Below are 46,849 nucleotides of genomic sequence, written 5' to 3'. Positions count from 1 at the left end.
CAAAGCTATTTGCTCAAAAAACTTCGGGAACATATATAACGGTTTAGACACAAATCCTAATCCGTTTAAAATCATTGCTTTGACAACATGTCCTGCACTGACTTTTTCTCCTGGTTTTGACCCTAATAAATCATTAATTATTTCTACTAATCCAATGGAATCTACGATTCCTGCTACTATCCCTAAATGGTCTATATTTTGTATTTCAACATCTTTTATATCAAACATAAAAACAGAATTTTACAACACAATTCTGTTTAAATTCTCACATTATTATTTCGAGCAAAAATATTTTCTTACTTTTTTAAGAATCTTTTTAGCCTCATCAAAGACTTCAACTCAAAATACTTTTTGATAGATCCCAAATTTAATGAGATAACTTCCCATTAGTCTCATGAATATCTAAGTCTTGTTTAATAAATATGTACTAAAAAATCTCATCCCCTTGGTGTGTGACAGTTAGGGTGCGGAAGATGGGATTTAACTATCTATAATATTCCATCGACTGCATTGGGTTGACTGAAAACAAAACACTCACAAATAAGTTAAGTTACCAGGCTAGAGCCCAGTAACTAATTAATATTTCTTGATAATAAAAGTCAAATTTTACAACTTCCAAACTTTAAAGCTTCCAAATTTTATAACTTCGTTCCACAATCTGGACAGAAATTATTATTGGGAGCATTCTTAGCACCACAGTTACCACAGAAAATTGGTTCTGTTGAAGCTTTGGGCGCTTGTTTGGGTAAACCAATCATTTGGGCATTGTTTTTACCGGGAGCAATCATTGGATAGCAGTTTTCATCTTTAGTAACTCGAACATCTACCACAACAGGACCGTTATGTGCCAACATTTCGGCGATCCCATCTTGAAGTTGTTCCCGAGTTTCAATCACCATACCTCTGATACCATAGGCTTTGGTTAGAAACTCCACATCTGGCATCCCTACTTCCATGTTGGAGTTAGAGTAACGTTCGCCATAGAAAGCTTGCTGCCACTGGCGTACCATACCTTGCCAGCCGTTATTAATGATTACCGTTTTTACGTTAATTCCATACTGAGCCAGGGTTCCAAGTTCTTGTAAATTCATTTGGAAGCTAGCATCACCACTAATACAAATGACTTCTTGCTCGGGGAATGCAACTTTAGCACCCATCGCAGCTGGAACACCAAAGCCCATTGTTCCCAAACCAGCACTAGAAATCCAACGACGGGGACCATTATTCAAAAATTGTGCAGCCCACATTTGATGTTGACCAACATCTGTTGTATAAATCGCCTCCGGTGCTTGACGACCGATTTCGGAAATAACTTCTTGAGGTGAAATGCTATCGGGATATTGGGGTGCTACCAGGGGATATTCTGTTTTCCAGCGATTAATCAAGTTTAACCACTCTTGGTTTTTACTTGTTGTACGTTCAATTCCCATATCCCGACAGCGAGCCAATAATTCTTTCAAAACTGTCTTGACATCGCCAACAATAGGAACTTCGGGGGTACGATTTTTACCAACTTCAGCCGGATCGATATCAACATGAATAACTTTGGCGTGGGAAGCAAATTCATCCAGTTTACCGGTGACCCGATCGTCAAATCTTGCTCCTAAGCAAATTAACAAATCGCAATCAGTAACTGCAAAGTTAGCATATGCGGTACCATGCATGCCCAACATACCTACAGATAGGGGATGATTTTCATCAAATGCACCAATACCCATCAATGTTGTGGTGGTAGGTATATTGAATAATTCCGCTAATTCTTTAATCTCATTGTGAGCGCTCGATACAATTGCACCGCCTCCTACATATAATAGGGGACGACGACTATTGCGAATTAAGTCAACCGCAGCGTTAATCTGTCTTGGATTTCCCCGAATTGTTGGGCGATAACCAGGTAATCTAACCGAACCTGGTGCAACAGGAATATAATCAAACTCTTCTAAAGCTACGTCCTTAGGAACATCAATCAAAACTGGTCCCGGACGTCCAGTGCTAGCGATATAAAAAGCTTCTGCGACAATCCGCGCCATATCTCTGGGATCGCGAACTACATAGGAGTGCTTGACAACAGGTAAGGTAATACCATATATGTCTGTTTCCTGGAAAGCATCTGTACCAATTGCAGCCCTAGTAACCTGACCTGTAACTACAACCATTGGTATTGAGTCCATATAAGCAGTAGCAATACCGGTAACTAAATTAGTTGCACCTGGACCAGAAGTACCAAAACAAACTCCTACTTTACCTGTAGCGCGAGCATAACCATCAGCAGCATGGGATGCTCCCTGTTCGTGTCTGACCAGGATATGCTCGATCTTAGTATCAGTGGATTGAACTTTATAAAGGTCATCATAAATAGGTAAAATGGCACCACCGGGATAACCAAAAATAAATTCAACGCCATGATTTTTCAGACTGTCTAAAAGTGCAAAACCACCAGACACCCGCCTGGAACTTTTACTTTTAGACTTATTACCGTTGTTTGTTTGTTCAGTTGCAGGACTGCGGGAATAGGAAACCTTGGTAGAAACACCTTTTGAAAGCACTGGCAAACCTCAGAACTTAGCTTACTTTATTATTGATTTTTATCTCGAAATTTTTATCTCGAAATTTTATACTAGTGTAAAACTTAAATCACAACTTGCATGATATTAACTTCGCAAAACTTACTCAAACTTATTTCAGCCTTGTTTTAGTTAACTCTGCAATACATATAAAAAATATTAAATTAATTCTGATATTTTTGGTTAACTAAATAACGTCCTTTAACACTCGACGAGTATTTCTCCAAGCCCAAATACCAATGATCGCAACTACTGCACTTATGCTTATTAAGGTATAACGCAAGCCGATTGCATTGGTCAAACGCTCTGTAACTAGCAATGGTACGGTTAAAGCAATATTAACTACATGATTCTGAAATCCAAATACTTTACCGTGCATCGCAGGTGGTGTCTGCTGCTGAATCAAAGTTTGCATCGGTACTCCAATAGTTGCAGCTCCAAGTCCTAGGATGGCACAAAGTCCAAGAGCAATTAATAAGCTATGGGTAAAGGTAAAAACTGCTAAAACAAATGCCATACACAAAAAGCCAAATAATGGCAAAGGTTTATGATGGAACCTATCACCCCAATGTCCTAATATTGCCGCACCCAAGACAATTCCCACGCCAGCTGCAGCAAGGAAAAAGCCAAATTGTTTCTCTTCTAAACCAAACTCTTGGGTCAATCTGATTGATAAAGCTATTAAAGCTGCAAAAACACAGTATAAAGCTGTTAGTTGCAACATTGCATTGAGGACTAAACGATTTTTCTTTAAGTGACGCAAACTATCCTTAAATTCCATCCAAGGGTTAAATGATGTCTTAGGTTTATTTTTTATTTGGCGTCCGGCAAGATTTACAGGTATTTTTATTAACGAAGATATTAAATATAAAGCACCAACAATAAACTCTTGTCCGTACTTTTGTCCAATTAAATTTTTGCCCAAAGATAGTAGACTTTCCCCAACACCAAAACCAACTATTATTGCTCCCATCATAGTGCTGGTAAACAGAGCATTTGCTGCCATCAAATTTTCTCTTTTCACTAAAATTGGGATAGCTGCTTGCTCTGCTGGAGCGAAGAACTGCACGATCAAGGAGTTACCAAAGGTAATAAATAGTAATATTAAAAACTCACGCGGTAAAAATGGAATTGCAATTGTCAAAAGCCCACGGAGTAAATCAGAGCCAATCATAATTGGCTTTTTGGGAAATCGATCAACGATTACACCACCAACTGAACCAAGCAATACTGCCGGTAGAGTAAATGCCAAATATATCAATAAACGCCTATTATCTTCTAGGGTTCCCGGTTCTGGAGGATATTTTTCCAACAAGGCGATCGCTAATACAAAAAAGATTTTATCGGCTAGCTGGCAGATTGCTTGACCAATCCACACCAGCATAAAACTACGATTCTTTAGTACAGCACCAAATCCTCGACTCACAGCAGCAGGTTCAGTTGGAAACATCAGAAAATTTAGAGTGGTAAGTTTTAGATTTAATCAGCAAAATTGAATCCATGGCGACGGAAGATAAAATATTATTCTTTAAAATTATTCTTTAAAGTTATCGATGGTCACTTCTTCCATTTTTGGTAGATTACTGTTGTATATTCTTCACTCCCCTTTGCCAAGTTGGTTTTCCGGACTAATCTTTTCGTAATGTTTCAAAAGCATATGCAAGAATTCAGAGACTGTTAAGTATATTTTGGTACTTTTTGTTGTTAAGTTAGGATTTACCCACCATCCTCTAACAGATTGGGGCGATCGCCAAATTTCTAGATGTTCTACAGCAGGTTGGGCGTAAAAGTTATTATTCCCGCCAGGCATACGAAGTAAACTTTGATGGGTAAAATAATCGTGACTAATAGTGTGAATGGGAAAGTTACCAAAAAGTGGCACGCCCCAGCCATCAATAGCGATAAAAGCTTTTACCCGCCCCCCTAAAAATTGCCATAAATAAGCTGCTTGTAGCCCTCCTACTACACCAGCACTGAAGGCAATGAATATAATCGGAGATTTCATATCTTCTATTTTCTCAAATAAAAAATTTAAAATATGAAATGCAGATAAAGTTTTTAAGTTATTACCCAAATAAATTAGTATTTTTACTGATGACAAACAACTGAAAATATCAGAGTTAAAGTCTGATAACCCTGAGATAAAACTTTTAGTAAGGTCTATTTCATGCATTCCAGGGCAAATAATTACATTCATTACTTTTAAGTTGTAATCTCCTCATAATGAAGTCATCTCCAAGAAATTTGATAGTTGTCAATATAACACCTGTCCGCTCAAAAACTGAGATAAATAAGGGCTAGTAGTTAATTAAAATGCATCAAGAAACAAATATTAATCATAGGTTATTCATCATCAATTTCTATGGAATAAGAGTTTAGGAAATAAGAGTTTAGTAATTGGGAGATACAACCATAGGTAATAGTTGCTTATGAGTGGCGTAGTGCCCGTGCTCCATGCCATTAAAAGCCCTACGAATACAACTAATTGACTCATAAATCTATTATTAGCCCAATATTGTCAATGGGTCTATCAAACGCGACACAAAGTAGATGACATAAGATGGGGCTTAAATTGAGGAAAATATTTAGTAAACTTTCTTATCTTTCTAAGACAAATAGTTTGTGATTGTAACTGATGTCAAAATTTTTATTAATATGCTGTCCAGGGGGATAGGATAGGTGATAATTACTGCCAAAGGAAATATACGTCGGTTACCTGACGCCCTTTCTATTTTGCTTATATTGAGGAATTTATTGTGGTTGCTACACCCGAAAAGTCACAAGGTATTCATGTACATTCTCATGGGGAGGATCGAGTAGCCGTATTGCTAATGGGTTACGGTGAAGTGGAAAATTATGAAGATTTTGCTAATTATAATGAACAGGCTTTAAATTTGCTCACAGCTAAATTTGCTCCAGTACCTACCTGGGTATATCCACCCCTAGCAAAACTATTAGCTTTATTTGATCGCCACGAGTGGGGTCATACACATCATGATTTTATTTCTCCCCATAATGCGATTTTTGAAAAACAAAGAGCTGGGATAGAAGAACAGCTACAAATTAAATGGGGAAATAAAGTCAAAGTTTTTAAAGCCTTTAACTTTTGTGCTCCACACCTTCCCCATCAAGTGCTAGCCGAAATCAAAAATCAAGGTTTTGGTAAATTACTAATTTATCCACTGTTAGTTGTAGACTCGATTTTTACTAGCGGTATTGCTTTAGAGCAGGTTAATAATGCCCTATCACAAATGGATGATAGTGGAGAGCATTGGGTAAAAGGAATGCGCTATATTCCTTCGTTTTATAACGAACCAGCTTACATTGATTTGATGGCGAGCTTGGTAGAAGAAAAAATTAATGCTGAGTTGGCTAATTCCTACTTAGCATCTGAAATTGGTATCGTGCTCATGAACCATGGCTGTCCCCATAAAGCCAAGGGTTTCACTTCCGGAATTGTTGAAAGTCAAATACTTTACGATTTGGTGCGGGAAAAATTAATTCACCGCTATCCATTAATTTCTGTGGGTTGGCTCAATCATGATACCCCATTAATCGAATGGACCCAACCTAATGCGGAACAAGCTGCAAATAATTTGATTCAATTGGGTGCCAAAGTAATCATATTTATGCCCATTGGTTTTGCCACAGAAAACCACGAAACTTTACTCGACGTACACCATATTATTCACGATCTGGAGAAAAAAAATTCAGGGATAAGTTATATCCAAATGCCATGTGTTAACGATCATGGTAAGTTCTCGTCAATGGCTGCTCAATGGGCTGACGAGCATATTGAAGCGTTGCTGTCGGAGGATGGATCTGCAGTTAATCATCAATTACAAGCTACTCATTCCCACCACCATCATTGATTGTGAGTAATGAGTAAGAAGTAATGAGTAATAAGTAATAAGTAATAAGTTAAATAAGAAAGAGTAAACAATTACCCATTACCCATTACCCACTACCCATTACCCATTACCTATTACCCATTACTTCTTACTCAGTTCTGGAATTTTTTTTCCTCGCAATTTCGAGGTATTCTCAACCAAACTTTGAGCAAATTTGTCAAAGCGCTCGGACAGTTTGTCGTCTAATAATTTACCTTCTGAGTCAAAAGCTTTCCATGCTTGCCCGATCGCTATTTGTTCGGGAATTACCCAAGCATGCACCCATCTAGCAATTAGCCTTAAATCATTTAAGGCATTACTGTTTGATTGACCACCTAAAACGCTAATTAATCCTGTAACCTTATCTGACAATTGCTCAAAACTCATCAGATCTAGGGCATTTTTCAAGACACCACTAACTCCACCATGGTATTCTGGAGTAGCCAAGATTAAACCATCTGCATTTTTGACGTGACTCCGTAATTTTTCCACGTCTGGATAGTTTAAATAATCATCTTTACCGTTACAAAACGGCAAATCCATCTGCCGTAAATCTAATATTTCTACCTCTGCACCTAAAGCTTCAACTCTTTCAATTGCTAACTTTAGTGCTTGTTGACTGTAAGACTGAGGTCTCAGACTGCCAGCAATACCGACTATTTTCACCATGATAAACCACCTGTAAACAATATATTAATTGCGATACTTTCAACTCGATAAACAATCAAAAAAAGTGATTAACAAATTAGTTAACAAATTGAAAAATATTTTTTGCGACAAACCTAGACAAAAAGTATTTTCTTGAGTGTTTAGTTCAAATTTAAACTTGAATATAAATTTGAGGTTTAATTAACAGCTAGTCTGTTTTTTGCTTCTAACTCTTAAATTTGCTTTGCATTTTCCCTGATTATTTTTATTTGTCGTCTCCTGTTCGTATCTTCCTACTTGAGAATATTGACTTTATTCCCAGCCACTTCAGAACTCTCAACCACTTAACAAACTTCTAAACAGCTTGTCAAAGTAAACTCATAACGACTATGATTTAATTTTAGTGATAGATCGATTGAAATGTCAAATTTTGTTTAACGATAAACTTCTATATCCTTTTCTATATGGATTATATGCATCGAAGAAAAGTGACATAATTGTAATTAAGTGGTATGTATAAATGCCTCGAACGATTCCTAGCTAAACGTAGAGTACCAACATACTATATATCTAAAGTTAGACTAGACTGAGAACGTAGTTATTTCAATCCTGCTAAAAGAAAAGCTAAAAAAAGCCCAGTTCCCAATTCATGGTGGCTAGTGGCAAAAAACTGTTAATTAATATGGAAAGTCTTGTAGGAAAAGTATCAATGAAAAAGCGATTGTTCTTATCAGCCCAAGAAGATGATTCTCAAGTCGTCCCCGTAAATCCAGAATATATGACTTTAGGGAATAATACTGGGGGTTTGAAATCTGCTAGCAATAAAATTGGTAAAAAATCGGGGCTGCTAAAACAATCGTTTACTAAAAGCTTGGCTTTCAGTACCCTACTAGCTGCTAGTTTAGTAATTTTACCTGGATTTTTTTCTAGTGCACCTGCTTTTGCACAGAAAGAGGGACAAGACGAAAAAACAGAAAAATTGGACTATGGTCAACTGATAGAAAAAATTAAAAAAGGCGAAGTTGAGAGAGTAGAAATAGATCAAACAGAGCGACTTGCAAAAGTTTATTTACCAGAAGATCCAAAAAAAGCAATAAGAGTACCGCTTTTGGATCGAAATCCCGAACTTATTAATATTCTGAATCGGAATAAAGATAAAGTTGATTATGAAGCTATTTCCAGTGCAAATAGTAAAGCTGCTTTTAATTTATTAATCAATTTAATGTGGATTTTGCCCATAGTGGCAATTATGCTGTTGATATTGCGGCGTTCTGCAAATGCTTCTTCCCAAGCAATGAATTTTGGTAAAACCCGAGCTCGTTTTCAAATGGAAGCCAAAACTGGGGTAAAATTTACTGATGTAGCTGGAATTGAAGAAGCAAAAGAAGAATTACAAGAAGTTGTTACATTTCTTAAGGAGCCCGAGAAATTTACTGCGGTAGGTGCTCGTATTCCCAAAGGAGTTTTATTAATTGGACCGCCCGGTACCGGTAAGACTTTATTAGCAAAAGCTATTGCAGGTGAAGCTGCTGTTCCATTTTTTAGTATTTCTGGTTCTGAATTTGTGGAAATGTTCGTGGGTGTAGGTGCTTCCCGGGTACGAGATTTATTTAAAAAAGCCAAGGAAAACGCACCTTGTTTGGTATTTATTGATGAAATAGATGCTGTGGGTAGACAAAGGGGTGCTGGTATCGGTGGTGGTAATGATGAACGGGAGCAAACCCTGAATCAGTTATTAACAGAAATGGATGGTTTTGAAGGTAATAACGGTATTATCATCATTGCAGCTACTAACCGTCCCGATGTATTAGATGCAGCACTACTCCGTCCAGGAAGATTCGACCGACAGGTAATTGTTGATGCACCAGATCTTAAAGGACGTTTGGAAATATTAAAGGTGCATGCGCAGAATAAAAAAATCGACCCCAGTGTTTCCTTAGATGCAATTGCTCGTCGTACTCCTGGTTTTACGGGAGCAGACTTAGCTAACTTACTCAACGAAGCTGCAATTCTTACAGCTAGAAGACGCAAAGAGGCGTTGACGATGTTAGAAATTGATGATGCGATCGACCGAGTTGTTGCGGGGATGGAAGGTACACCATTAGTAGACAGTAAGGTAAAGCGATTAATTGCTTATCATGAAATCGGTCATGCTTTAGTTGCTTCTTTAATTTCAGATGCTGACCCAGTACAAAAAGTTACTTTAATTCCCAGAGGTCAATCGCGCGGTTCGACTTGGTATATTCCTGGGGAAGAACAGGGTTTACTTACTAAAGCACAAATGCGATCGCTAATTGTCAGAACTTTGGGTGGACGAGCAGCAGAAGAAGTAATTTTTGGTAAAGCAGAAGTTACGACCGGTGCATTCGACGACCTAGAAAAACTAACAGCACAAGCGCGACAAATGGTAACCAGGTTTGGGATGTCTTCTTTGGGACCTTTGGCGTTAGAAACTTCCAATCGGGAAGTATTTTTAGGAGGTGACTGGATGAATCGGTCAGAATACTCTGAAGAAATTGCTGCGAGAATTGATTCCCAAGTAAGGGAGATTATTAATCAAGCTTACGAGCAAGCAAAGGATTTATTAGCGCAGAATCGCCCATTGGTAGATTATTTAGTAGATTTATTGATCGAACGGGAAACAATTGAGGGTGAAGAGTTTCGTAAGATTATTTCTGAGTATACAAATTCACCAGAGACTGAGTTAGCAATATCTGGTTAGAGGTAATGGGTAATGGGTAATGGGTAATGGGTAATGGGTAATGGGTAATGGGTAATGGGTAATAAGTAAAGAGTAAGAAGTGAGAAGTTGCGACTACCTAATCCCCAATCCCCAATCCCTAATCCCCAATCCCCAATCAAGAATATCGCTGAGAATACATTTTACGCAAAATCATCCCGGGGTCGACATATCGGTTTTGGAATTTAAGTGACCAATGTAAGTGGGGACCAGTTGTACGTCCAGTCATTCCTACACGACCGATTCTGGCTCCTGCAGGAATTACTTGACCTTTTGCAATTTGGATCCCACCTTCACGATCAAGCATATAGGAACGACCTTGATGTTTAACAACACGTCCCTGCATGTGACAATAAGTATGCTTCCATTGTCCAGATCGTATTGTGACATGGGTCCCACAACGACCCTGATCGCTAACTTTGATTACTTTTCCACCCCACCAATTACGAATGTAACTACCCATGGGAGCAGCCATATCTAAACCGTTGTGAAATTCCACACCTGAACCACCATTGGGAGAACGACGATAGCCAAATGGAGATGTATATCCTTGGAAATTTTCCACAGGGAAAGAAGCAAATCTCCAGCTATTACTAGCATTTAATATTTGGGCTTGAGCTTGGGTTTGTAGCTTTTTGTCTTGTGATGCTTTGGCTGTGAGGTTTCTCGATTGGCAAAAGATAAAAAGCGAAGTAAGACTTAAAATTCCAAATAAAACAAATTTTTTTCTTGAATTATTTTTTCCTGAAATAACTGATCCGTATAATTTATTATTCATTTTAATTGTTTAGAATAATAGTTTTTCGCTTTTGATCGAACCCCAATAAATCTTGCTTTGGATGATGTAAATACGAGCGACTTACACTTCAATACTGAAAATAAGCGATTTCAATGTCATTTGTCACTTATTAGCCGTTACTCATTTTCAATTGGTTGCATAGATTTTCGTTGTAAATATTACATGTCAATATCCGAAAATAGATCTGCTCGCGCTAAGCAGCACAATTAATGTAAAATTTAATATTAAGATTTATTCACAACATTTATTTAAACTTTAAGCAATAAATTTTTAGTAAATATTTTTAGTAAATATTTCTAGCAAATATTTGCGATCGCAAAGTCATAATTTTTGCAACCACTGAAAAAACATGCTGACTGATATTTTCCCCTTCAGTTTCAATTTAGACCCTGTCACCATCTCCGGTATTAGTTTGTGGTCTTTAGCACTATATTTGGGATTTTCACCAGTCAGCGAATGGTTTATCTTACAATTGAGCCGGTGGTTTAATTTTGCCGAGCGTTCTCTTTACATGAGCCAGTCGGAATATGAAAAAACCCGAAAAGCAAGAGAATCACAAAATGCCTTTTATGCTGCAATTTTTAGTATTGTGCCATTTCTCTTGATTGGTGGTTTGTGTAATTGGCTGGTTGAATTTGCTTTTGATCGCAGTTGGTCAATTAGTGTGGGAATAATTGCTTGTATTGGTTGCGGAGTTTACGAACTTGGACGTAGAGATGGGCAGAATGGGGAATAGGGAACAGGGAACAGGAGTAGATAGCATAAGGCTTGGAGTCCCCTGTTGTATTTTGTTGTTATCAAGTAGTAACTGTCGCACTAGAACCTGATTTAGCTACTAATTTGACATCAAATTCTTCTTCAAATACAACCTTGCTGTAGTCCAAACTCCATAATTCCAACGCACAATCGTCATTAATATCGGATGGGAATAATTGGACATGAAATTCCCGTTTTTCTGAGTCATATTTACATTCAACTCTTGCAATCGCACCATTTTGGCGTTTATCTAAAGCTGTGGCGATTCTTAATAAAGAACTAAGTTGACTAACTAGCTCCCGGTGTTCTTTATGAACTAAATTTCGATAATTTTCATGCTTCTTCTTGGGAGCTGATTTGCGATGGTAACGAGCCAAATTAGCAATTATTTCAATTTCGGTTTCGTTATAGCCCAGTAACTCACTATTACGAATTAGGTAGTAAGAATGTTTGTGATGGGCGCTATGACTGACGTAATAGCCGCAATTATGTAGTATCGCTGCAGACCAGAGTAATTCCCGGGCTTTGCTATCCCAGTCATGTAACGTGTATTGTGTTTGGTCGAATAAACTCAGAGCAAACTCGGCTACGCGATCGCTATGTTCGGTGTTAACTTGAAATTTTTGTGCGGCTTTAACAATATTTCGTTCGCGCACACTACTTTGATATCGTAGGCGATTTTCGATGAAGCCATTCTTGAGCATCCAGTCAACAATCACACCTTCCCTTAAAGCCCGTTCGCATATTTTAATTGACCCCACATTTAAAAGTGCCATTGCTTCCTGTAAAACAATGGCACCTCCAAGAATAACTTCTGACCTTCGATCTGGCATACTAGGAATTTCTGCCCGCTCTTTATTATCCATTTTCCGAAAGCGGTGTATCCATGTTTGTAAATCTGAGAGGGTAAATTCGTAACCATTAAGTGTAGATGGTTCCGCGCCTAATTTATTCCTTGCATCTATTGCTGCGATAGTTTCAATAGTTCCGGAGGTTCCAACCAAACAGGGGTATTTCCCAGTTTCTAATCCCACCTTAATCTCATCTGCAGCGCGTTCGAGCTTTCCCCTTGTATAAGCTTGGAGATAATCAAACTCAGAGTTACTAATAGGATCGGTGTTAATAAATTCTTTTGTTAATCGCACTGCACCAACTTTAGTGCTGGTGAGAACTTTTTCTTCTTGGGAATCACACAAAATTAGTTCTGTAGAACCCCCACCAATATCAATAATAATATGTGGCTGTTCGGTAAACTCCATGCCCGAAAGTACGCCTAAATAAATACGTCGGGCTTCTTCTTGTCCGGAAATTAAATCAACATCTAAACCCAATTCTTTTTTTACACGTTCGAGGAAACTTCTTCCATTAGGTGCTTCTCGGATAGCACTGGTTGCTACGGCGATTATTGTTTCAGCATTGAGGGTTTTGGCTATTTCTTGAAAACGGGCTAAAGCATGGATCGCTCTTTCCATCACCTCTAATTTTAGATTGCCCGTTTCTGGTTCTCGGTTACCTAATCTGACCGTTTCCTTTTCTTTACCAATGATGCTAAAAGATGGCAGTTTTGGTTCAATTTCCACTACTACCATGTGTAAGGAATTAGTTCCTAAATCAATAGCAGCAATGATTCGATGTCCATCGGCTGTTGGAGTAGTCATTTTTTCCCAACTAGCCAAAACAGAATCAAGCATTTATGTGTCTCCCGGATCGGTGAATAGTTATTAAAAGTTTGATTATTTGATTGGTGTGTCGGCACTATTATCTAAAATAATTCGAATAGAACAAATAAGAATGCACTATTTGAAAGTTTAAGGTTTGAAAATCAAGGTTTGAAGGTTTAAGGTTTGAAATCTAAGGTTTGAAAATCTAAAGTTTGAAAATCTAAGGCTTGAAACTTTAAAACCTAAGAGTCTAATTTTATTTGGGTATAAACCTTATACTAGTAACCCGTCAAGAGAAAAGCTTTGGGGGACAAGATCGTCCAAATATTAAAGCATCACACTCTACATTTCAAATTTTCCATTTTTTTGAATTTAAAGCTTTTACTTCTATTTAATTTTATTGTTTTAATCGTATGCTTTTAACTTTATGGTTGTATTTTTATGACTTTAATTTTGTCATCCCTAATTTTGCGATCGCTAGTTTTGATTTTATAGATAGTAAATAAATACATCTTCTAGTTGTAAAGAAGTGTGACAAAATTTATTTGTATGTAGTCTTAAATTTATCAACTTGCTACCTATGCTTAATACGCCCCTAAATAATCCCGAGCCATTATGGTTAACGATTGTCAAGCTTTTGCGATGGCACAAACCAGAAGGAAGATTAATTTTGATGATTCCGGCGTTGTGGGCAATATTTTTAGCAGCGAATGGTAAACCACCCTTACCTTTAATTGGAGTAGTTATTTTAGGAACTCTTGCTACTAGTGCCGCAGGATGTGTAGTAAATGATTTATGGGATCGAAATATCGATCCGGAAGTAGAAAGAACTAAAACCCGTCCGTTAGCTTCTCGGGCTCTTTCGATTAAAGTTGGTATTGTTGTAGCGATTGTTGCTCTTACATGTGCTTGGGGTTTATCTCTTTACCTTAACCCTTTAAGTTTTTGGCTATGTGTTGCGGCTGTACCTGTTATTATTTTATACCCTGGGGCTAAACGTATATTTCCAATACCTCAATTAGTACTTTCTATTGCTTGGGGTTTTGCAGTGTTAATTAGTTGGAGTGCGGTAACCCAAAATATTTCTCTTTCTACTTGGTTGTTATGGGGCGCAACATTAGCTTGGACCCTAGGATTTGATACAGTTTATGCTATGAGCGATCGCGAAGATGATCGGCGTGTTGGTGTTAATTCCAGTGCTTTATTTTTCGGTAAATATGTATCAGAAGCAGTAGGAATTTTCTTTATTATTACTGTGGGTTTATTGGCTGATTTAGGTTTTGTCACCCATCTAAATCCAGTTTTCTGGGTAAGTTTGACATTAGCTACCATAGGTTGGGTATGGCAGTATTTTCGCCTCAAACAACCAGATTTACCCAACCCTGTCTACGGTCAAATGTTCCGACAAAATGTCTGGATTGGATTTATTTTACTTGCTGGAATGATTGCTGGAAGCTTTTGACGGTTGACAGTTACCAGTTTATGGCTTGCGCCACGCCCTTACGGGCTACAGTTAACAGTTTATGGCTAACGCCGCGCCCTTGCTAACACCACGCCCTTACGGGCTAAAGTTATCAATTACTCGATTCATTACTCATTACTGTGCACTGTGTACACTTACGTRTCCCGCTAGACCGCGCCGCGAGTGGCGAATGCTAACGTGCCCCACAATACCTAAGTACGCTATCGCTAGCTGCTAACATTACCCATTACCAATTACCCATTACCCATTACCCATTACCCATTACCAATTACCCATTACCAATTCTTCAAAACCGAATTTTTACTGAGATAAATTGAAGATTATGTAAATATATTGAAAATTAAACCCTTAGACATCATGAATTTTGATATTAATTAAGTGTATCCCGCAAAATTTGGATGCATTTAACTAATTTTTAATGAATAAGACGCATTTTTTTAAAATAGCCCTCCTTCTTGTAATGTCTTTGGGTAGCATTGCAATTGTTGGAGGGAGTTTTAATTTAAATCCAAGTTTGTTCAAACAAGCTTTCAATAATGACGGTAGATCGGAAAGAATTACTGATGTATCTCGTTATGAAGAAATTCGTAGTTCAATTTGGTCTCAACAGGAGTTAGTGAAGCATTTTCCTGCTGTAATTTCCTCAAATGCTAGCAATACAAAGTTTATATACTATCCGGGAAACTTACAAGGGGGAAGCTTCTTGCAACTGAAAATGAAGTTACCTCAAACAAGAATTAAACAGTTACTTGCACAGTATCGCCAGATATCGCAACGCAAATATCAAGGTGGTAACACCAACGACCATCTAAACCAAAAAGACGGATTACCAACAACTTTTTTTTATACAGGTGATGATGACGTAGAATCTTTTCCACCAACCTATGAGATACTAGTCTTAGGAGCACGCGACAAAGGAAACGCTAGTTTTAAGTGGAATCACGGTAATAGCTATGGCATAGCGATTGATAGATTTGCATCTGAAATAGTTTATTGGGCAGAAGTTTGGTAGCTTTTAGCTTAGTTTTTAAATGGACATAGTATTACAAAAATATTACATTTGAAACTCCCTAATTCCGTTAATAAGGGGGGAAATTAATTCAAAGTCCCCCAATTTATTAGATCGCCGCGCGAACGGGAGATTTAGGGGGATATAAGAGACTTATCCTAGAATCTCAAAAGTTTTGCCTATGGCTAGCAACTTGGCTTAAGAAGTAAATCTCATCCTGAATGTGATAATAAGTTGCCCGTCATCATAAAAATTTAATTGTTAACTGTTAACTTTAGCTCGTAAGGGCGTGAGATTAGCCATAAGTTGTTAATTGATGACTGTTAACTGAGTAGTCGTTAAATTATGAAAATGGGAATCATGGCGAATATTATCAAAGTTGGGATCGTTATATGCTAAAAATCGGTAATTAACTGTCTCTGCTAAATTTTGTTCTTCGACTATTTGAATTGCTTTTTCTAAGTTTTCCAGAGCTAATTCGATATTTCCCTGGATAGCGTAAATACTAGCTTTTTCATAAACAGCAGGATCGTATTCTGGTTCTATTTCTAAAGCTCGATCGCAACTATTGATTGCTTCGTCTCCCCAACCTAAATTTTGCAGAACCCGACCGCGATTAGTCCAAGTTTGGGGATTTTTACTATGAATTTCTAGATCTTTGTTATAACTTGAAAGCGCTTCTTCATAAAGATTTAACTGTTCTAGAACTAGTCCCCGGTTAAACCAAGCATGTTCCGATCTCGGATTAAATTCCAAAGCTTGATCGTAAGCAGCTAAACTTTCATCATATATACCCAACTGCAACAGAATGTAAGCTTTGAGATTCCAAGCTTCTTCCATTTCCGGAGTCATTTCCAGAGCTTTATCTAGTAAAATATTAGCTTCTTGATAATTTTCGGTGCCATTGTGTATTAATTCCTCAGCCCAAACATACCAACTTTGGGCATACTGAAGAGAATCAATACAATCTTGTTCGTCCTCAGGGCTTACAGTATCTAAAGAATTAGAATGTAAATGACAAACTAATGCCTCTTCAAATCTCTGTAATTGAATGAATGCCATGCTGCGCTTAAATAAAGCTCGATAAGCATTGGGCTGAATTGCCAAAACTTGAGCGTAACTTTGCTCTGCTTCTTCAAAATCACCTAATTTCCAGGCAATATTACCTTTAGTTTCCCAAACTTCAGAAGCTTGAGGAATATATTTAAGTGCTTTATCACAATTAATCAGCGCTTCTTGATATTGCTCCAAGTTAGATAAAGTAATAGCCCGGTAATACCAAGCCATTGGTGATTCTTGGTAATATTCCAAAGCTCGATCATAATTAGCGATCGCTTCTCTATCGTCACCCAGATTTAGAAAAGCACAACCTCGTTGAAACCAAATATTATGAAAGTCAGATTTGATACTTAAAACTTGATCGAAACTTTCAATTGCTTCTGAATATTGTTTCAAAGCCGAGAGTTCTTCACCTCGTAACAACCAGGTTTCCCAATCATTGGGATTATTTGCAATTAAAGTATCGTAATGAGTTAATCGATTTAACCTCAGCGTTTCCAATCTTTCCCATAAGGTGTCAGGGCTAATCCAGGTATAACCAGATTCCGAGTCACGAATTTGCAATGCAGTCTCATAGCATTTTAAGGCTTCTTCGTCAAGTTCCAAACCTTCATAAGCAATACCCCGTTCTTCCCAGGTCGCCCACCAATCAGGTTCAGCAGCTAATACTCGGTCGAAACTATCAATTGCTTCTTTATAACGTTCCAAATTAACCAAACAGCGACCTTTTTCCACCAAAGCAGAATAATCATCGCTCTGAAGTGCTAGTACTTTGTTATAACTATTCACAGCCTCCTCAAAACGTCCTTGGTGGGCTAGGATATTTCCTTTTTCTCTCCAAGTGTCGGGATTTTGGGGTTGAAATTCTAAGGCTTTATCCAGACTAGCAATGGCGTCTGGATACATGTCCAGTTCCATTAAACTGTGACTTCTTTTAACCCAAGTTTCGCTGTCGTCAAATTTAATTGCTAATGCCCGATCATAACTAATTAGTGCTTCTTCGTAACGTTTTTTATTATGTAAAGCATTACCTCTGGCTTCCCAAAGTCCGCGATCATAAGGTTGAAACTCTAAACCTCGATCGAAGCTGGCAATTTCTTCTTCATCAGCTTTGATATAAGAATCATCACCTTCATCGTAACGTTCCAAAGCATACAGAACATCACCACGTGCTCGCCAAAGTTGGTGGTCGTGGGGATGTATTTGTAAAGCTTCGTCAAAGCACTCGAGAGCAGCTTTATAGTTTCCTGCATCTAAGCAGCTTAAACCTTTCTCGAAAATACTTTCTACAGCATTTATGGTACTTTGCTCCATAATCCTCCACCTAAAGTAAATACGCTTAGATTCTAGATGCTCAAAGGAATATTTATCCAGAAATTGGGGACTGGGGATTGGGGACTGGGGACTGGGGATTGGGGACTGGGGACTGGGGACTGGGGATTAGATTTCCAAATATAAAACCCTATATGATAAAGGGGTGACCTTAGTGATAAACGATTGATCGCCTTTCACCGTCAACCAATAACTGTTAACTGGTAATTGGTAACTGGTAATTGGTAATTGGTAATTGGTAATTGGTAACTGTTAACTACTAACTGCTAACCTAACAAATTTTTCCAATCGATCCATTCCTTTTTCGATAGTTGTCATATCAGTGGCGTAGGAAAAACGAATATTGTTATCTGCACCAAAGGCTGTACCGGGTATACTTGCAACTTGATATTCTTCAAGCAATTTACTGCAAAATTCTAGAGATTTGAGTCCGGTTTCACTGATACTGGGAAACAGATAAAAAGCACCATCTGGTTTTTCACAACTTAGTCCAGGAATCGAGTTTATTCTCGCGAACATAACTTCCCGACGCTTGGCGAATGCTTGACGCATTTCTTCCACACAGTCTTGAGAACCTTCTAAAGCTGCGATCGCACCATACTGAGCAAAAGTACAAACGTTTGATGTACTATGACTTTGAATATTGCTCGTAGCTTTAATTAAATCCACTGGTCCAGCTAAATAACCAAGACGCCAACCCGTCATTGAATAACCCTTTGCAAAACCATTACTAATGATGGTTCTGGAAAATATTTCCGTTCCTAAGGAACCAATACTAATATGTTTTGCCCCATCGTAAAGAAGTTTTTCGTAAATTTCATCTGAGACTACTAAAATATCTGCTTCCACGATAACTTTCGCCAAAGCTTCAATTTCCCCAGGCGAGTATACCATCCCTGTTGGGTTAGATGGTGAATTCAAAACAAATAGTTTGGTCTTGGGGGTAATTGACTGCCGTAACTGTTCGGCAGTAATTTTGTAACCTGTGGAAGCATCTGTTGTGACAATGACGGGCGTTCCTCCAGCTATTGTGACCATTTCTGGATAACTTACCCAATAAGGTGCGGGAATAATGACTTCATCTCCCGGTTCAATGAGCGCCATCATCAAGTTAAATAAGGAATGCTTACCACCATTGGTAACAATCACATTTTCTGATTTGTAATCAAGATTGAGATCGCGTTTGAGTTTGTGAGCGATCACTTCTCTTAATTTTGGTTCACCTGCTGCTGGACCATATTTAGTTTTTCCTTCGTCCAATGCTTTTTGAGCAGCAGCTTTAATATGGGCTGGCGTATCAAAATCAGGTTCTCCAGCACTAAAACTACAAACATCAATTCCTTCTGCTTTCATCGCCTTAGCTTTTGCAGAGATGGCTAAAGTAACAGAAGGTTTTACTTGATCGACTCGATTTGCCAGCTTCATTATTTATTTCCAACGGCAATTTTCTCAGTTCTTCCAGAATACCCCAGAATTCAGGTGGGAATTGATCATAGGCGTAATTTTTTTTGGGGGGGATGGCGATTGGTGATTGGGGACTGGGGATTGGCGATTGGGGACTGGGGATTGGCGATTAGGGACTGGGGATTGGCGATTGGCGATTGGGTAATGAATGAGTAACTCCCCACTTATTACTCATTACTTATTACTCATTACTTATTACTCATTACTTATTACTTATTACTTATTACCCACCCTAAACATTAAACCTAAATAACATCACATCACCTTCTTTAACGACATAGTCTTTCCCTTCACTACGAACTAAACCTTTTTCTTTGGCTGCGGACATCGAACCTGTGGAAACTAAGTCATTATAAGCAACGGTTTCTGCACGAATGAAACCCCGTTCAAAATCGCTGTGAATTACTCCTGCTGCTTGTGGTGCTGACATTCCCGCTTTAATTGTCCAAGCACGAGTTTCTTTTTCCCCAGAGGTGAAGTAAGTCCGCAAACCTAAAAGTTCGTAGGTCGCTCGAATTAAGGATTTTAAACCACCTTCTTCTACTCCCAAAGATTCGAGAAAATCACCTCTTTCTTCTTCTGGTATTTCAACTAATTCTGATTCTACCTGTGCCGATACTATTACGACTTGAGCATTATCTTTAGCGGCTATTTGCCTGACTTGTTCGACAAATTCATTGCCGGTTGCGAGGTCATCTTCTGAAACATTTGCTGCATAAATAATTGGTTTAGCACTGAGCATTCCCAATGGTTTAATGACTTCGGCTTCTTCTTCTGTTAATTCAACTTGACGAACTGATTTACCTTCATTCAGTGCTGCAGCTAATTTTTCTAGGATTGCTAGTTCAGCTTGAGCATCTTTATTAGCCCGTGCTTGTTTGCGTACTCGTTCAATGCGCCGTTCTACTTGTCCGAGGTCGGCTAAAACTAGTTCCAAATTGATAACTTCCACATCCCGTTCTGGACCGATTCCACCAGCTACGTGAACGATATCATCATTTTCAAAACAACGTACCACGTGAACGATCGCGTCTACTTCTCGAATATGGGATAAAAATTGGTTACCCAGCCCTTCTCCTTGACTAGCACCTTTGACTAATCCAGCAATATCTACAAATTCTACCCGCGCCGGGATAGTTTGCTTAGAACTAGAAATATCTGATAAGGTATTGAGCCGTTCGTCTGGTACAGAAACAACACCGACATTAGGTTCAATGGTACAAAATGGGAAGTTTGCAGCTTCAGCTTTAGCATTTGCAACTAAAGCATTAAATAAAGTAGATTTTCCGACGTTAGGGAGTCCGACAATACCAGCTCTTAGCATTTTGGGTTCGAGAATTTAAGATGATGAAAATTTAGAATTTACAATTCAGATTTAATCTTAAATCTTATTATCATTTTGAAGTAATTTTTGTGGAAGGAGTCAGAAGTCAGGAGTCAGAAGTCAGAAGTCAGGAGTCAGGAGTCAGAAGTCAGGAGTCAGAAGTCAGGAGTCAGGAGTCAGGAGTCAGGAGTCAGGAGTCAGAAGTCAGAAGTCAGAAGTCAGGAGTCAGGAGTCAGGAGTCAGGAGTCAGAAGGAGTTACCAATTACTTATTACTCATTACTTATTACTCATTACTTATTACTCATTACTCGTATAGAAGTGTTATCACAAACGAAAACTCCGCTACTAGATACTTTATGGGAGTATGCAAATAAACCCCATGCTCCTTTTTACACTCCCGGTCACAAGTTAGGGAAAGGGATTTCATCAAAATTAGAAGAATATTTTGGTCAAGCTGTATTTAAAGCAGATTTACCAGAATTAACAGACTTAGATAATCTTTTTGCTCCGGGTGGAGTTATCCAAGAAGCACAGCAACTTGCTGCAGAAGCTTTTGGTGCATCTCATACTTGGTTTTTAGTTAATGGTTCTACCTGCGGGATTGAAGCTGCAATTTTGGCGACCTGCGAGCGCGATGATAAAATTATTTTGCCGCGTAATGTTCACTCTTCAGTAATTTCGGGTTTAATTCTCTCTGGTGCAATTCCAATTTTTATCGAGCCAGAATACGATCCGGTTTCAGATATTGCTCATGGTGTCACACCTCATTCTGTGGAAGTTGCACTAAAACGACATCCTGACGCTAAAGTCGTAATGGTGGTTTACCCGACTTATTACGGTACTTGTGGGGATATAATTGCGATCGCAAATCTTACTCACAAATACAATATTCCTTTATTAGTAGACGAAGCTCACGGAGCGCACTTTACTTTTCATCCCGAGTTACCAATTCCTGCTTTAGCTGCAGGCGCAGATTTAAGCGTACAATCCATTCATAAAACCCTTGGGGCGATGACACAAGCATCAATGCTCCATGTCCGGGGTAACCAAATAGATATTGAACGGATAAGTAGAAGTTTACAACTTGTACAGTCTACTAGTCCTAATTATTTACTAATGGCTTCCTTAGATGCAGCGCGTCAGCAAATGGCTGTGGATGGGAAAGAATTGATGTCCCGCACTTTGCAACTTGCTCAAGAAGCGCGATCGCGGATTAGTAAAATTCCTGGTTTATCTGTTTTAGGAAAACCTTATTCATCTGCAAAAACTTTTGAATCGGGAAGAAATAAACTAGGAAAGAAATCCTCAGTATTTGTTGCATTAGACGAAACCCGATTAACTGTTAACGTTTCTGGTTTGGGATTGACGGGGTTTGCTGCTGATGAAATTTTGGAAGAAAAATTAAGGGTATATTCTGAATTAGCATCTTGGCGAAATGTTACTTTTATTATCAGTTTGGGTAATACTCAAGAAGATATCGATCACTTGGTGGAAGGTTTCACTACTCTTGCGAAGATGATTCCATCATCTCTAATACCAATTAGTAGTAAAGATGCAACATTTGATATCCCCCCAACCTTCCTTAATAAGGGGGACAAACGGATAGCAACAAAACCTCATTCCTTTTCTATCAAGAAAGACAACAAAGAAAGCGGAGTTATAAAAATCTCACCTCGGGAAGCTTTTTTCGCACCCACACAGATGCTACCTTTTGAAGAAGTTGTAGGACATATCAGTGCAGAAACTATTTGTCCTTATCCTCCGGGAATTCCAGTATTAATTGCAGGTGAGGTAGTTACTGATGCAGCATTAAATTACTTGTTAAAAATTCAGGATATGGGGGGATTTATTAGTGGTTGTACGGATAGCAGTTTGAAAACTTTTAAGGTTGTGAAGCTGTGAGGTAAATAACTTAGCAACAAGACATTTTTTTAACGAACGGGAAATTGCTTTGATTTTCTTCTCAAATTCCTGCTGATGGGATTTCCAATTAAAATATACACCAATCATCAGGGCGCACGTCGGTGCGCCCCTACAGGTAAGAAATAACGGTATAAATTCTTTTTTGAAAGTTTCTAAATCAAGATTAAGATTTTCCTCGACTTTGCTTTTCAACAGCTTGTTTAACTACTTCAACTTTTAATTCAAGTGCTTCAGCAATTTGCTCTGCACTCAACCCGATCTTTAATAAACGGGGGATTGTCTCTAGTTTTGTTTCTTGCTCAACTTCCTGATAAAATTTAGTTTTTCGCCATTCTGTTAATCCAAACATCGCTTCCAATTCCTGCCTACTTTGGTTTGAAAATTTGTAAATCAACATCCTCTCTACTAATTCTAAAAGCTGCCGACGTTTGGTGACATCTGCTTTTTGTACCTGGTTGATTAAGTTTTTTGCGACTTCGACTGCTTCGTTTTCTGGAGCAACCACCAAACCAATAATTCCCAAGCCTATAGAGGAAGAAGTATCAGTTAATTCATCCAAATATATTACTTGGATTTGCCCAGCAGATAGTAGTGTTTGATACGCCTTAGGAATGCCTGGATCGAGACTGCGTTTAGCCCATAAAACTACTGTTCGCCACGATCGCTCGGGTCTATATTGATTTAAATACAAAAATGCTTCGGTAATTAATCGCCAATATAAATCATCATCCCGTTGAAATTGTACCTCCACAAAATAAATTGGATCTTGGGGATACTCGGGTAATGGTAAAAATAAACCATCGATGCGTCGCGAAAGTTCCTTGATTTCTACAGAGGAAAATTCATAATGTGATGCTTGGGTTGGTGGTTGTTCCAATAGTTCAAACAACACGCTGGGAAGATTTTGGAGAAGAGTATAGAAGATGGTATCTGTTTTCATCCATTACTGAGTCTTTATTAAAAGTAGTTCTGATGTATTATATAGTAATGTCATTCGAGGCTGAGCTACAGCAGATTCCAATGCTCCTAAATCTCGTATACCTGATGTTCCTCCTGATTGATTAATAATCTGGCGATGCAGATCGAGAATTTCCAGCAATGATAAGTATCGAATCATGCTAAACGCCGATATAAGTCTGCATTTTTTTGCAGTACGTAGTTTGCAGCTTGAGAAAAATTGTTTTGTGGATGACTCAGCCATTCCTCCAGACTAATACGCAATAACTCCTCTGGTGAGATACTCAGTTCCTGTGCTAACTCTTGTATTAGACATCTCCAAAATATAAATATTTTGTGGTAAAAGAATGACATATAGCTTTTTTACACACAAAAATGATTGACATACTGAATTATATTGAAGAACATCAAAAAGAAACACAACGATTAATTGGTGCCCGAATATTCTCAACTACAGCAATTGCTTCAAAATGCAGAAAGAGTACACCATCAAAAACAAGCTCTATTAGAATCTAAGAAAGTTAGAATTATTGAAAAAGGTGGTGGTCGTAAACAAAAATTATCAATACAAGAACAAATAATTTTGACACTGATTTATTTGAGACATATGACTACTTTCCAACTTCTTGGAATTCAGTTTGGAATTAGTGAGTCAACAGCAAATGCAACTTTTAATTATTGGTTGCCATTACTCAGAGATTTATTACCCGCCAGCTTACTAGAGGAAGTAAAAAAAAACGAATCTGACTATGAGATCGTAAAGGAAGTTCTAACGGAATATGAATTAATTGTAGATAGCTATGTTCGCGCTAGCGCATGCCGTAAGGCTTAGCAAGTTAGGGAGAGACCTGTAGATAATAAGGAGCAAGAAAAATATTTTTCTGGTAAGGCACAAAAACATACATTTAAAAGTCAGATAATTACCTTACCAAATGCAGTAGATATTGTTGATGTTGTCGTTGGATTACCTGGGCCAACAAGTGATATAAGCTTGTTTCGAGAATACCGTGAACGTTTTCATCCCAATCAAAGATTTAAAGCTGATTTAGCCTATATTGGAGAAGAGTTAATTACTACTCCTATTAAGAAACCAAAAAATAAAGAATTAACAATTGAGCAAAAGGAATTAAATCAGCAATTTTCATCAAAACGAGTATATATTGAACATCGAATTCGCTCACTTAAGATTTTTCGAATTATACAAGAACGATTTAGATTAAACTATAAAAAATATTCAAAAGTAATGTTAACGATTTGTGGATTAATAAGATTCCGTATGGGTACGTTAATACTACCACAAGAAATATGCCTGAAGTCATCAGGATAAAACAAATTCAAGCAACTACATTTTTAAATTTTTATTGATAGTAAGTATATAAAATCCTGATTTTACCGTATAAATTAGCTTGTCTGAATTACTGCTTTGACGGTTTAAAAGCTAGTTATAGAGAGGTTTTACTAATTTTCGGAGATGGCTATTTTTTGAAATTGTCGATCTGGAATGTTAATGGTGATGGAAGCCACGGATTTATTTTGGGGTATATTTCTAGCAGTCTAACACTGCTTAAATAGGAGTAATGATATCGCTTTACTCTCAAGAAAAAAGCTCATGCTTTTGGCCTTGAACTTGTTCCATCTGATCGAGAACAATAAAATAATCCCTCTGCTCAAGTTCTTGCTACATGAGGTTTACAGAATGTGTTTCTTGAGAGTTTACCAACTAATTGAGAGTTAAAGCCCGATATAGTATCCAATAACCCAAATATTTAGGAACACTATCAACAAAGATTACTGTCATTCATTTACAAGCAGCAAATGTGCTGGAAACAATTATTTAACTAAAATATTTAACTACTACTAAAATGAGCTTTACTTTTGGAAAACAATCTCAGAAAGCGAATTTTCAAGAAATTAAGCAAGTTAAGGAGTGGATTTATCAAGCATTTCAACTTGATGAGGAAGTTTCCATTTCTTTAAGTCAGTTACACTGTACCGAACCTGGTTGTTCGCCAATTGAAACAGTAATTAATTTGATGACAAACCCCGTACAGCAATACAAAATTCATAAATCTATTGCTGAAATTGATTATTCAAATATATCTAAACTCGTTGAGGATAAATAATACTTCACAGTAATTTTCAATGTTCCACTGTATTTTTTAATTAGTAGCAAGACATTGCTCTAACTGATTTTTAATTTTATTAGCATCTAAATTTCGTCCAATGAAAACTAATTGATTGGACGGAGAATCTTTCCATTTATCTCTCTGAAAATTACAACGTTTACCACTCAGTTGAAAAATGTGACGTAGTTTGCTTCCTTGATACCAAATAATTCCTTTAGCTCTAAATACTGTTTCTGGCAATTGTTCGTCTAAAAACTTAGTAAATTTTTCAATAACTAAAGGTTGATCGCTCTGAAAGGAAACCGACATAAAATCATTTTCCTTCAAACGATTAACATGAGATGAATTAACAAGACTATGTTGTAAGGAAGTAAAGTTTAAATTTTTTGAAGTTGGATTTGTTGAAGTTATATTTTTCGTATGATTATTTCCTACATCTAAAATTAAAGGTAAAGCCACTTGACCGTGTTGAGTACGTAAAATTCTGGCACCGACTTTAACTGAATGGATATAATTTTCTATATTTTGAAGTTTGGCTTCGGAAACTAAATCAGTTTTATTGAGCAGAATAATATCACCATAAATTATTTGATTTAAAGCAATTTCACTCTCAAAATAATTATTAGTAAAACCCTCTGCGTCTATGACAGTTAAAATAGAATCTAAACGAGTGACATTACTCAACTCGCTGCTAAGAAAAGTCATCATTAAGGGAATGGGTTCGGCTAAACCTGTAGTTTCAATGACGATATAATCGATATCTTGAGACTCTAAAACTTTATTAACAGCATCAATTAAACTAGCGTTAATAGTGCAACAGATACAACCATTACTTAGTTGCACCATATCTCGATCTATAGAAACTAAAAGCTGACTATCAATATTAATGTCTCCAAACTCATTGACCAAAACAGCAACTTTTAGATTCCGGCGATTGGTCAAAATGTGATTCATAGTAGTAGTTTTACCACTTCCTAGAAAACCTGTAATAATAGTCACAGGCGTTTTGTGTTTGTGATACTTAGTTATTCCCATTATCATCAGATACAAGTACTTGATTTACATTGATAAAAGTACACAATAACATTTGCTATACATCCATCTTGTTTTACCAGACATCAAATAGACTTATTTGTACCTCAATATTTATTCCATTTCGTTTATTATCTCTATAAATTTTGGATCAACTATAGATATTTTTATATGTTATCTATCATTTTTAGATAGTCATTCAGTTGTTCTGTAAGAGTATAAAATAAATATAATTAAAACAAAATTATCCAAAATAATTTGAATTTCCATGAAGCAAATTTTGCTGCCAATGTTTATTTTTGTAACTTTGAGCTTACCTACAAAAATACTTGCTCATGGGACAAAAATTAGCTACGAAAATACTGAAGCAATTGTAATTAATGCTGTTTACGACACTGGTAAACCGATGGGGAAAGCCCAAATTTTGGTTTATACTCCAGATAATCCGTCTCAACCCTGGTTAACTGGAACAACCGATCAAAAGGGACGTTTTTTATTTCAACCAGACTCGACAAAAATAGGAAACTGGAAAGTTAAAGTTCGTCATTTGGGACACGGAGGAGTTATTCAAGTTCCTGTAACTTCAAAAGCACAAACACAACAAATAGAAGAAATACAACAAACACAAGCAACAACAAGTTCAAATTCTTCCACCCCAGAACAAGTAGTCAGCATTTCTAAAGAATCTGACAACCTTGAGTACACACCCATGCAAAGAGGTTTGATGATAGCTTCAGTTATTTGGGGATGTGTCGGAACCGCTTTGTTTTTCTCAAGTCGCAAGAAAAATGCACATATCTGATGGACTTCTTCCAGCACCAGTGGTAATTGGTGGTTATGCTATTACTAGTTTAACTACATGGTATTCGCTGCACCAAATCAATCGTCAATCTGAACCTACTCAAGGTATTCCTAAAGCCTCTTTACTCACAGCAGCATTTTTTGTTGCATCTTCAATTCATATTCCTTTTCCACCCACTAGTCTACATTTAATTCTCAATGGTTTGCTAGGTGTAGTACTAGGCTATTATGCATTTCCAGCGATTTTAATTGGCTTGTTTTTTCAAGCAGTGATGTTAGGACATGGGGGACTTTCGACTTTAGGACTCAATGCAGCAATTGTCGGTATTCCTGCTTTATTGATTTATCATCTATTTAGTTGGCGAAGTTTTATAGAAAGATATTTTAACAAGCGAGTGACAACAGGAATTTTCGCTTTTTTTGCGGGAGCACTGGGTGTTGCTCTCACGGTTATATTATTTTTTGGTTTGGTGGTTAGTACCCTTGGGACTGGAGAGCATGCAGATAGCGAGCGTGTCGCAACTTTGGGATTAGTTATTACTCATATTCCCTTGATGATATTGGAGGGAATTTTTACAACTTTTGTTGTGCTATTTTTACAACAGGCTAAACCTCAGTTATTGGAAGGTAATGGCTGATAAATTTGCTATAGACAAATATGCCGATCTAGATTCGTTAATACACTCTTGGCATCCGAAATATAAGATTATTGCCATCAGTCTACTAATTCTTAGCTTTGCTTTTGTCAAAGATATTTCGCTAATTCCTGTTATTTTAGGGATAACAATCATCTTTTATTATATCAGCAAATTACCATTAATATTTTTATTTTCACGCTTACATTATCCGGGTTTGTTCTTGCTAGGGATTATTTTTTTATTGCCGTTTATGCGTGGTGAAGATGTAATTTGGCAATGGAGTTTTATCAAACTGCGACAGGAAGGTTCTTTATTAGTTTTAATAATTATCTGTAGGTTTTTCAGTATTTTTACATTGGGATTAGTTATGTTAGGAACTACTCCATTTCTGACAACAATTCGAGCCATGCGACAATTAGGTTTGTCTGGAGTAATTGCGGATATGCTGATACTTTCCTATCGTTATATATATCAAATATTTGTTGATTTTTCTCAGATGCAGCAAGCCATGCGACTAAGGGGATACACAACAAAAAAACAATCCCATCGTAAATATAATATATCTATATTTCGACATATATCTGTTTTAGCAGCGGTGACTGCTTCTTTATTTTTGCGAAGTTACGAACAGTCGGAAAGGGTGTATGCTGCTATGCAGTTAAGGGGTTATGGCGATCTAACAACAAGTATTGTCAAACCTAATATGATGAATAATAAGTCAGCAAAACATGATTTATTAAGTATTTTGGCTTTATTGGGTACAGTTATAGTTGCTACCAGTTTACTTCTCTGGGAAATTATTTAAGTTATAGTTTCTTAAGTTATATTTTTTTGAGTTATATTTTTTTGAGTTATAGTTTTTTGAGTTATAGTTTTTTGAGTTATAGTTTTTCAATTATCAATTTTTAAATTATAAATTCATTTATGGATAATCATAAAAACGAATCAGGATTACCAATTGATTTTGATACTTTTCTAAAAGTAGATATGAGAGTTGGGAAAGTTATTGAAGTCAAAGAAAATATTAAAGCCAGAAAACCTGCATATATTTTGACAATAGATTTTGGAGAACTGGGAATAAAAACGAGTTCTGCTCAAATCGTTGAAAATTATTCAAAAGAAAAATTACTTAACCAACAGGTAGTTGCTGTTGTTAACTTTCCTCCTAAATTAGTTGCTGGAGTTAAATCAGAAGTTTTAGTTTTAGCTGCTGTTTGCAATACAAATGGTACTGTTTTACTGCAACCTAATTTATCGGTAGATAACGGTACGCGTATACTATAAAGATAAAAAAGAAAGAATTTTCCTACAAAATTTTGTGTCACAAAGCTTAATAAATATTTATTATTGCTACTTAATATTGATCGCATGAAACTTCGGTGATTAAAGTTACTCCTACTCGCCATTTCCTACTCTTTTTTTGTATCCAAATCTTAGATATTCTCTAAATGTACTTAAGGCTGGATATGCTAATCTAATCTTAATCTCTAATTTCTAATCTCTAATTTACTAATTGGTTCTGATGTGGATCAGCCATCAGATGTAAAGGGGAAAGTCCGGTGAAAATCCGGCGCTGTCCCGCAGCTGTGAGGAGACAATACTTGTTTCTAAGTCTTTGTCTCTTAGTCAGAATGCCCGCCAATTATGACATAAACATATAATTGTCTGCGAGGTACAGATGAAAAATATTACCCTTAATTCCCAATTGGGAATGCAGTTTTTTGCGATCGCGATAACTGTAAACTTAGGATTTTTGTTGGGAAATGATAACGCTACAGCACAAAAGATTCTACAATTATCAGAATTTTCCCAATATCAAGGTGATGCAAAGGATTTAAAAATAATTCCCAAAATAGTATCACCAGAAGTAATATCTGAAAATACTTCATCTAATACTGATTTATCTAATACTGATTTATCTAATACTGAAAAAGTAGAAGATATTGCTCAAAAAAAACCTCCAACACAAGAAGCGGAGAAAGAAGATCGAGAAGAAGCAGATATTGAGCTTACCGTTGTAGGAGAAATATTAGATCAACCGGTATTCACACCATTTCGTAGTGAAGGAAAGGTACGTGATGCGACTCGTCCAGTTTACGTCATCAACCGCGAGGAAATTGAAGCTCAAGGTGCGCGTACTGTCAAAGAAGCGCTGAGATTTGTCCCTGGTATTTTACCTGATGGTACTGTAGGGACAGAAATTGGTGGTTTGAGCGGTCAGTTTATTCGCGGTTCTAATACGGGACAAGTATTAATATTACTCAATGGAAGACCAGTTAATAATCTTGGTAGTGGTGGTTTCGACCTTTCAGAAATTACAACTGATATTGTTGAAAGAGTTGAAGTTCTTCCTGGTGGAGGTTCTACCCTCTACGGTTCCGATGCGATTGGAGGGACTATCAATATTATTACCCGTCGTCCGACAAAAGATATTACTACTACAACTCAACTAAGATTAGGTAGCTACAATTTAAACGAACAAAGCATTCAAACTAGTGGTAAACAGGGTAATGTCTCTTGGTTACTAGGTTATAACCGCACTCGTGCTAACAATAATTTTGATTATTCTATTCCCGAAGTTGACTTTGATGGAACAAGGGAAAATGCCGATGTACTCTACAATAATCTTAATTTACAGGTCGATGCACAATTGAGTGATCGCCAAAGTTTGAGTTTCAACACCATTTATCTTGCTAAAGACCAAGGAGTTCCCGGTGGTGTAGCAATTCCGCAAATTTCTCAAGCTGCTTTTAATTCCCTTACCGATAATAATCGTAAGTACACCGACCAAGTTCTTACAGATTTAAGTTGGAATGCAAAATTAGGAAAAGCAGATGATTCTTTATTAACAGCGAGAGTCTATTTAGATTTCCTCAATACCCGCTTTGACAATCGCACGGGAGACATCAGCACCCATCAACAGTTTGATAATAACCAACGTTCCTTGGGTTTTCAGATACAGCATAACTGGCAAATTACTCAAAATCAAAATATTACTTATGGTTTTGACTACCGCAACGTCAGCGCTAAAAATATTACTCGTAACCTTGCAGATGGAACGGAAACAGAAAATTATGATGATAGTATCGGACAGGGAGCGGTATTTGCTAAATACCTTGTGGATGTTATTCCCGATGTGAGATTAAACTTTGGATTGCGCCAAGATTTTAATAGTTTGATAAATGGTTCTGTGACTTCTCCGGCGATCGGTGCGCGTTGGAATTTGGGAGAAACTACTACCCTCCGAGGTAACTATATTCGTAATTTCCGAGTTCCGACTCTATTTAACTTATTTAGTAATTCTCCCTTTGCGCAAGGTAATCCAGACTTAAAACCAGAAAGGGGTGATAGTTTTGATATCGGTATCGACCAACAGTTAGGAGATATCGGTTTAATACGTTTCACTTTTTTCAGCAACACTATATCCGATAATATTGCTTTCGATTTTGTCAATTCGACCTATGAAAATATTGGTAAAGTTCGGACTACTGGGATAGAACTTGCCTTAAATTTGCAGTTAGCAAGAAATTTATACTTCTTTGGGAATTATACTGCGAATGATCCACGAATCCTTGAAAGTAGTAACCCTGCAGAAGTTGACAAGGAACTAAGATTTGCAGGTGCTGATAGTATTAATTTAGGACTTTCCTACGAAAATGCTCAAGGTTGGTATGCAGGGGTTTTAATGCGTTCTTTGGGTCGTTATCCCACAAATAATACTAATACAGAATCTTTACCCGGTTACACAACTTTTGATTTTAAATTGCGAGTTCCTGTAAGTAAAAATTTAGCATTCAATGGTAGTATAGAAAACATTTTAGATCGGAGATTTCAGTTATTTCCTGGTTTTCCTGATGCAGGTAGAATAGTTCAAGCAGGTGTTAATTATAAGTTTTAAGACATTAGGAATAAGATATTAGGAATAAGACATTAGCAATAGGGCATTGGAAATAGGTTATTGAGAATAGAATATTAGGAGTAAATAGGAAATCCATATATCTATCGTCAGAATCTTCTATCATAAGAACCTTAAATCTAAAATCGCCATGAGTAATTATCATCCTTGGGTAACGCCATTAAACCGCCAAGTTACAGAAGATTTACCGATGGGGGGTAAAGTTGAATATGAGGATATTGATTGTAGTTGTGATGTTTTATCATCGCTACTTTACACCTTATTTCAACAAAATTGGCAGCAGGTAGAATTAGGACATGTTGTTCAAGGTGGCGTTTTAGAACTAGGATTTACTACTCCCCCTAAAATTTGTATTCTTTATGATGGTTATTTAACAGTAGTAACTGAAGCTTGGCATTTACACTTATGTATTGATGAAAATTTAGGTGGTCCTAATAATCAAACACCCTTAGAATTAAGACAACAAAGAAGAGTAAGTCGTGCGGCTTTTTATCGCCGTTTTAATAAATATGGAAAAATCAGAAGTTGGGGGATTGAATTTTGGAATGGTAATAATGAAAATGTGATGACAATTTTCTTACCTAATCCTTTAGTAGATGGTGAGAACTTATTACCAGAAGGTAAACCAGACTTATCTAAGTTAGCTCTTTATGAAGAATTACGGGATATTTATGTATTAGGTACAAAACCAATGCCATTTACTCAAAATCCCTTAAAACGTTCTTATATCTCAGTTTGTACTTCTGGAAGATGTTTACCTTCACGTAATTGGAAACCTACTTATGAAGCCTTTAAAAATGCTGTTGAAAAAGCAGATTTGGATATAGAAGTAAGAACTTCTGGGTGTTTAGAAGTTTGTAAATTAGGACCTGTAGTATTTAATTCTGAAGATAGAACTTGGTACACTCGCGTTAAGCCAGAGATTGCAGAAGAAATTGTTGAAAAACATTTAATTCAAGGAAATAAAGTTACCGAATATATTTATCCCCCGGAATCTGTTTAAAGAGTAATTGCAAATCATTCACCTATAATTGTAAGTCGAGATAATTAAAAATCAAAAGAATAAAAAACAGAACTGACGCACGAATCGTGAATTTACGTCATTACGACGCTAGGTTAGCAGATATAGCGTTTCCGCAAGGAAATAGTAATCCTAAATCCTTATTTTTAGGTTGTGAGTGCGTAAGTCATAAAAAATTAAAAATCAAAAATTATGCTTTCTGAATTTCCCATATTGACAACTCCTCGTTTACAACTGAGAGCTATTCAACACTCAGATGCACAATTAGTACATCGCAATTTCTCCGATCCTCAAACAGTTTTATACTCCAATGCTCCAGCACCAAGTCTAAAAAAAGTTCAGCAAGTAATTGATATATGGTCAGAGAATTTTCAAAAACAACAAGGAATCCGTTGGGGAATCACAATAAAGGAGCAAAATGAAGTTATTGGTTCCTGTGGATATAAAAACATTATCAAAAAGCATCGACGAGCAGAGATTGGTTACGAAATATTTGCTGAATATAGACGACAAGGATTTATGAGTGAAGCACTCAATGCAGTTATTCAATTTGGTTTTGAGGTGATAGAGCTTAATCGGATAGAAGTAACGGTAGATTATGACAATTTACCTTCAATATTGCTTTTGCATAAGTTAGGATTTACAGAAGAAGGTACACTCAGAGATTACGAGTTTAACCAAGAGAAATTTGTTGACTTAAAGTTATTCTCATTGCTCCACAGAGATTTATTAAATTTATTTCAAAAATAATCTTGGAAATTCAAAATTTTCCTATCAATATCCTCAAAAATAATTCATGAATATAACAAAATATAAAAAATTAAATTTATTTTTTTTTGGTATTCAAACAATATTTATTACAGCTTTAATTATTGCTTGTAATAATACTCTAAACAATCCAAAAATCTCATTACCTGTAAACAAAGTATGTATTCAAAATTTTAATCCCAATACAGACTATTTTCCCACAAAAGCAAGTATTAACCATGCTACAGGTTTTGCTGTTGAATATCACAATAATTATAAAGTTGTAACAGTCAAAAATCCTTGGCGCGATGCAAAGAGAGGCTTCAAATATGTTTTAGTTGAATGTGGTACGCCAGTACCACTGGGCTTTAAAAGAAATCAAGTAATTACAGTTCCAGTAAATACTGTTGTATCTCTTTCTACTACCCATCTACCCCATCTGGCAAAGTTAGGAATAGTAGATAAACTTTTAGGTATCAGTAATTATAAAACAGTCAATACCCCAGAAGTAGTTGAGAAAATCAAAGCAGGTCAAATCGCAGAATTAGGCAATAATAATGTGAATTTGGAACGATTATTAGAACTCAATCCCGAGCTAGTTACAACTTATGGAACAGGAAATCCACAAGTCGATAATCATTCAAAATTTTTAGAAGCAGGATTAAAGGTAGCAATCAATGCTGAATATATGGAAACATCGCCGTTAGGTCGTGCAGAATGGCTAAAGTTTACAGCTTTGTTTTTTAATAAAGAAGATATTGCAGAAAAGGAATTTAGTGAAATAGCGAAGAAATATCAAGATATTGCTGAAACAGTAAAATCTATCAAAAAGCGTCCCAAAGTATTTACTGGATTTAACTTTAAAGGAACTTGGTATACTCCAGGATGTAAAAGTTATGCAGCAAAATATTTAGCTGATGCTGGTGCTGATTATTTTTGTGCTGAAAATTCTTCTGGTAGCACACCTTTATCTTTTGAAAATGTTTTTGAACGTGCTGCTACAGCAGATTATTGGTTAAATGTAAGTCAATCTTGGCAAACTTTAAAAGATGTAATTACAGAAGATAGTCGCTATGGTGATTTTCAAGCAGTGAAAAAAGGTAATGTTTATAATAATAATGCTCGTTTAAATGAAAATGGTGGTAATGACTATTGGGAAGGTGGAATTAGTAATCCTAATCTAGTTTTAGCTGACTTAATTAAAATTTTTCATCCTGAATTATTACCAAATCATAAGCTGGTATTTTACCAAAATTTGAATTAACTATTTTTTTGTTTTATCTTTATTTTTGATATATATAATTCCTGTTGCGAAATTGATAAAAATAGTTTTATTAGGATTTTTGAAATAGTTTTGAAAGGAGCCCATTAAATTGAAGAAACCATTAATAGCGTTACGCTGTCGCTAACACACCCTACGAATAGACTTTTATTTTTTTCCCATAAATTACATGTTTATACGTAAAGGTCGAAATTATAAGAAAATATCACAAAAAAAGAAAACTCAGAAAACTATTATTTCTGCAATTTTACTAATTAGCTTAATTCTTGTATTTTTATTGGATTTAGCTTTTGGCTCTGTTCATATTCCAATTCAGGAAGTTATTAATATTCTTCTGGGAGGAGAAGCAATAAAAGCCAGTTGGAATACTATTATTCTCAAATTTCGCTTACCCAAAGCCTTAACTGCAACTTTAGCAGGTGCTGCTTTAGGTGTAAGTGGTTTGCAAATGCAGACCCTATTCAAAAATCCTTTAGCTGGACCATTTGTCTTAGGAATTAGTTCTGGTGCTTCTTTGGGGGTTGCACTTGTGATACTTGCAGTCAACACTACTATGATGGGTGCGTTGCTCGCAAGTTTTGGAATGATTAACGACTTAGTTTTAGTTATAGCTGCTACTTTAGGTGCAGGATTGGTACTGGGAATGGTCCTATTAATATCTCATCATGTAGCCGATTCCATGGCACTGTTAATTTTGGGATTACTGCTTGGTTATGCAACTAGTGCGATTGTCAGTATTTTGCTTCAATTTAGCGAGAATAATCAAATTCAATCATATTTGCAATGGACTTTTGGAAGTTTTGGTGGTGTAACTTGGCGACAGATGATAATCTTAGCCCCTGTGGTATTGCTCGGACTAATTGTATCTTTACTGTTGTCAAAATCTTTGAATGTCATGCTTTTAGGTGAAACTCAGGCTCGAACTTTGGGTTTATCAATACAAACAATAAGATTCTGGATTATTAGTAATGCTTCAATTTTGGCTGGTGCGATTACTGCATTTTGTGGTCCTATTGGATTTTTAGGCGTTGTGGTTCCCCATCTATGTCGTAGTTTATTTAAAACTGTAGACCATAAAATATTGATTCCTGTTGTTGCGGTGATGGGTGCGATAATAGCATTACTTGCAGATTTATTATCCCAACTACCCGGTAGTCAGAGCGTTTTACCTTTGAACTCTGTCACTGCTTTGATTGGTACTCCGATTGTGATGTGGGTGATTTTGCATCGTCATCGCTCAATATGAATGTTCATTACATTGAAGAGTTATAAAATAATTTACTTCATTGGGAATAGTATGTCTTTGACCGCTAAATTCTCTACCAAAAATCGTAATTTACTTTGAAATGTTCTCGTTTAAAGTTTTCAATTACTACAGTTTCAGCTTTAACTGATTGAGTGCCGAAAATGATTACAATAGATGCTAGGTTTAATGCACTAAAATTAGAGTAACTAAGCAAGATGTCGCCCAAAGAGTAGCAGAAATTAAACAAGAATAACTTAAACACTTCCAATGTTGTTCTATTAAAGTATTACTTCACCTCAAAAAACCCCACTATCCATCTCTCAGTTTTCTCAGATAACTTTTAGTCAATTCTCAGTTATCCATCACTAGCTCCTCAGTTTCATCACCGATATTAGTAATCAAGGAAAGGGAAACCACATAAAACAAAGTTTAAGGAAGCAACTGAGATGAAATTCAACAAAATCGCTGGTTTAGGAATCGCATCAATCGTATTATTCGGTAGCTTTGGACAATTAGCAGTTAATGCACAGCCAGCCCAAGCGCTTAAAGCAACACAAACTACTACAGTTGCAAAGAAATCTCAATCACTAATTGCGTCCGGTAGCTTTGTTACTGTAGAACAAGACCACCCCACCAACGGTATAGCTAAAATTGTTAATGTTAATGGTAAGCGTTATCTAGAGTTTGACAAAGCTTTCACTACAGCACGGGGACCAAAAGTAAGAGTCGTTCTCCACCGCAACAACACTGTACCTGTAAATCTTAAAGCAGAAAATTACGTCACGATTGCACAACTCAAAAAGTTTGATGGCGCTCAACGTTACGAAATTCCAGCTAACTTGGATCTAAATGATTTTGAATCTGTAGCAATCTGGTGCGAAGAGTTTAATGTTACCTTTGGTTACGCTAGTCTGCAAAAAGCTTAAGTTTTTGGTTACTAAGCTTGCAAGATACCGATATTTTAAAAATCGATTTTATATGTAAGATTTATCTTTATTTTCTTGTTCCTTGGAAGACTCGCGGCTGCGCCACGAACACACATAACACACCGCTTATCAGTAGCTCTGGAATTACCCGGAGCTGCTGATTTTCATAACAAGTCAGAAATGTCTTGATTTATTTATTACTTATTCTGGTTGAGAACTTTGTTCTTGGTAATAGCCCGAAACTTTTTTCACGTAGTCTGCGGTAAAACCACTGTTGCAGCCTGTGTATTTACCAGTCATCCACCAACAAGCAGTACGACTCACAGCTTCAGTTTCATTATTATTAGTAGCGTCTAATTGTCCTTTTAACTCTCGTTCCATGATGCAACTAATAACTTGGCGTGCTAGTTCGGGGTTGGAAGCAAACTGTGTTGGTTGAACTTCTTTTTCTAGACAAGATTTTGACCAACTTCTGAAAGTTTCTCCTTTAACTTTCCATTCACTATATAAACTGTCATCGGTGGTCTTTGGTGCAGCCAATCGTAATGCTTCTACCATTGCTGCAACTTGGGTATTAGATGACTGCTGTTGTGCTTGTGCTGCTAAAGGTAACAGCCCCAAACTAATAATCACACCACTAAGTAGAAATCGCATAGAATTCATCGTAGATAAACAGTTCGGAGGATACAACATTATTTTTCAGATAACAAGTACGCCACCGTTACATACTCTTTTCTACTAAATTCACTCATCAATCAATGCTTCAATTTGAGCTAGCAGTTTTTCTAAAGCCTTTTGCTTTTTGGGATTCTCCCATACTTTAGACTTTTGTAATTGTGGTAATGCTTTTTTGTAACGTTCTTTGAGTGGATGTTTTGGTGCTGTTACTTCTTTACTTGCTTTAACACGCTCATTAATTTGGCTAGGGATAATTTTTCTGCGTTCGCCCCGCGCGTTGCGATCGCTTTTTGGGGTTACGTTTAGGCGATCGCAACTTCTTGGCGGGAGAGCGATCGCCTTCACTTTTATATGAATTATACCAATAAAGGGGGAATGTGGTCATATAGGAATATTGATTCAATTCCCCCTTTGTCGTGCCACAATGATGGGATGGCAAAAAGCGAAGATACCGTCAAATTAGTAATTGGTAAAGAATTAAAAATCCGTTTCAAGTCACTGTGCGTGCAATCAGAAACGGATATGAGTAGTGTTGCCAAAGAATTGTTCGCCCAATGGTGCGATGAGCAAGAAAAAAAACTTGCTAAACAGAGAAAACAATAATGCCCAGAAATTAATTCCGGCACTTTCCGAAATCAACCAGCTTGGAATGGTAGTCATTACCAGAACAAACGCTTATAAATGACTTCTATAATTAGCCGTGGGGAGTATACCCAATAAAACCTGGTCATAGTTACCAGGTTTTTGGCATATAAAATTAATTTTACGATTCGTGTTTTGAGGGCTAATCTCAGTAAAACTTAACATTAGCCAAAGGTATATCTTATAACTTACATAAAAACTAAATTTCTGGGATTGTATCTATAGCTAATGAATATATAGTTGTTGTTTCTAGCGAAATAAAGCTTGAAATGAAAAATCGTAACAATCTTTTAGTTCTTATTCTTAGTATTTCTTTAGCTGCTGTTGGAATCACGGGTTTAACAATGTTGGCGGCTAAAAATCAAGGTTATGGGCATTTTAGGATTGTAATACGAGAGGGCGACCCACTTTACCCCCAATCCAATAATTACAGGACTTACGCAACGAAGATTTGTCATTGCGACCGGAACGCAGTGCAGGGTTAGCGGAGCGTCTCTGTTTAGGAGATAGCAATCTCACGGATTTTGGCGTTAGCGCCTAGCGACAGCCTACCGTAGGTATTGCGTGTCCGCAGGACATATACGTCGCTGTCGCTTGTTCTAACGAACACGCTGCGCTAACGTAATGACGTAATTACGTTTATTTTGCGTAAGTCCTGAATTATCTAAACTGGGACTTAGGAATTGTTAAACCAATATAAGCACCGACTCCTACTTTAGCTAAATCTACAAATGTAGAGCGGTAATTCTCATCAATAATTGCTAAGACTAAAAAACCTGCTACCAAAGTATATGCAATAGCAGCTAAAACAACATCTTTGAATTTGTTATATTTCATAATTTCCAAGCTGCTTAAACTTAATTTGTATACTTATTTAGTAGATTTTTTATAGTTGTTGTGACAAAAAATAGTTAATAAAAATATAATACTAAATCTTAATAATTAGATATCTGTAACAATATAGGTAATTTAAAATGTAAAAACCCCCAATAAAAAATATTGGAGGAATGAGTATGTATAAATAATTAAAATTACCAATTATCATTTAGCTTCATTTTTTAGTTAACAAACTTGTTTAAGATATATCTGTCGTAATTTATTTATTGCTCGTTCACCACGCTTACGTGCTGTTGCTGCACAAATTCGTTTGCCTTCTCGGTGTGATAAAATTTCAGCAACTTTATGCCAAGATAATCCTTGAAAAAAGCGCATCACTATAATTTCTCTGCTAGCAAACTTGAGTTGCTGGATATATTTAGTAATTTCTTCATAATCATCATATAAATTGTTTTTTTGATAATAAAGGTTTGCTAAATACTCAACTTTATCTGACTCGGTGGTTTGACTCATCTTATGTCTTTTGTACAGTGCATTTATGTGTCGTTCACTAACTAACTTTGCCCAAGCTACAGGATGATGAATTTTTACACCAGATCGAAGCTTTTCAATCAAACACATACCAACGTGCTGAATCACATCTTCTTCTGATAAAAAGCTGTTAAGTTTCAACACATGTATACGATTCATAATGTGAATTTTCAACCATTTAGCCTGCAATACTTCATCAACTTCGGGGAAATTATTATTCTTCGTCATCTTGGCAACTTTTTATCTGAGAAGAGTTATTTATGAGAATCTCCGTTGTACGGATAGCTATATAACAGACAGCTAATTGATTAGTATCTGTAGCTGACAAAATGTGACTTAAATATCAAATTTGGTTGTAATATCAAACCAAAGAAAGAGGCTGTATATTTGTTTTTTCTTGGTTATTATTACCTATAATTAGTGCCTTATTTCTACTGGAAACACCTATTAAATATTAGTGTTATCAATAAACAAAATGTGACTATTAGCATCACAAGAATTGACCAGTTTACATACTGTCACATGGTCATTTTTACAGCAAAACTTTTCTTTGAAGAGATAATAATTTTATTAATTGCGGGAATTAAAAAAATATTTTTTTTATTTAGCAGAGATATGTCACGTTTAGTGTAAAGCTGACACTACTAGTATGGTCATGACAATTGACATACTATGTCGTAACAATTGTCAATACAATTGTAGTGACAGGGATAGCTATGCAGATAACAGCTTAAATTAACTCGTAGTTTTATGGTATTTAAGCTGAAATTCATGCTTAAGAATCTAGTAGTTACTTTAAAGCAATGAAACTAAAGATTTCAAGTCATTATCAACCCAAAGAAAATGTTGTCAAAATCGCCGAAGAATACTGTACCTTAATAAGGTTATCATCCCCATCTGATATTGAACTTGAACGTATTGAAGAAATTATGGAGTTAGCTGTTGATAATGCAGTACTAAATAATTTACTTAATCAAGTAGATCAAAAATACGCCTTTGAGAATAATTTACTTAGAGATGATGATTTAGATGATTCACATCAAGTAAGTCTAGAATTAAATCGGGATAAAGATAGATTTAACATAAAAAATAGCACCAAAAAATCAGATATTGGTAGTAATGTAGTTTTATTTCCTCGCTTATTCACTTCGCATCTAAAAAAGAAAAGGAAGTTTTTAAAATGTGATATTAGGCTTGTTATTTCTTCTTTTGCAGCAGTAGGAATAGTAACGCTTATTGGAACAACAAAGTTGTATCATTTTGTCAGTCATGAGAAAACAATCAATAACGTTCAACAACAGACGATACCTCCTGCGCTATCAGTTAGCCACGTGAGTAACACAGAAAAAGAATGTAACTCAAATGGTATACCCAATCAGAAAATTAAGAATTATTATGCAGCATTCAATCAATTAGAGAATCGAATTGAGACGAAACAATTACCACCATTAAAAGCAAAAAGTGAAGCGCGCGAGTTGCAACGCCTAGCAGAAAAACAGCAAAGAAAAGCAGAACAAAATCAACGTCATGCAGAAGCTCAAAAGAAGCAAGCTGAAAAGCAACATCATTATGACGAAGCGCAAAATTGGAAAGATGAAGCACAAACTTCGTTATTAGAATCGAAGCAGTGGCTTTGCTTATCTCAGCAAGCGTTAAATTTGAGTGCGTATTAATAGTGCATTCTTTTGCTCCGGATTGACAAAATGCATTTACTTTTAACTTGTTAAAAATGATATTTGACCAATTATAGGACTCACATTTGATTTTTGAAAAAATCTCAGTACACTTTCTGTTCCCTGTTCCCTGTTCCCCGTTCCCTATCTTCACGAATAATTTCATAAATCAAACCGGATTCCTATATCAGGGTACGGCGAAATGGTAAATATTACCCTTCATGTGGAGATAAGACAGATTTTTAGGACTTTAACGCTTTAAGGGATGCATCCGTTACTTTCTTGCATAATCCTTATCAACTTTCTGTACTGGTTGAAGAGAAATGACCGTCACTACGGTAAGCAAACACAGGGTCATCTTTAAAAATACATATCTTAAACAATGCAAAATCGTGTGAAAATTAGTCTCTAGAACCCCAATTCTAAAGAAATAATGTCTCTATCGCTGAGCCTGCGCGAAGTTGAAAATTTAAGATTAACGTTCCCCGTACCCTTAAATCAGCATCCTGCTGCCGTGTATTTGGCTTCTTTGAGTGAGGGTTCCCTACCAACGATGAAGCAAGCTTTAAATGAAATGGCTTCCATGCTTACCAATGGTAGATGTGATGCTTCTACGTTAAATTGGGCAGCTTTGAGGTATAAACATACTTCTGCTCTACGTACAGCTTTAAAACAAAAATATGCTCCGGCTACAGCGAATAAAATGCTTTGTGGCTTGAAACGGGTGCTAAAAGAAGCTTCTAGGTTAGACTTGATTGACCCCCTTGACTATACCAAAGCCGTGAATTTAACAAGTATAAGTTATGACTATATACTTAAAGGTAGAGCTTTAAGTAAACAGGAAATTACTAATTTAATTGATGTTTGTAAAGCCGATCCGACTCGCAAAGGTGCAAGGGATGTAGCGCTGATCGCCATATTACGCGGTGCTGGTTTGCGACGGGCTGAGGTGGTCAAACTTAATTTAAAAGATATTGATACAGAAACCGGTGCATTGGAAATACATCGGGGTAAAGGTGGTAAGGATAGGTTAGTTTATTTACCAACTAGTGCGATCAGCCGCACGGCTGCGCCGAACGCTATGATTAAAAGTTGAATTGAAGTTAGAGGGGATAAACCTGGACCATTGTTGTGTCCCATCCGCAAAAGTGGGCAATTAGAATTTCGGCATATGTGTCCAGATGCGGTGTTAAAAATAGTGAGGCGACGAGCAAAACAAGCTGGTGTAGACTCATTCAGTCCCCATGATTTTAGACGAACGTTCTGCTCGGATTTGTTGGATGCTGGAATTGATATTGTCACCGTGCAAAAGTTAGCAGGTCATGCTTCTGTAGAAACTACTGCAAGATATAACCGCAGGGGTGAAGAAGTTAAACGCCAAGCCGTACAAAAGTTGGATTTTTAAGTTATTTAACTGGATGGTATAACCTATCTTTGGAGTTATATTTCCACTTACGTTTGCTGGGGTCGCGTTCCGAACACCATCTCTCAAATTCTTTTTTAGTCATAGTTTCCCTTCTTTCTTGCACCGTAGGAGCATTAGTACTCAGGCGCATTGCTAATTTATCTTCATCCAAGGGTTCGAGTTGGGGTGGTTGGGAATTGTATTGGTAGGGGTAGCCACCTGATTTATAGCGCGATGCTCCGCTGCTATGCGATCGCGAACGCACTTGTAATGTATTGACACTTGATTGGATCTGCATCAACGCACCTTCTAACCGTGCGAGTTGGTGACTTAAAGCTTCTATTTTATTTTCAACGTTTGTTAATCTGACTTTGTCGTAGGAATTGGTATCTTCTCCAATGCTTTCCTTGACGCTTTCTTTAAAACGAAAAAACTCTTCTTCCAGTTGATATAAGCGCACTTCTACACTTGCTTCTACACCAGGGACATCTCCCAAAATATGGTGCAATCCTTGAATTACTAAGTCTGTAGCGGTGGTTTCCCGTTTTCTTGCAGCTAAGCGAAGTGCTGAGGTTAAGGTTTTGGGGAGTTTGAAATTAATCGATTCTCGTTCTATTTGCGGCATTTCTACATCATCTTATATACCTTGATGTAGACATATTACAATGCTATTGAGTAATTAAAATTTTAAACAATCCACCAGGGAGGTAATGCTCCTCCTACCTCTGTGTTTATGGCTAACGCCACGCTACGCGAACAGCACAGTGCCTCACTTTTTGGCTTCAGGTGGTGGCGGAAGATGGAGGAATTGAACCCCTGAGTTTTACCCCACCCCGGTTTTCAAGACCGGTTGCCGACCGTTCAGCGGCATCTTCCATTAAGGGGTGTCTGACGGGACTTGTTAGCGCAGCGTCTCCGTTAGGAGAAACCCGTTACGGCTGGTTCCACAAACCAGTGCCTCGACCACTTTGGCTTGCTCCTTTAAGGAGCCGCTACGCTAACAAACACCATAGTGGAATCAAGGGGAATTGAACCCCTAACCTCTAGTGTGCAAGACTAGCGCTCTAGCCAATTGAGCTATGACCCCATAAAGCAGGAGTAGTAGGACTTGTTAGCGCAGCGTCTCCGTCAGGAGAAACCCACACAGGTCAGTTTAGAAGACTGATGCCTTGTCCATTAGGCGACACTCCCATAATTTGATAGTCCCGACAGGAATTGTTAGCGCAGCGTCTCCGCCAGGAGATACCTGTGACATCCTGCTTGTAAGGAAGGCACTCTACCAACTGAGTTACGGGACTACAAAGCGACTGACGAGATTTGTTAGCGCAAGCGCGGAGCGTAACGTAGTTATTGCGTGTCCCGGACTGACATACTCGTACCAAGAGTTTGGAAGACTCACAAGAAGACCGTTACACCACAATCGCATAATTAAGCTGGTGACAGGAGTTGAACCTGCAACCTGCTGATTACAAGTCAGCTGCTCTGCCGTTGAGCCACACCAGCATTTGATAATACCCCTGACTGGATTTGAACCAGTAACTTCCAAATTTTAAGTTTGGCACCTCTTCCTATTGGGTTACAGGGGTAAAATGGGCGCTACAGGAGTCGTTAGCGCAGCGTCTCCGCTAGGAGAAACCTGCGTCAGCCTGATTAAGAATCAGGAGCATAACCGTTCTGCCAAACGCCCACGTTTATTTAGTGGGTCGCCCAGGGGTTGAACCTGGATAAGTCCGCTTAAAAGGCGGCTGCATACCCGCTCTGCCAACGACCCAATTAGTACTCCCGACAGGATTTCAACCTGCAAGAATTCCGTCCCTCAAACGGAAGCGTTTACCAGTTTCGCCACGGGAGCATCAGTACTGCTGGTGGGATTTGAACCCACAACCTCCGATTTCTAAGACCAGCGCCTCTTCCAGTTGGGCTACAGCAGCATAAACTGGGAAGGAGGGAATCGAACCCCCAAACTTCGCATTCAAAGTGCGACGGCTTTGCCTGTTTGCCTACTTCCCAATAACTGCCCTAGTAGGACTTGTTAGCGTAGCGTCTCCGTCAGGAGAAACCTACAACCTCGCGGTTAACAGCCGCTCACTCTGCCACTTGAGCTATAGGGCAATGTATCAGTCCCCCAGGTCAGAATCGAACTGACTACCTCCTGTTCTATGTCTTTCAGACACGCTGCGCTAACAGACAGGCACTCTACCAGATGAGTTACCGGGGGTTAAGGCGAGAACGGAAGGACTTGAACCTTCACTTTTCAGTTAGTGCTATCGCACCGCTACGCGAACGTAGACTGACGTGTTATCCAGTTACACCACGTTCTCAGGCGGAGAGAGAGGGAGTCGAACCCTCGGTGGGCATTAACTACCCACTTCCTCTTAGCAGGAGGATGCTTTAAGCCACTCAGCCACCTCTCCATAATGGGTCGAACTGGAATTGAACCAGCAACGCGATCGCGGCTGTTTTACAGACAGTTACCCACACCAATAGGTGAGCCGACCCATGCTAGTAGTGCCGACGGGACTTGAACCCGCAATCTCCTGCTTGAAAGACAGGCGGCTTAGCCAATTTGCCTACGACACCATGTATGCCATGTAAGTTAAAAAAGCTGTTGATTCACACACAGGAATTGTTAGCGGAGCGTGTCCGCCAGGACATACCTGCATAGACTGTGTTTAAGAGACAGTTGCCTTACCATTAGGCGAGTATGTAAGCTTTTTTGATCGGGACACGGCAACGCAGAGACGCTTGTTTTGTTCACCGCAGGTGTTCCCGAAGGGTACCCAGAACAACAGTTTTGGAGACTGTGATGTTGCCATTACACCATCTCTGCAATGTTTGGAGTCCAGGGTGGGATTTTAACCCACGATGATCGGTGTTGCAGACCGATCGATGCCTTAAGCACTTGGCGACCCGGACACATTTGGAAGCCTTGACGGGAGTTGCACCCGCTTCTCCCTGACTGAGAATCAGAGTGACTTATCTAGTCGTCCACAAGGCTACACGGGAATGATGGGATTTGAACCCACGATCTTTCGCTCGACAGGCGACTGCTTTAAACCGGGCTAAGCTACACCCCCAAATATGGCAATTTAGTTTTCATGGTTCAGATGAGCTAACAACAGTTTTTGTAACACTTGTATTACGCTCATGAATTCATACTACAAAATGTACTACACAAGTGTCAAGGGGATACTACAAGTTTTTTGAATAGGGGGAGCCCAGAACCGCACCGTTTTATGCGCTTTTGCCACATTTTACGAGTCTCCCGTCCGGATTAAGACAATATCCTAAACCCCTATCCAGATTGAGTTACAGCGAAATCTATTTTTCAATTTTTGATGTTTTATGAGAAGGTCGCAAGACTCGGCGTAAGCCACCCCCCGTAGGGTAAGCTGCACGCGCTACATCCCACGTTCGTGGCGCAGCCGCGCGTCTTCCAAAGACAGCACGTATGTTTTGCACTCCAGCGCTATAAGTATAAGTAATTAAACTTATAATAAATGCAAAGTAAGTAATTGTTACATTTTTTGTAAACAAATGTTAATGTAGTATTACAGACAAAAAAACAACTTGTCTGATACATACTTAAGTCAAAAACAGCAATTATCCGTACCATGACAACCGCATTACAAAGACGCGAGAGCGCATCTTTATGGGAACGGTTCTGTCAGTGGATCACCAGCACCGACAACCGCCTTTATATTGGCTGGTTCGGCGTATTGATGATTCCTACATTAT

Annotated in this window: 42 protein-coding genes, 18 tRNA genes, 3 pseudogenes and 1 riboswitch; of the genes and pseudogenes, 26 read left to right on the top strand and 37 right to left on the bottom strand. The window is 37.5% G+C overall.

Annotated features, from left to right (window positions below):
* The 4 genes from BC008_RS44620 to BC008_RS44605 form a co-directional block, all read right to left on the bottom strand.
* Positions 1–228 (bottom strand): DUF4277 domain-containing protein (locus tag BC008_RS44620; RefSeq protein WP_058184847.1); only part of this gene is annotated, 228 nt, incomplete at its 3' end.
* A 410-nt stretch (positions 229–638) separates the two neighbouring features.
* Positions 639–2,546, bottom strand: a complete 1,908-nt coding sequence (ilvB, locus tag BC008_RS44615; protein WP_027845641.1) for a biosynthetic-type acetolactate synthase large subunit — start codon at positions 2,544–2,546, stop codon at positions 639–641.
* 205 nt (positions 2,547–2,751) lie between these two features.
* A complete protein-coding gene (locus tag BC008_RS44610; protein ID WP_027845640.1) occupies positions 2,752–4,014 on the bottom strand; it encodes an MFS transporter in 1,263 nt (420 codons plus the stop codon).
* 147 nt (positions 4,015–4,161) lie between these two features.
* Positions 4,162–4,761 carry a hypothetical protein gene (locus BC008_RS44605; protein ID WP_036267423.1) on the bottom strand — a complete coding sequence of 200 codons (600 nt, stop codon included), beginning with the start codon at positions 4,759–4,761 and terminating at the stop codon, positions 4,162–4,164.
* 559 nt (positions 4,762–5,320) lie between these two features.
* Here BC008_RS44605 and BC008_RS44600 point away from each other — a divergent pair.
* Positions 5,321–6,436 (top strand): ferrochelatase, encoded by a 1,116-nt coding sequence (locus BC008_RS44600; RefSeq protein ID WP_027845639.1) that lies wholly within the window; start codon positions 5,321–5,323, stop codon positions 6,434–6,436.
* 120 nt (positions 6,437–6,556) lie between these two features.
* Here BC008_RS44600 and BC008_RS44595 read toward each other — a convergent pair whose 3' ends face one another.
* The gene (locus BC008_RS44595; protein ID WP_027845638.1) at positions 6,557–7,123 is read right to left on the bottom strand and encodes an NADPH-dependent FMN reductase; all 567 of its coding nucleotides are present in this window, start codon (positions 7,121–7,123) and stop codon (positions 6,557–6,559) included.
* A 757-nt stretch (positions 7,124–7,880) separates the two neighbouring features.
* Between BC008_RS44595 and ftsH the strand changes: the two genes are divergently transcribed.
* Complete coding sequence (gene ftsH, locus BC008_RS44590; protein ID WP_058184851.1) at positions 7,881–9,824, top strand: ATP-dependent zinc metalloprotease FtsH; 1,944 nt, start codon at positions 7,881–7,883, stop codon at positions 9,822–9,824.
* Between the two features lie 136 nt (positions 9,825–9,960).
* Here ftsH and BC008_RS44585 read toward each other — a convergent pair whose 3' ends face one another.
* A complete protein-coding gene (locus tag BC008_RS44585; RefSeq protein ID WP_058184845.1) occupies positions 9,961–10,620 on the bottom strand; it encodes a M23 family metallopeptidase in 660 nt (219 codons plus the stop codon).
* A gap of 370 nt (positions 10,621–10,990) precedes the next feature.
* Between BC008_RS44585 and BC008_RS44580 the strand changes: the two genes are divergently transcribed.
* Positions 10,991–11,377 (top strand): hypothetical protein, encoded by a 387-nt coding sequence (locus BC008_RS44580; RefSeq protein ID WP_027846459.1) that lies wholly within the window; start codon positions 10,991–10,993, stop codon positions 11,375–11,377.
* 61 nt (positions 11,378–11,438) lie between these two features.
* Here BC008_RS44580 and BC008_RS44575 read toward each other — a convergent pair whose 3' ends face one another.
* Positions 11,439–13,088 (bottom strand): Ppx/GppA phosphatase family protein, encoded by a 1,650-nt coding sequence (locus tag BC008_RS44575; RefSeq protein WP_027846460.1) that lies wholly within the window; start codon positions 13,086–13,088, stop codon positions 11,439–11,441.
* A gap of 550 nt (positions 13,089–13,638) precedes the next feature.
* On the opposite strand from BC008_RS44575, the gene BC008_RS44570 reads away from it, so the two are divergent.
* Both BC008_RS44570 and BC008_RS44565 read left to right on the top strand, forming a co-directional pair.
* Positions 13,639–14,520: a 4-hydroxybenzoate solanesyltransferase gene (locus BC008_RS44570; RefSeq protein ID WP_027846461.1), complete on the top strand. Its 882-nt coding sequence runs from the start codon at positions 13,639–13,641 to the stop codon at positions 14,518–14,520.
* 481 nt (positions 14,521–15,001) lie between these two features.
* Positions 15,002–15,553, top strand: a complete 552-nt coding sequence (locus BC008_RS44565) for a hypothetical protein (protein ID WP_235596028.1) — start codon at positions 15,002–15,004, stop codon at positions 15,551–15,553.
* 306 nt (positions 15,554–15,859) lie between these two features.
* Here the strand turns inward: BC008_RS44565 and BC008_RS44560 are convergent, their stop codons facing one another.
* The gene (locus tag BC008_RS44560) at positions 15,860–17,923 is read right to left on the bottom strand and encodes a tetratricopeptide repeat protein (protein WP_027846750.1); all 2,064 of its coding nucleotides are present in this window, start codon (positions 17,921–17,923) and stop codon (positions 15,860–15,862) included.
* A 270-nt stretch (positions 17,924–18,193) separates the two neighbouring features.
* Complete coding sequence (locus tag BC008_RS44555; protein ID WP_027847044.1) at positions 18,194–19,366, bottom strand: pyridoxal phosphate-dependent aminotransferase; 1,173 nt, start codon at positions 19,364–19,366, stop codon at positions 18,194–18,196.
* A gap of 54 nt (positions 19,367–19,420) precedes the next feature.
* On the opposite strand from BC008_RS44555, the gene BC008_RS50165 reads away from it, so the two are divergent.
* The gene (locus BC008_RS50165; RefSeq protein WP_161938233.1) at positions 19,421–19,561 is read left to right on the top strand and encodes a hypothetical protein; all 141 of its coding nucleotides are present in this window, start codon (positions 19,421–19,423) and stop codon (positions 19,559–19,561) included.
* Between the two features lie 76 nt (positions 19,562–19,637).
* On the opposite strand, the gene ychF is transcribed toward BC008_RS50165, so the two are convergent.
* Positions 19,638–20,729: a redox-regulated ATPase YchF gene (ychF, locus tag BC008_RS44550; protein ID WP_027847073.1), complete on the bottom strand. Its 1,092-nt coding sequence runs from the start codon at positions 20,727–20,729 to the stop codon at positions 19,638–19,640.
* An 89-nt stretch (positions 20,730–20,818) separates the two neighbouring features.
* Here ychF and BC008_RS50160 point away from each other — a divergent pair, with 89 nt between their 5' ends.
* Together BC008_RS50160 and BC008_RS44545 are read left to right on the top strand one after the other, a co-directional pair.
* Positions 20,819–21,046 (top strand): hypothetical protein, encoded by a 228-nt coding sequence (locus BC008_RS50160; RefSeq protein WP_161938232.1) that lies wholly within the window; start codon positions 20,819–20,821, stop codon positions 21,044–21,046.
* Between the two features lie 2 nt (positions 21,047–21,048).
* On the top strand, positions 21,049–22,632 hold the full coding sequence (locus tag BC008_RS44545; protein WP_027846698.1) for an aminotransferase class I/II-fold pyridoxal phosphate-dependent enzyme: 1,584 nt from the start codon (positions 21,049–21,051) through the stop codon (positions 22,630–22,632).
* A 184-nt stretch (positions 22,633–22,816) separates the two neighbouring features.
* Here BC008_RS44545 and BC008_RS44540 read toward each other — a convergent pair whose 3' ends face one another.
* Genes BC008_RS44540 through BC008_RS44535 form a run of 3 tightly spaced genes read right to left on the bottom strand, consistent with a single transcriptional unit; the run spans position 22,817 to position 23,964 of the window.
* Positions 22,817–23,593 carry an Rpn family recombination-promoting nuclease/putative transposase gene (locus BC008_RS44540; protein WP_027846699.1) on the bottom strand — a complete coding sequence of 259 codons (777 nt, stop codon included), beginning with the start codon at positions 23,591–23,593 and terminating at the stop codon, positions 22,817–22,819.
* Between the two features lie 3 nt (positions 23,594–23,596).
* Positions 23,597–23,770, bottom strand: coding sequence for a hypothetical protein (locus BC008_RS47265; protein WP_201026241.1), 174 nt, complete (start codon positions 23,768–23,770; stop codon positions 23,597–23,599).
* Entirely contained in the window at positions 23,767–23,964 is a 198-nt protein-coding gene (locus BC008_RS44535; protein ID WP_058184841.1) for a hypothetical protein, read from the bottom strand. The genes BC008_RS47265 and BC008_RS44535 overlap by 4 nt, the downstream gene beginning before the upstream one ends.
* A gap of 79 nt (positions 23,965–24,043) precedes the next feature.
* On the opposite strand from BC008_RS44535, the gene BC008_RS51980 reads away from it, so the two are divergent.
* The 3 genes and pseudogenes from BC008_RS51980 (at position 24,044) to BC008_RS44520 (ending at position 25,733) form a co-directional block, all read left to right on the top strand.
* A complete protein-coding gene (locus BC008_RS51980) occupies positions 24,044–24,442 on the top strand; it encodes a helix-turn-helix domain-containing protein (protein WP_063800876.1) in 399 nt (132 codons plus the stop codon).
* A 69-nt stretch (positions 24,443–24,511) separates the two neighbouring features.
* Positions 24,512–24,937 (top strand): annotated as a pseudogene (locus BC008_RS51975) (transposase family protein); the annotation flags it as partial.
* A 535-nt stretch (positions 24,938–25,472) separates the two neighbouring features.
* Positions 25,473–25,733, top strand: coding sequence for a hypothetical protein (locus BC008_RS44520; protein ID WP_027843605.1), 261 nt, complete (start codon positions 25,473–25,475; stop codon positions 25,731–25,733).
* A 36-nt stretch (positions 25,734–25,769) separates the two neighbouring features.
* Here the strand turns inward: BC008_RS44520 and BC008_RS44515 are convergent, their stop codons facing one another.
* The gene (locus tag BC008_RS44515) at positions 25,770–26,777 is read right to left on the bottom strand and encodes a CobW family GTP-binding protein (RefSeq protein WP_058184837.1); all 1,008 of its coding nucleotides are present in this window, start codon (positions 26,775–26,777) and stop codon (positions 25,770–25,772) included.
* Positions 26,778–27,036: 259 nt separating this feature from the next.
* On the opposite strand from BC008_RS44515, the gene BC008_RS44510 reads away from it, so the two are divergent.
* The 10 genes from BC008_RS44510 to BC008_RS44465 all read left to right on the top strand — a co-directional run bounded on the left by BC008_RS44510 (position 27,037) and on the right by BC008_RS44465 (position 37,345).
* Positions 27,037–27,570, top strand: coding sequence for a carboxypeptidase-like regulatory domain-containing protein (locus tag BC008_RS44510; protein WP_058184834.1), 534 nt, complete (start codon positions 27,037–27,039; stop codon positions 27,568–27,570).
* Positions 27,518–28,207: a cobalt transporter CbiM gene (gene cbiM / locus BC008_RS44505; protein WP_235596027.1), complete on the top strand. Its 690-nt coding sequence runs from the start codon at positions 27,518–27,520 to the stop codon at positions 28,205–28,207. The genes BC008_RS44510 and cbiM overlap by 53 nt, the downstream gene beginning before the upstream one ends.
* Positions 28,200–29,012 (top strand): cobalt ECF transporter T component CbiQ, encoded by an 813-nt coding sequence (gene cbiQ / locus BC008_RS44500; protein ID WP_036265635.1) that lies wholly within the window; start codon positions 28,200–28,202, stop codon positions 29,010–29,012. The genes cbiM and cbiQ overlap by 8 nt, the downstream gene beginning before the upstream one ends.
* 119 nt (positions 29,013–29,131) lie before the next feature.
* Positions 29,132–29,491, top strand: a complete 360-nt coding sequence (locus BC008_RS44495; RefSeq protein WP_058184832.1) for a tRNA-binding protein — start codon at positions 29,132–29,134, stop codon at positions 29,489–29,491.
* Between the two features lie 213 nt (positions 29,492–29,704).
* Positions 29,705–29,864: riboswitch (cobalamin riboswitch) on the top strand.
* 21 nt (positions 29,865–29,885) lie between these two features.
* On the top strand, positions 29,886–32,105 hold the full coding sequence (locus BC008_RS44490; RefSeq protein WP_027843599.1) for a TonB-dependent receptor plug domain-containing protein: 2,220 nt from the start codon (positions 29,886–29,888) through the stop codon (positions 32,103–32,105).
* A 148-nt stretch (positions 32,106–32,253) separates the two neighbouring features.
* The gene (locus BC008_RS44485; protein ID WP_027843598.1) at positions 32,254–33,126 is read left to right on the top strand and encodes a (2Fe-2S) ferredoxin domain-containing protein; all 873 of its coding nucleotides are present in this window, start codon (positions 32,254–32,256) and stop codon (positions 33,124–33,126) included.
* A 210-nt stretch (positions 33,127–33,336) separates the two neighbouring features.
* Positions 33,337–33,894 (top strand): GNAT family N-acetyltransferase, encoded by a 558-nt coding sequence (locus BC008_RS44480; RefSeq protein ID WP_027843597.1) that lies wholly within the window; start codon positions 33,337–33,339, stop codon positions 33,892–33,894.
* 46 nt (positions 33,895–33,940) lie between these two features.
* Positions 33,941–35,155 carry an ABC transporter substrate-binding protein gene (locus BC008_RS44475; protein ID WP_027843596.1) on the top strand — a complete coding sequence of 405 codons (1,215 nt, stop codon included), beginning with the start codon at positions 33,941–33,943 and terminating at the stop codon, positions 35,153–35,155.
* Positions 35,156–35,342: 187 nt separating this feature from the next.
* A complete protein-coding gene (locus tag BC008_RS44470) occupies positions 35,343–36,419 on the top strand; it encodes an iron ABC transporter permease (RefSeq protein ID WP_027843595.1) in 1,077 nt (358 codons plus the stop codon).
* Positions 36,420–36,865: 446 nt separating this feature from the next.
* Entirely contained in the window at positions 36,866–37,345 is a 480-nt protein-coding gene (locus BC008_RS44465; RefSeq protein ID WP_027843594.1) for a DM13 domain-containing protein, read from the top strand.
* A 201-nt stretch (positions 37,346–37,546) separates the two neighbouring features.
* Here BC008_RS44465 and BC008_RS44460 read toward each other — a convergent pair whose 3' ends face one another.
* Positions 37,547–37,999 (bottom strand): hypothetical protein, encoded by a 453-nt coding sequence (locus BC008_RS44460; RefSeq protein WP_027843593.1) that lies wholly within the window; start codon positions 37,997–37,999, stop codon positions 37,547–37,549.
* Between the two features lie 90 nt (positions 38,000–38,089).
* Entirely contained in the window at positions 38,090–38,368 is a 279-nt protein-coding gene (locus tag BC008_RS51045; protein ID WP_036265633.1) for a hypothetical protein, read from the bottom strand.
* An 87-nt stretch (positions 38,369–38,455) separates the two neighbouring features.
* Between BC008_RS51045 and BC008_RS44450 the strand changes: the two genes are divergently transcribed.
* Entirely contained in the window at positions 38,456–38,626 is a 171-nt protein-coding gene (locus BC008_RS44450) for a hypothetical protein (protein WP_161938231.1), read from the top strand.
* 308 nt (positions 38,627–38,934) lie between these two features.
* Positions 38,935–39,150, top strand: coding sequence for a hypothetical protein (locus BC008_RS49145; protein WP_153009763.1), 216 nt, complete (start codon positions 38,935–38,937; stop codon positions 39,148–39,150).
* 175 nt (positions 39,151–39,325) lie between these two features.
* Here the strand turns inward: BC008_RS49145 and BC008_RS50155 are convergent, their stop codons facing one another.
* The gene (locus tag BC008_RS50155; protein WP_161938230.1) at positions 39,326–39,502 is read right to left on the bottom strand and encodes a hypothetical protein; all 177 of its coding nucleotides are present in this window, start codon (positions 39,500–39,502) and stop codon (positions 39,326–39,328) included.
* 225 nt (positions 39,503–39,727) lie between these two features.
* Positions 39,728–40,261, bottom strand: a complete 534-nt coding sequence (locus BC008_RS44445; RefSeq protein WP_027843591.1) for a sigma-70 RNA polymerase sigma factor region 4 domain-containing protein — start codon at positions 40,259–40,261, stop codon at positions 39,728–39,730.
* A 575-nt stretch (positions 40,262–40,836) separates the two neighbouring features.
* On the opposite strand from BC008_RS44445, the gene BC008_RS50150 reads away from it, so the two are divergent.
* Entirely contained in the window at positions 40,837–41,706 is an 870-nt protein-coding gene (locus BC008_RS50150) for a hypothetical protein (RefSeq protein ID WP_036265631.1), read from the top strand.
* Positions 41,707–42,139: 433 nt separating this feature from the next.
* A pseudogene (locus tag BC008_RS44435) lies at positions 42,140–43,111 on the top strand (tyrosine-type recombinase/integrase).
* A 1-nt stretch (position 43,112) separates the two neighbouring features.
* Here BC008_RS44435 and BC008_RS44425 read toward each other — a convergent pair.
* From BC008_RS44425 to BC008_RS44365, 19 genes are all read right to left on the bottom strand, one after another.
* Positions 43,113–43,736: a hypothetical protein gene (locus BC008_RS44425; RefSeq protein ID WP_027843589.1), complete on the bottom strand. Its 624-nt coding sequence runs from the start codon at positions 43,734–43,736 to the stop codon at positions 43,113–43,115.
* 388 nt (positions 43,737–44,124) lie between these two features.
* A tRNA-Ala gene (locus tag BC008_RS44420) sits at positions 44,125–44,198 on the bottom strand.
* Between the two features lie 6 nt (positions 44,199–44,204).
* Positions 44,205–44,302: transfer RNA gene (locus BC008_RS49140), tRNA-Arg, on the bottom strand.
* Between the two features lie 9 nt (positions 44,303–44,311).
* Positions 44,312–44,409: transfer RNA gene (locus BC008_RS44415), tRNA-Val, on the bottom strand.
* Positions 44,410–44,542: 133 nt separating this feature from the next.
* Positions 44,543–44,614: transfer RNA gene (locus BC008_RS44410), tRNA-Thr, on the bottom strand.
* Positions 44,615–44,623: 9 nt separating this feature from the next.
* Positions 44,624–44,697 (bottom strand) — tRNA-Leu (locus BC008_RS44405).
* A gap of 4 nt (positions 44,698–44,701) precedes the next feature.
* Positions 44,702–44,798 (bottom strand) — tRNA-Lys (locus BC008_RS49135).
* 12 nt (positions 44,799–44,810) lie between these two features.
* Positions 44,811–44,882 (bottom strand) — tRNA-Lys (locus BC008_RS44400).
* A 6-nt stretch (positions 44,883–44,888) separates the two neighbouring features.
* Positions 44,889–44,963, bottom strand: a tRNA-Leu gene (locus BC008_RS44395).
* A gap of 5 nt (positions 44,964–44,968) precedes the next feature.
* Positions 44,969–45,042, bottom strand: a tRNA-Leu gene (locus BC008_RS44390).
* A 5-nt stretch (positions 45,043–45,047) separates the two neighbouring features.
* Positions 45,048–45,121, bottom strand: a tRNA-Gln gene (locus BC008_RS44385).
* A gap of 4 nt (positions 45,122–45,125) precedes the next feature.
* Positions 45,126–45,223, bottom strand: a tRNA-Asn gene (locus tag BC008_RS49130).
* A gap of 9 nt (positions 45,224–45,232) precedes the next feature.
* Positions 45,233–45,329 (bottom strand) — tRNA-OTHER (locus BC008_RS49125).
* 6 nt (positions 45,330–45,335) lie between these two features.
* A tRNA-OTHER gene (locus BC008_RS49120) sits at positions 45,336–45,432 on the bottom strand.
* 3 nt (positions 45,433–45,435) lie between these two features.
* Positions 45,436–45,525: transfer RNA gene (locus tag BC008_RS44380), tRNA-Ser, on the bottom strand.
* 4 nt (positions 45,526–45,529) lie between these two features.
* Positions 45,530–45,610, bottom strand: a tRNA-Tyr gene (locus tag BC008_RS49115).
* A 7-nt stretch (positions 45,611–45,617) separates the two neighbouring features.
* Positions 45,618–45,691: transfer RNA gene (locus tag BC008_RS44375), tRNA-Glu, on the bottom strand.
* 256 nt (positions 45,692–45,947) lie between these two features.
* Positions 45,948–46,027 (bottom strand) — tRNA-Cys (locus tag BC008_RS44370).
* An 85-nt stretch (positions 46,028–46,112) separates the two neighbouring features.
* Positions 46,113–46,188, bottom strand: a tRNA-Asp gene (locus BC008_RS44365).
* Positions 46,189–46,725: 537 nt separating this feature from the next.
* Here BC008_RS44365 and BC008_RS49110 point away from each other — a divergent pair.
* Positions 46,726–46,849 (top strand): annotated as a pseudogene (locus BC008_RS49110) (photosystem II q(b) protein); the annotation flags it as partial.

It is taken from the genome of Mastigocoleus testarum BC008 (assembly GCF_001456025.1).
Taxonomy (GTDB): Bacteria; Cyanobacteriota; Cyanobacteriia; order Cyanobacteriales; family Nostocaceae; genus Mastigocoleus; species Mastigocoleus testarum.
This window is presented reverse-complemented; position numbering and strand designations above follow the sequence as displayed.

Excerpts from the sequence above, each read along its gene's own strand:
- BC008_RS44610 (WP_027845640.1), bottom strand. The coding sequence starts at position 4,014 with ATGTTTCCAACTGAACCTGCTGCTGTGAGTCGAGGATTTGGTGCTGTA.
- BC008_RS44605 (WP_036267423.1), bottom strand. The coding sequence starts at position 4,761 with ATGAATGTAATTATTTGCCCTGGAATGCATGAAATAGACCTTACTAAA.
- BC008_RS44595 (WP_027845638.1), bottom strand. The coding sequence starts at position 7,123 with ATGGTGAAAATAGTCGGTATTGCTGGCAGTCTGAGACCTCAGTCTTAC.
- ftsH (WP_058184851.1), top strand. The coding sequence starts at position 7,881 with ATGACTTTAGGGAATAATACTGGGGGTTTGAAATCTGCTAGCAATAAA.
- BC008_RS44585 (WP_058184845.1), bottom strand. The coding sequence starts at position 10,620 with ATGAATAATAAATTATACGGATCAGTTATTTCAGGAAAAAATAATTCA.
- BC008_RS44580 (WP_027846459.1), top strand. The coding sequence starts at position 10,991 with ATGCTGACTGATATTTTCCCCTTCAGTTTCAATTTAGACCCTGTCACC.
- BC008_RS44575 (WP_027846460.1), bottom strand. The coding sequence starts at position 13,088 with ATGCTTGATTCTGTTTTGGCTAGTTGGGAAAAAATGACTACTCCAACA.
- BC008_RS44570 (WP_027846461.1), top strand. The coding sequence starts at position 13,639 with ATGCTTAATACGCCCCTAAATAATCCCGAGCCATTATGGTTAACGATT.
- BC008_RS44565 (WP_235596028.1), top strand. The coding sequence starts at position 15,002 with ATGTCTTTGGGTAGCATTGCAATTGTTGGAGGGAGTTTTAATTTAAAT.
- BC008_RS44560 (WP_027846750.1), bottom strand. The coding sequence starts at position 17,923 with ATGGAGCAAAGTACCATAAATGCTGTAGAAAGTATTTTCGAGAAAGGT.
- BC008_RS44555 (WP_027847044.1), bottom strand. The coding sequence starts at position 19,366 with ATGAAGCTGGCAAATCGAGTCGATCAAGTAAAACCTTCTGTTACTTTA.
- ychF (WP_027847073.1), bottom strand. The coding sequence starts at position 20,729 with ATGCTAAGAGCTGGTATTGTCGGACTCCCTAACGTCGGAAAATCTACT.
- BC008_RS44540 (WP_027846699.1), bottom strand. The coding sequence starts at position 23,593 with ATGAAAACAGATACCATCTTCTATACTCTTCTCCAAAATCTTCCCAGC.
- BC008_RS47265 (WP_201026241.1), bottom strand. The coding sequence starts at position 23,770 with ATGATTCGATACTTATCATTGCTGGAAATTCTCGATCTGCATCGCCAG.
- BC008_RS44535 (WP_058184841.1), bottom strand. The coding sequence starts at position 23,964 with ATGTCATTCTTTTACCACAAAATATTTATATTTTGGAGATGTCTAATA.
- BC008_RS44520 (WP_027843605.1), top strand. The coding sequence starts at position 25,473 with ATGAGCTTTACTTTTGGAAAACAATCTCAGAAAGCGAATTTTCAAGAA.
- BC008_RS44515 (WP_058184837.1), bottom strand. The coding sequence starts at position 26,777 with ATGATAATGGGAATAACTAAGTATCACAAACACAAAACGCCTGTGACT.
- BC008_RS44510 (WP_058184834.1), top strand. The coding sequence starts at position 27,037 with ATGAAGCAAATTTTGCTGCCAATGTTTATTTTTGTAACTTTGAGCTTA.
- cbiQ (WP_036265635.1), top strand. The coding sequence starts at position 28,200 with ATGGCTGATAAATTTGCTATAGACAAATATGCCGATCTAGATTCGTTA.
- BC008_RS44495 (WP_058184832.1), top strand. The coding sequence starts at position 29,132 with ATGGATAATCATAAAAACGAATCAGGATTACCAATTGATTTTGATACT.
- BC008_RS44490 (WP_027843599.1), top strand. The coding sequence starts at position 29,886 with ATGAAAAATATTACCCTTAATTCCCAATTGGGAATGCAGTTTTTTGCG.
- BC008_RS44485 (WP_027843598.1), top strand. The coding sequence starts at position 32,254 with ATGAGTAATTATCATCCTTGGGTAACGCCATTAAACCGCCAAGTTACA.
- BC008_RS44480 (WP_027843597.1), top strand. The coding sequence starts at position 33,337 with ATGCTTTCTGAATTTCCCATATTGACAACTCCTCGTTTACAACTGAGA.
- BC008_RS44475 (WP_027843596.1), top strand. The coding sequence starts at position 33,941 with ATGAATATAACAAAATATAAAAAATTAAATTTATTTTTTTTTGGTATT.
- BC008_RS44470 (WP_027843595.1), top strand. The coding sequence starts at position 35,343 with ATGTTTATACGTAAAGGTCGAAATTATAAGAAAATATCACAAAAAAAG.
- BC008_RS44465 (WP_027843594.1), top strand. The coding sequence starts at position 36,866 with ATGAAATTCAACAAAATCGCTGGTTTAGGAATCGCATCAATCGTATTA.
- BC008_RS44460 (WP_027843593.1), bottom strand. The coding sequence starts at position 37,999 with ATGCGATTTCTACTTAGTGGTGTGATTATTAGTTTGGGGCTGTTACCT.
- BC008_RS44450 (WP_161938231.1), top strand. The coding sequence starts at position 38,456 with ATGGCAAAAAGCGAAGATACCGTCAAATTAGTAATTGGTAAAGAATTA.
- BC008_RS49145 (WP_153009763.1), top strand. The coding sequence starts at position 38,935 with ATGAAAAATCGTAACAATCTTTTAGTTCTTATTCTTAGTATTTCTTTA.
- BC008_RS50155 (WP_161938230.1), bottom strand. The coding sequence starts at position 39,502 with ATGAAATATAACAAATTCAAAGATGTTGTTTTAGCTGCTATTGCATAT.
- BC008_RS44445 (WP_027843591.1), bottom strand. The coding sequence starts at position 40,261 with ATGACGAAGAATAATAATTTCCCCGAAGTTGATGAAGTATTGCAGGCT.
- BC008_RS50150 (WP_036265631.1), top strand. The coding sequence starts at position 40,837 with ATGAAACTAAAGATTTCAAGTCATTATCAACCCAAAGAAAATGTTGTC.
- BC008_RS44425 (WP_027843589.1), bottom strand. The coding sequence starts at position 43,736 with ATGCCGCAAATAGAACGAGAATCGATTAATTTCAAACTCCCCAAAACC.